The sequence below is a fragment of the Bradyrhizobium liaoningense genome, from assembly GCF_018130955.1.
GTDB lineage: Bacteria > Pseudomonadota > Alphaproteobacteria > Rhizobiales > Xanthobacteraceae > Bradyrhizobium > Bradyrhizobium liaoningense_C.
In genome coordinates this window covers 1-57671 of the sequence record NZ_JAFCJM010000022.1, presented here as the reverse complement: position 1 = coordinate 57671, position 57671 = coordinate 1, and the positions used below count along the sequence as shown (strand labels likewise).

The window sequence follows — 57671 nt, the reverse complement described above, 5'->3', positions numbered from 1 at the left end:
GTGCCCACCTTCATCGGCCGTGGCGCCCCAATAGCGGTAGCAAATTATCCAATGCGCATGATCGATCGTCTGATCTCTTGCCTCGTTCTATTCCTTGCAATCGCAGCCGTCCCGGTGCTTCCCGCGCGCGCGGCCGAAACCTGCCCGTTCATCAGCGCCAAGGAGCTCGCCGGCGCGATGCCGGCACTCAAATGGTCACTGATTTCAAATCAGGACGGTCGCGGCTGCATCTACCAGGGCGGGCGCGGCGACACGATGATGTTGACCGTGTTCCGCAATCCCGACAAGGACCGCGCCAAGGAATTGTACGCGACCTTCGTCAAGACGCTTGGCGAGCGCATGCCGCTCAACGCAGTGTCCGGGATCGGTGACGAAAGCCAGGGCGGAACGAGCGCCGCCGGCGCGCAGCGCCAGGAGGCCTCGGTCGTCGCCTTGTCCGGCGATTACATTCTCCAGATCAGCGTCTACCCGATCGGCCGGCGTGCCGACGACGCGCTGCTCGCACCGCTCACCGAAGTCGCGCGCGCTGCCGTCGGTAACATGAGCAAGACGAGCGAGCGGTTCGGCAGTTGCGAATGGCTCACACCCGCGGATGCAGACGGCTTTCTCGACAAGAGCACACTGACGGTCGAGCGGACCGGCGCGGGCAGCTGCATGATGTTCGATGGCGAGGCCAACACCATGGTCGTCGCGGTGATCGCGATCTCGCGCGACACCGTCATCAACATGATGAAGTGTGCGGGCCGTGCCAGCACGTGGCGATACCCGAGCTCGGCGGCGAAGCGTTCGGCGAGCATTCCTGCACCAAGGGCAACGGCAACGCCGTCAACATCTACGTCTGGAAGAAAGGCAGGCAGGCTTCGATCCTGTTCGCGCCGGTCAAGCCGCATCCAGAGTCCGGCTCGGTCGAGCGGCTGAAGGCGGTCGCCGGGCGAGTCTATGGAAAACTGTAGCGGCGGCGCATGACCGCTACGGGAGCCGGGTAAGCTCCGCGCCATCGACCACCATCTTCCACGTCCCCGCCTCCTGCTCGGGCTGTAGCGGAGCATCGTTTGCAACGATGTGGTCCAGCGCACGCAGCAGCGCCGTCACCAGCGCCGGCTTGCGCAAGGGCTTTGCCAGGAAGTCCGACATCCCGGCCTCGCGGCAGATCTTGACGTCTTCCGGGAAGGCGTTGGCGGTCAGCGCGATGATCGGCAGGAGATCGAAGCGACCACCCTGCTCGCGGATCGCGCGGGTAGCGGCGAGGCCGTCCATGTCGGGCATCCGGACGTCCATCAGCACGACGTCGTAGTCGGCTTCGGTGGCGGCCTGCACCGCCTCGACACCGTCGGTCACGACCCGCAATTCCACGTCGAACTCGCCGAGCATCTTGCTCACGACCATGCGGTTGACCGCATCGTCCTCGGCGACCAGCACCCTGAGCGGCCTGTCGAGCGCGGCAATGTGCGCCTTGAGCTCGTCAGCTTCGCTGCGCTCGGCCGCCTGCTCGCCCACAAGAACCTGGCTCCAGGGCAGCACCAGCGTGAAGCGGAAGGTCGAGCCCTCGCCTGGCGTCGACGTGACGCCGATGGTGCCGCCCATCTGCTCGATGATGCGGCGGGAGATCGCAAGCCCGAGCCCCGAGCCGCCGAAGCGACGACTTATCGAGGCGTCGGCCTGCGCGAAATCGCTGAAGAGCTGCCCGACTTTTTCAGGCGCGATACCGATGCCGCTGTCGGTGACCGTCCATTCCACGGTGGCGAGCAGGTCGCGGCGCGACTGGCAGGTTGCGGCGATGGTGACCCCGCCCGCGTCCGTGAACTTGACGGCGTTGGAGGCGAGATTGAGCAGCACCTGCTTGATCCGCGCGACGTCACCGCGCAAGGCGTTTGGCAGGTTCGGATCGAGTTCGACCTTTACCGCAAGCCCCTTGTTTCTGGCGTTGCCGCGCACCACGGCCGCGACGGTCTCGACCAGCGCCTGCGGCGAGAAATCGATCGCCTCGAACTCGAAGCGGCCGGCCTCGAGCTTGGAGAGGTCGAGGATGTCGTTGAGGATGCGCTGGAGATTGTCGCCGGACTCGCGGATCGCGGTGACGGCCTCGTGCTGATCCGCATCCAGTTTTGTCTCAAGCAGCATGCTGGCGAGCCCGAGCACACCGTTCATGGGTGTGCGGATCTCATGGCTCATCACGGCAAGGAAGTCCGATTTGGCGCGGCTCTCGGCCTCGGCTTTCTCCGCGCGCCAGCGCTCGGTGACGTCGCGGCCAAAACCGCGATAGCCGAGGAACACCCCGTCGCGGTCGTGCGCCGGCTTGGCCGTCAGCGACCACAGCCGCGGCTCGCCCCCGGCAATGACCCGCACGCTCATCTCATGCAGCGGCTCGCCGTTCTCCATCAACCCGATGATGTTGTAGGCGGTCGTCATGTCGTCGGGACAGAGCATCTCCAGCACATCGGCGAAATGCGTGCCCTTGAGCAGCGGCAACGGAAGCTGCGCGACGGCCGCGAAGCGTTCCGGCACGTCGGTCAGATGCCCCTCGGCGTCGGTCTGCCACAGCCAGTCGCTGGCGTTCTCCTGAAACTCCTTCAGCAGCAGCGAGATGATTTCGGTCTGCCGTTCGAGTTCGAGTTGCGCCGTGAGATTGCCGAGAAACAGATTGCCCTGCGAGACGATGTTGCGCGCCATGAAGAAGGCGAACATCATCAAGAACACCGACGTCACGAGATAGAGGCCGGTGCCGCACAACAACAGCGCGCCGGCGCAGGCGACCGTCATGGTCGCGAGATAGATCAGGCCCGCGCGCGGAAACGTCGAGAGCGTGAAGGCGCCGCCCGAGATCATCCCGACCATCAGGCAGGCCAGGATCAACTGATGCGTCGGCTCGATCCGGCTGAACAGCGCGAGCGGCAGCGTGCCCCAGATCGCGGCGAGGAAGAACGCCTGCCGCATCATCTGCTCGGTCCCGCGTGCAGAAGCCTCCTGCGGCGGATTTTGGCGCGAGCGTTGCCACGAGCGGACGGCAAGCGACGCGGCGCTCGCGAGCGTAAAACCCCAGGCGAGCAGGAATCCGTTCCAGCCGATCCCCCAGAACAGGACCAGCACCATTCCGACCGTGAGCATGTTCACGGCCATGGTCACCGGGATCAACTGCGTCACCGCGTCGATCTGCTTGGCGCGGATGCGGCGCATCTCGCGCTCGCTCAAATCGGCGGTCAGGCCGTCCTCGATCTCGAAGCCGCCGAGCCAGTACAAGAGCGCGCCGACAAAGCCGTCGCGCGGTTCAGGGGCTTTCGCGGATTTTGCAGGCCATGCCATCGGCTTGGAACTTTGCCCGGCCCGCGCTTCCATCGGGTTAATTTTCTGGGGGATTTTGCATCTCTGGCGGGAGCTTCCTTGACGACGGCGTTTGCAGTTTGTTCTAACGGGGCCCCAGCCCGGAGCGTCCCCGCGAATGTCCATCAGAGTTGCCACCTGGAACGTCAATTCGGTCCGGCAGCGGATCGAGCATCTCCTGACCTGGCTCAAGGAGTGCTCGCCCGACATCGTCTGCCTCCAGGAGATCAAATGCGTCGACGACGCCTTCCCGCGGCTGGAGATCGAGGCGCTCGGCTACAATGTGGTCACGCATGGGCAGAAGACCTTCAACGGCGTCGCCCTGCTCTCAAAATACCGGTTTGACGAGACCAAGTCGGGGCTCGCCGGCGACGACGAGGATGCGCATGCCCGCTTCCTCGAGGGTGTCGTCACGCTCAAAGCCGGCGTGCTGCGCATCGCCTGCCTCTATCTGCCCAACGGCAATCCGGTCGGGACCGAAAAATATCCCTACAAGCTCAAATGGATGTCGCGGCTTCTTCAGTATTCGAAGGAGCGGCTTAAGGAAGAAGTCCCGCTGATCCTCGCCGGCGATTTCAACGTCATCCCGGCCGCCCGCGACGTCCATAACCCCGCGGCCTGGACCGAGGACGCGCTGTTCAAGGCCGAGACGCGCGAGAGTTTTCAGTCCCTGCTCGGCCTCGGGCTCACCGACGCGCTGCGGGCGGTCACCGACGAGCCCGGGCTATACACGTTCTGGGATTATCAGGCGGGCGCCTGGCAGAAGAACCAGGGCCTGCGCATCGACCATCTGCTGCTGTCGCCGCAGGCGAGCGACAAGCTCGCCAATGTCGGCATCGACAGCTATGTGCGCGGCTGGGAGAAGCCGTCGGACCACGTGCCGGTCTGGGCGGATCTGGATCTGGACGCAGCGTGACGCGCGCGCCGGTCAGCACCGGCGACTATTCTCGCCGACCCTGCAACCACTGCGCCAGCATCTGGTAGCACATGGCGCGGTCGTCGTCGGAGGCCTTTGCATAGGCGCGATTGAAGCTTTCCTGGATCCAGGCCTCGTCAGCGCTCCCGCCGTCACGCGCGGCGTCACGTGCCAGCGTCAGCCACATCAGGCCGCGCGCCCGCTGCGGCGGCAGGCGGTCACCGTTGAACAGCATCTGCCCGAGCAGTGCCTGCGCCTGGTGATGGCCCTTCTGCGCGGCAAGCCGGAGCCAGCGCGCGCCATAGGTGAAATCCTCGCGCGAGGCGTCCGGCGTCTTCAGATAGAGCCGGGCGAGATCGTACTGCGCGTCCGCATTGCCGAAATAGGACGCGGCATAGGAGAACATTTCCCGCGCCCGCTCCTGGTCCGCCTTGATCTTCGAGTTCGGGATGCCGCTGAGGTAGTAGCGGCCGAGCGCGATGAAGGCGTTGGCCACGATCTGCGCCTGCGGCGCCGACGGGCTGTCCTCGGCATGCGCATTGGCGATCCGGCTGAAATATTCGAAGGCGCGCAGGTCGTCCTGGGCAACGCCGTCACCATTGGCGTACATGCGCCCCAGCTTCCACTGCGCGGCGTAATGGCCGCCCTCGGCTGCGTATTGCAGCGCGCTCAGCGACGAGGTCTCGGGTGCGGTGGGCGCGGAAGGTACAGCCTTGCGCAGCGCGCCGGCGGCATTCGGCGCCGGCGAACCCACTGGAATCGTGGCGTCTTTCTGATTGACCGGCGCACCGTCGAAGGCATGCGCCGGCATGGCCAACGCCGCGGCCCCCAACACAAACGCAACTATGGTACGCCTAGATGTCCGCATAGCACTGCTTCTCGTGCGCGCCACCGGGATGGGTTACTGCCCCACCGACTGCTGGCCCTACCTGCTGAGCATACTTCCAGAGCGCACCCGACGTATGGTTAGTCGCGCGAGCGCGCCATTTGGTCTTGCGTTGAGCCAGCTCGTCGTCGCTCAATTTTACGTTAAGGGTACCGTCGACGGCGTCGATCTCGATGATGTCGCCGTCCTCGAGCAGGCCGATCGGGCCGCCGACCGCGGCCTCAGGGCCGACATGGCCGATGCAGAACCCACGGGTGGCGCCGGAGAACCGGCCGTCGGTGATGAGCGCGATCTTGCCGCCCATGCCCTGCCCGGTCAGCGCCGCGGTGGTCTGGAGCATTTCCCGCATGCCGGGGCCGCCCTTGGGGCCCTCGTAGCGGATCACGATGACTTCGCCTTCCTTATAGGTCCGGTTCTGGACGGCCTCAAAGGCGTCCTCCTCCCGGTCGAAACAGCGAGCCGGGCCGGTAAACCTCAGGTTGGACATTCCCGCGACTTTCACGATCGCACCTTCTGGCGCCAAATTGCCCTTCAGGCCGACCACACCTCCCGTGACGGTGATCGGTTTATCTGCCGGGTGCACCACATCCTGGTGCGGATTCCATTTCACGCTCTTGAGGTTTTCCGCGATCGTCCGGCCAGTGACGGTGAGGCAATCACCGTGGAGATATCCGTTGTCGAGCAGCGTCTTCATCAGAAGCGGGATGCCGCCAACTTCAAACATGTCTTTGGCGACATAACGGCCGCCCGGCTTCAAATCCGCGACATATGGTGTCTTTTTGAAGATTTCCGCCACGTCGAACAGGTCGAACTTGATGCCGCACTCATGCGCGATCGCCGGCAGGTGCAGCGCAGCATTGGTCGATCCGCCGGAGGCAGCAACTACAGCGGCCGCGTTCTCCAGGGCCTTGCGGGTGACGATGTCGCGCGGCCGGATGTTTTGGGCGATCAGCTCCATCACTTTCTCGCCGGCGGTCATACAAAAGGCGTCGCGGATTTCATACGGCGCGGGGGCACCGGCCGAGTAAGGCAGCGCCAGCCCGATGGCCTCCGACACGGTCGCCATGGTGTTGGCCGTGAATTGTGCACCGCACGCACCGGCCGACGGACACGCCACGCGCTCGATCTCGTCGAGGTCCTCGTCGGACATGGCGCCGACCGAGTGCTTGCCGACGGCCTCGAACATGTCCTGCACGGTGACCTGCTGTCCGCGGAAATTGCCGGGCAGGATCGAGCCGCCGTAGATGAAGATCGAGGGCACGTTGAGGCGGACCATCGCCATCATCATGCCCGGCAGCGACTTGTCGCAGCCGGCGAGGCCTACCAGCGCGTCATAGGCGTGGCCGCGGACGGTGAGCTCAACGGAATCGGCAATGCATTCCCGCGACGGCAGCGAGGAGCGCATGCCGTCATGGCCCATGGCGATGCCGTCAGTCACAGTGATGGTGCAGAATTCGCGCGGGGTGCCACCGGCGGAGGCGACGCCCTTCTTCACCGCCTGTGCCTGGCGCATCAGGGCGATGTTGCAGGGTGCGGCCTCGTTCCAGCAGGAGGCGACGCCGACGAAGGGCTGGTGGATCTGCTCGGTGGTCAGACCCATGGCGTAGAAGTACGAGCGATGAGGCGCGCGCGCAGGACCTTCCGTCACGTGACGGCTCGGCAGCCTGCCCTTGATGTTGGTCTTGACGTTCATCGCGAACCAGTTTCCTCGGCCAACCTTGTCAGACCCGGAAAATCGGACCCAAGATTTGAATCGACCTTGGGATTTCCTTCGCCGTCGCGAGCCAGCCGCAGCCCCTAAAACCTTATGAAGATTTTATTCATGCAGGGGTGTGGCCAAAAAGCGGCGCGCCCCCAAACGGGCTGGGATGACGGTTAAATCCGACCCGACTGTTGCAATGACGCTACATTCGTGGCTCTCGGGCCACGATTTCAGCGACCTTGACTACATCCCAAAACAACAAATAGACAACCTGAGATTTCCGGACCACAGGCCCACATCTCCGTCCACGCCGGCCGACGCGACTCACGCCTCGACCCAGGCGAGTCCCCATTTGTCGAAATCAACCCCATGCAAAGTAGGATTGTGCGCCAATGCCGCTTGATCTCGGCCACACGGATCCTATCACATCTGCCTTGCTTCGGGACCGGAAAGTACGATGACACAAGCGCCGATCGCCCCCGCGCGCCGGATAGGCGCGATCGACGCGTTGCGCGGGCTCGCGCTGTTCGGCGTGCTCGCGATCAACCTGGAGAGCGAATTTCGCGTCTCGATCTTCCGGCAATTCCAGACCGTGACGCCGGACGCCGGCTGCAACGGCGTCGTCAATACCGCGCTCATGCTGTTCGTCGAGATGAAGGCGTTCGCCCTGTTCTCCTTCCTGTTCGGCGTCGGCCTCGCGATCCAGTTCGACCGGCTCGCAACATCACCGCGACGAACGATCCTGCTCGTCAGGCGGCTCCTCGTGCTTCTGCTGTTCGGCCTGATCCATCTGGTTCTGATCTGGAACGGTGACATCCTCACCGAATATGCGCTGGCCGGGTTCGTGGCACTGCCGTTCCTGTTCGCGCCGGGCTGGATCGTCGCCGTCGCAGCTATGATCGCCCTCGCCTTCTACGTTCTCCAGCCGTGGCTTCCGAGCGCGATCAGCTTCCCGAGTGATTACGCCATCTACACGCTGGTACAGACAGCGAACCAGATCTATCCGACCGGGAGCTTCCTGGACGTGCTGAGGCATCGCGTGCAGGAGCTGCCCGCGATGCTGACGCTGCATTATTTTGTCTTCTCGCGCACGATCGGACTGTTTCTGGTTGGCATCCTGTGCTGGCGCGCCGACCTTTTTGGCGCGACCGCGCAACGCCATCGCACGCTGATCCTGATCGTCGGCGTCGCCGCGATCGCGTTTGGCCTAGCCCTCGCCCCGCGCCCGCATGACGACCCGGGCCTCGGCAGTCCCATCGTCCTTGCGGCCGGCTACGCCGCCCTGGTGATCGCTGCGGAGCAGACGTCCATCGGCGTGCGATGGTTGCGCTGGGCCGAGCCCGTCGGCCGCATGGCCTTCACCAACTACATCACGCAGTCGGTCGTGCTCGGCTTCATCTTCTACGGCTACGGCCTCGGACTGTTCGGCAAGCTCGGCTCCGTCACCGGCCTGTACCTTGTCCTCGTCATCTATGTCGCGCAGAGCGCCATCAGCCGCATGTGGCTCGCCCGCTTCGCCTACGGGCCGATCGAATGGCTGTGGCGGGCGCTGATGTACGGGCGCGCGCCTGCGTTCCGGAAAGCCGGCTCAGCCCCGGTCATCGTGCGCCCTTGAGAGTGCAGGATGTCGTGCAGGTGACCGTATTGCCGCGGTCGCACGCCTTGCAGGCGGCCACGCACTGATTCATCTCCTTGGGATTGAAGGAGCTGTAGAGGCGCATCGGACAGACGGGCGTAGCACCGGTGATGTCCTGCTCCGGCTCGCAGCCGGCGACCGTCAGTCCAAGAAGGAGTATGACCGCAACAGCCCGCATGGGATCGCCCTGGAGAGCAAGGACAACGCGCTATTCCATGAGGCCTCCTGCACCGGCAGCAAGCCCCAGCATTCCCACCACGGCGAATTGCGCATCGACGCAATCAGCCACGTCCGCAAAGGATGCGCGTCAATTCTTAAGAAGGACTTTCGACTTCGGCTCGCTCCCATCCGCGATGCGAGACGGTGCCCCTGCGCTATGCCGCGTGCCTGGTCGCGATGGCCTGTTTCATATCGGCGGCCAGTTCGCGATAGCTCTCCGCGAGCCTCAGGTAGAGTTCCCGTTTGGCCGATTCGGTTGCAAGCTTGGCGATCAACTCGCATTCGGCGGTGAGCGTCTCGAAACGTTCCAGCCTGTCCTCGAGATCTGTCATCGGCGTGTCCCCATCAGTACGCCTTCGAAGGACATCCAACCTAAGCCCGCCAGATACGTCACCGCCAACATCGTTATGCGATCGAATTATTTTTTGTTGGCGCGGCGTCGATCGTCGGCGGGCGACTTTCCATAGCTGACGGCATCCGCAGGATGAGGTGCGCTGCGGGGGCTACTTCTGCTCCATGCGCCAGGCGCCGTCCCAGTCGGCCGGCGGATGCGCCTGAAGCTGGTCGATGCGGGCGAGCAGCGTCCGCGACGGGCCGTCGCCGGGAGCGAATTCAAGCGCCGCGTTGAAGGCGGTGCGCGCCTCGTCCCAGCGCCCCGCGCGATAGGCCGCAAGACCCTCGGCGTAACGTGTCCGCAGGCCCTCCTGCTGCGCGGACAGCTGACCCGCCCTCGTCATCACCTCGAACACCGCCTGCGGCACGCTCTGGCCGGCAACCGCGATGCGATCGATCTCGCGCAGCTCGACGCTGTCCTTCAGCGCCTCGGCCGTGGCCTGCGCGACCAGGATGCGGCTGCCATAGATCTTGTTGGCGGCCTCCAGGCGCGAGGCGAGGTTCACGGCGTCGCCCATCACCGTGAAGCTCATCATCAGCTCGGAGCCGATGCTGCCGGTGAGCACTTCGCCGGTTGCAATGCCGACGCGCAGGTCGCACTGCGCCGGCATGGCACGGATGCCGAGCAGATCGGGCAGTTGCTGCTGCAGCGCCGGCACCTGGCCCACCATGTCGAGTGCTGCGAGGCAGGCAAGCTGCGCCTGCTCGGCCTCCTCGATGAAGGGCGGGCCCCAATAGGCCATGATGGCGTCGCCGATATATTTGTCGATGACGCCGCGACTCTTCCGGATCGGCGCCGACATGACCGTGAAATAGTGGTTCATGACCCTGACGAGGCCGCGCGGCGTCATGCCTTCGCTCATCGCTGTGAAGCCGCTCATGTCGCAGAACATGATGGTCATCACGCGGCGCTCGCCGTCGACGGCGACCTCCGGCCGGTCGATCAGCCCCTGCACCACCTTGGGATCGATGTAGCGGCCGAAGGTTTCGCGGATGCGCTCGTTCTGGCGCAGCTGCTCGATCATCCGGTTGAAGGCTCTCGCAAGCTCGCCGATCTCGTCCTGGGTGGAGACGCTGATCGGCTGGTCGAAGCGGCCGGCCTCGACCTCGCGGGTGCCCGCGAGCAACAGCCGCACCGGGCGGGTGATGCCGCTACTGACGAGCAGCGCGAAAGCGAGCCCGATAATTGCCGCAAGCAGGGTGACGATTCCCGAAATGATGATCGCCTGCTTCTGGTGGCGGATCACCTGCGAGGTGCTGGCGAAGACCTGCGCCAGCATGTCGGCACGGACCAGATCAATCTTCTGGGTGAACTGGTCGCGCAGCAGGTCGATATGCGTGAGCGTGTTGCGCGCCTCCGTCATGTCCCTGGCGTCAAGCTGCTTGAGCAGCCTTGCGTGGTCCGCGTCGAGCTCCCGGCGAAGCTCCGTGACCGCCGTTTCGATCCGGGTCTCGATCCGCGCCAGTGCGGCGTTGTCCGACGGCGTGTTGACGTCGTCGATGATCGCGTTGATCAGCTTGCGCGCCTCTTCCGCCTCCTGCTCGATCTGGCTATCGGCCGCCTGAAACTCGCGAAGCCGGGCCGCATAAGACTCCTCGTCCGAGGGCGTCTGCATCTTGGCGATCACCATGCGCCGCAGCGCCAGCGCGCGCTCGAGCGAGCGAATGTTGGCCCGCGCCAGATGACCGTAGGCCGGAATGTAGCGGTTGGTAAGTTCGTCCAAGAGGACCCCGACCCGGCTGGACATCACCATCGACAGTATGGAGGTGATCACCATCAGGACGATCAGTCCGAGGGCGATACCGACGATCTTGCGCCTGATCGACTGGTTGAACAGCGGCATGGATTGCGACAGGTGAGCTCTCGGGGGCGACCGTGGGAACTCATACACCGGATTTGTTCCCGGGAACACGCGACGAAATCGTTAACGCCTATTTACGATTGAGCGCCTGCCGGTTCCATTTTCGTTCGCGGACCTTAAGGTGGCATTTTTGCCGCAATGTTACATGAGCGTGCAGGACACGAATCGATGCTGTGGTATCGTTCGTCCCGCTCAAGCCCGCAAGATTCGCGGGATCTTGGTTTGTACTGATGGTTTCGCAGGGGGACCATGGAATGAACCAGTGCCTACGTGCGCTTGCGTACGTCTTTGCGTTCATGTCGCTCGCGCTTCTGTCGACGGAGGCTGGGGCGAAAGCAAAATCCTCCCACCCGAAGAAGACGCACGAGGCCAAAAAGGACTCGAAGGGCGGCAAGCAGCGTAACGCTGCCAAGCACCGGCATTCGAAGCACGCCGCGGCCAAGCGCAAGTCCAAGAAGTCGGACGACGATGAAGTGGAGACGCCGGCCAAGCCGGCGCTGACCGGCGACCTCGCCGCGCTGAAGGACGCGATCGATCTCGCCCGCAAGGGCAAGACCGACGATGCGACCGCGGCGCGCAACCGGATCGCGGAGCCCGCAGGGCAAAAGCTCGCCGAGTGGTTCATCCTGCGCAACTCCGAGACCACGGCGAATTTCAACCGCTACGCGGCATTCATCGCCGGCAATCCGGAATGGCCGAGCATGTCGTTGTTGCGCAAGCGCGCGGAGGCGCGGCTGTGGCAGGAGAAGAGCGATGCCGCGACCGTGCACCGCTTCACGGCGGATCAGCCGCTGAGCGCCAAGGGCAAGTTCGCGCTCGCCCGCGTGCTGCTCGCCGAGGGCGACCGCGACGGCGCCGCACGCCTCGTCCGCGACGCCTGGCGCTCCGACGAATTGTCTGAACGTAGCGAGGAAGACAGCTACGAGGCGTTCCGCGACCTGCTCACCGCGGACGACCATCGCGCCCGCATGGACAAGCGTCTCGGCGTGAAGGACTACGCCGGCGCACGGCGCGCAGCCAAGCACCTCGACGAGGATGCGCTGGCGATCGTCAAGGCCTGCTCGGCCGTCACCGGCAAGGCCAACAAGGCCAAGGACTATCTGGACGACCTGTCCTCAGATGCGCGCAAGGACCTCGGCTATGTGCTCTGCCGCGCGCAATGGCATCTGCAGAAGGACCGCATCGACGACGCCGCGCAGGTGATCCTGGCCGCCGCCCCCGACACCATGGCGTTGCAGGACACCGATGCCTGGTGGCGCGAGCGGCGGCTGCTCGCGCGCAAGCTGCTCGACCAGGGCAAGTTCAGGACCGCTTACGACGTGGTACGCACGGCGGCCGTGCCAGCGATGGAGGTCTACCGCGTCGACTACCACTTCATGTGCGGCTGGATTGCGCTGCGCTATCTCGACGAGCCGCAGACGGCGCTGGCGCATTTCGCCTCGATCGACGAGGGCTCACCCAACCCGATCGCGCTGTCGCGTGCGCATTACTGGCGCGGCCGCGCGGCGGAGGCGCTCGGCGCCACTGCCGACGCCCATGCCAGCTACACGGCCGCCGCGCGCTATCCGACTGCCTATTACGGCCAACTCGCACGCGCGAGGCTGGGGCTTGACCGGATCGCGCTGCGCGCCCCTTCGGCCATGCTTGCCTCTGATACGACGGCGCCGATGGACGAGCGCGTGCGCGGCGCCGAGATGCTCTACGAGGTCGGCGAGCGCGACGTCGTGTATTACTACGCCGACGATCTCGCCGAGCAGAGCACGGACGCGCGCATGCTCGAAGCGCTCGGCGAGCTGGCCGGCCGCCGCAACGACGCCCGCGCCATGCTCGAGATCGGCAAGTCGGCACTCGCCCGCGGGCTCGCGCTCGACCACTACGCCTTCCCGACCATCGGCATTCCCCCGCACAAGCAGGTCGCCCCCGAGATCGAGCTCAGCATCATCTACGGCGTGGCGCGGACCGAGAGCGCATTCGACCAGCGCGACAAGTCGCCCGCCAACGCCGTCGGGCTGATGCAGGTGACGCCGGAAGCCGGCCGCGACACCGCAAAGCGCTTCGGGCTGAACTACGACTGGAGCAAGATGGTCTCCGATCCCGTCTACAACACGCAGATGGGCGCGGCCGAGCTCAGCGCGCTCCTGTCCGAGTATCGCGGCAACCAGATCATGACCTTTGCCGGCTACAATGCCGGCCGCGGCCGCGTGCGCGAATGGGTGCAGGCGCGCGGCGATCCCCGCGATCCCAAGGTCGATCCGGTCGACTGGGTCGAGCGCATTCCGCTGTCGGAGACGCGCAACTACGTCCAGCGCGTGATGGAGAACGTGCTGGTCTACCGCGTGCGGTTCGAAAGCAGCGCCGTTGCGACCGCAAAGTCCGAGCAGCGCGTGCCAACGCACGAAGTCAGCGCTGTTCCAATGACATCGGCCGCAGTCCCGGCGCCTTAGCCTCGCACCCCGGGGCTGGACGCGGTGCGAAACTCGACGTGGCGACTGCGGCCGACTGCTCCGCGCGGCAGGGATAGGTCGGCTATCCGTCACGTCCTTCAGGGAGGAGAAGAAGGTCGTGCGCGCGAAGAAACGCCTCGGTCAGCGCGTGCGACAGCGCGCCGATCTGCATCATCCAGCTCCAGCTCGCGATCGCGGCAAACACCGTGATGGCTTCGAGCGAACCGGGGTCCGACCACGGCATCGCCATCGCGGTCAGCCGATATTGCCGGTAGCAATCATAGTCGCAATACGGCCGCCGCGTAGGCACATGGCGGAGATAGTTTGAGCCCAAAGGCTCCGCGCACGCGCTGCAAGCAGAGCCCTCGCCCGGCCGTCCCTGATTGACCAGCATGAACTTCAACGACGTCTCCTCTCCCACTGAAAGGCGCGCGCGCCGCTCGCTCCCGATTACGTCTCCGCTCACGATGCCGCTCTCCTGCGGCTCTCGAGCCGTGATTCAAATTCGCGTTGAAGCGCGTAACACTCGTAGGTGCAGTACGGAATCAGCGTCCCGATCTCGCGCAAATAGCCGTCGCTGATCTCCTTGCAGCATTGCAGGCAGAACGTCTTGCGGAACGGGGTCCTGTCGTTCACCAGTACGAACCTCACGTGGCACCTCCCAATGCGAAGCAGTAGACCGTATCGACTGCAGAGACGGAGGGAGGTGGCGCGCAAAGATGATTGCGGCCGTCGGGATTGTCCCGGTTTCGCTCGACCTTCTGGGACGGGATGAGAATGTATTTCCCGTCTTCGCGTCGCCGCGCGTAGATCCTCCCCTCGACATACCTGATCTCGGTCGGGTAGCAATCGGCGTCGTTGCAGCAGCCCAGCGCCGGATTGTCGGGCATGTGCCAGGTCGAATAGAATTTCTCGTGCAGAAGCCGATCCTGAGGAGGATGATGGCGCTGTGCAGCATCCTGGCCGACTTCCTGAGCGCGAACTCCCATCGTCAACGAGAGAAGCAGCACCGCCGACAAGAGGAGCTTGCAAGTCCAGTTCAAGACGCAGCCTCCCAATTCAGAATGGTCGACCTGAGCAGGGTCTACGGACGATCGTCACGCGGCCCGAAATCGGAACAGCCATCGGCGGTCGCGCTCGCTGCGCTCCCTGAATCGGTCGAGGCATCTCTTGGAGCAAACTGCCGTGCGCCACGAATAGTACCGGATCAGGCCAAACCTGCCGCCGCAGACGGCGCAGGCTCCTGCGGCAGAACGGCACTCTGAATGTTCGGAGCTATCGCACATTGTACTCTCCCTTGAGCCTGTCGAGCGTCCTGGATCTCCGGGTGACCTGATCGACCGTCACATCTCGCGCAGAGAAGAAGTGCAGCTCCCGCGTCGTAATGATCCGACAGATCTTCCGGCACGTAAGGACAGCGGGCGCAGAGCTTGACTCTCAATGGCAGCATCCCGAGCAACGCGGTGTGAGACGCCTCTCACTGGGGCTGGTGCCAATCCGCCCACCCCTTGTTTGCGATCGCCGATCGTGGCTCCGCAATCCATTCCTCCCGATTGACGGCGAGGCTAGTCCGCACGCGACGGGTCGCTCAATTGTACGGAGGTAAACGCGCGCCATGACTAGGGATGGCGGTGCTATACCTAGGTATGCCGTAGTCTTGCGGGGGTTTGCGCGCCCCCGCAACGAGACGGCGTACAGTTTGGCAATTGCACGGCACCCGCGAATTTTCAGGCAGGTCTCCTCGAAAGATTTGCCCGCAATATTGCAAAGTGCTCTACTCGCGTTGGCCCAGCGAGCCGGGACGCCTCTCGATGATGCCTGGCCAGATCGCGAAATTTGGAAGTACGGCCGCACAACTCTTGTTCGGCGGCATTGCGGCGCTTCGGTCTCGTCGCGACGCGGCGAACACGCGCGGTGTCGAAGATGTTCCTGGGCCGGATGAAGCCGATCTGCGCGAGGCCGTCAAACAATGGCGCGAGGTCTTCGAGCACAATCCGGTCATGTACTTCATGGTCGATCCGGCCGGAACCGTGGTGAACGTCAACACCTTTGGCGCCGCCCAGCTCGGTTACACGGCGGCGGAGCTGATCGGCCAGTCCGTGCTGAGCGTTTTCTTCGAAGAGGACCGTGACTTCGTCCGCCGATGCGTCGCGCTCTGCCTCGAGACCGTCGAGCAGTCGCATACCTGGGAAATTCGCAAGATCCGGAAGGACGGCTCGATCCTGTGGGTCCGCGAAAATGCCAAGGCCATGCTGCGCGGCGACGGCACGCTTATCGTGCTGGTGGCCTGCGAGAACATTACCGAGCGCAAGGAAGCGGAGAACGCGCTGCGGCAGAGCGAAGCATACCTTGCCCAGGCTCAGGAACTGAGCCACACCGGCAGCTTCGGCTGGAAGGCGGCAACCGGCGAAATCACCTGGTCGAAAGAGACGTATCGCATCTTCCAATGCGACGAGGGCACGAAGCCCGCAATCCCGTTCATGCTCGAACGCATACATCCGGAGGACCGGCTCGCCGTGCAGCGGACCACGGGTCGGGCGGCGCGCGAGGGGCAGGATTACGATCACGAATACCGGCTGGTGATGCCGGACGGCGCCGTGAAGCACGTTCGTGCGGTGGCCCGCGCCATACGAGATGCCGGCGGTGGCATGGAGTTCGTCGGTTCGGTGACCGATATCACGGCCGCCAAGGAAGCAGAGCGCAGGTTTCGCGAGAGCGAGCAGCGCTTCCGCGACTACGCCGAGACCGCGTCCGACTGGTTCTGGGAGACCGGACCGGACCATCGCGTTACGCAGATCTCCGAACACTCCGATACAGCCGGCATGGCTCCTTCCGGCGTCGTCGGGCTCACGCGTTGGGACATCGCGCCTGACTCCGACCTCGAGCCGGAAAAGTGGCAACAGCATCGGGCGGCACTCGACGCCCATGTTCCGTTTCGCGATCTGGTGTACCGGAGCAGGGACCGGGATGGACATCCGATCTACGTGCGCACCAGCGGCAAGCCGTTCTTCGACGCCAACGGCGACTTCCTCGGCTATCGCGGCGTCTGCACCGATGTGACCGCTGCGATCCGGGCCGATCAGGCCGAAGAGGCGCTGCGCAAAGCGCAAGCCGAGCTCGCCCACGTCACCCGCGTCACGACGCTCGGCGAGCTGACCGCCTCGATCGCCCACGAGATCAACCAACCCCTCGCCGCCGTCATTGCCAATGCCGATGCCTGCATCGCCTGGCTTGGTCGTGATCCGCCCGAGCTGAATGCGGCGCGCCGCTCGGTGGAATGGGTGATCGAAGACGGCAACCGGGCCGGCGACGTCATTCGCCGGGTCAGGGCACTTGCCAAGAAAACCGATATCGAGATGGTTCCGCTCGACATCAATACCGTCGTCAGGGAAGCGATGGCGCTTGTTCAGCGCGAGCTGGCCACGCATGCCGTGTCCACCCGATTGGAACTGTCATCCGCACTGCCCCGGATTTCCGGCGATCGGATCCAGCTACAGCAGGTGCTGATCAATCTGATGATGAACGGGATCGAGGCCATGCAGGATGTCACCGACCGACCGCGGGAGCTGACGATCCGCGCGAGTGAAGCCTATGAGGATGGTGCCCGCCATTTGCTCCTCACCGTGACCGATCGCGGCGTCGGCTTTACCGGTGAAACGGCGCAGCGCATGTTCGTCCCCTTCTTCACGACAAAATCGGGTGGCATGGGCATGGGCCTGTCGATCTGCCGATCGATCGTGGAAGCGCATGGTGGGCGGCTTTCAGCCCTTCCCAATCAGGGAGGCGGTGCGACGCTTCAGATCATCCTGCCCCCGCATCAGGAGGACGTGTCGTGAACCAACGCGACGCGCCATCGCAAGCACAGGCGAACGCCGACGAGGCGATCGTCTTCATTGTGGACGACGATCCGTCGATGCGCCGGGCGCTCACCAATCTCTTCGAGTCGGTCGGACTTAAGGTCCAGACGTTCGGCTCCGCGCCGGAGATCCTGGACAGCAAGCTGCCCGAGGTCCCAAGCTGCCTCGTGCTCGACATCCGCCTGCCGGGATCGAGCGGCCTGGATCTCCAGGCGGATCTAGCCAAGGCCAACGTGCATACGCCCATCATCTTCATCACCGGTCATGGCGACATTCCCATGACCGTCAGGGCAATGAAGAGCGGCGCTGTCGACTTCCTGAGCAAACCGGTGCGGGAGCAGGACATGCTCGATGCGGTCCAGGCGGCGATCGAACGCGATCGCAAGCGGCGCGATGCCGAGAAGTCGGTTTCGGATGTGCGGTCCCGCTACGAGAGCCTGACAGCGCGCGAGCGCGACGTTCTGGCCCTGGTTGCATCCGGACTGATGAACAAGCAGGTGGCCGGCGAGCTCGGGCTCGCCGAGATTACCGTCAAGATCTACCGCGGGCAGATCATGCGGAAAATGGCTGCAAGATCACTGGCCGACCTCGTGAGAATGACCGAGGCACTGGGAATTCCCCGTACGAAGGGAGGCGTACAAACCTAAGTATGATTTCAAATCCGCCTCCACAGGCTCACTTTCCGGCCCGCCCCGGATTTCTCGCAGGCGCATCCGATGTCGGGAGCCTACGCCTTGTCGATGCCTTCGGTCATTTCCGTGATTGACGACGATCCCTACGTTCGGGCCGCGATGAAAAATATGCTCAAGTCGCGCGGATACGTCGCTCACACGTTTCCGTCCGCCGAGGAATTTCTGCATTCGGCCGAGCTGAACGACACGTCGTGCGTGATCACAGACGTGCAGATGCCGAAAATGAGCGGATTTGACTTGATGGCGGAGATGCGCGGCCGGGGCGCACTGACGCCATTCATCCTCATCACGGGCTTTCCCGATGAGGCCACCCACACCCGCGCGCTCAAGGCGGGAGCCTGCTTCCTGCCCAAGCCCTTTTCGACCTCGGCCCTGATCAAATGCCTCGAAACCGCGTTGGAGGATCGCGGAAAAGCGAGCGCATGACGCTGCGCAATGGAAAAGTCTGCGCTCTCGATCCCTTCTGACCGCGAGCAGCCTTCCTCTCAATCCACCTTGATGTTGGCGGCCTTGATGATCGGCCACCATTTTGCGATCTCGGCCTTCTGCTTGGCGCCGAGCGCCTCGGGCGTGAGCTGGCCCTGCGGCGGCATTTCGAGGCCGAGGTTTTCCATCTGCTTCTTCACGCCGGGATCGCCGAGCGCCTCGACGGCGGCGGCGTTGAGCTTTGCGACGATGTCCTTCGGCGTGCCCTTCGGCACCCACATGCCCGACCACAACGTCATGGTGAAGCCGTTGAGCCCGGCTTCCTGCGCGGTCGGAATGTCAGGCGCGGATGCCAGCCGCTTGTCGTCGCTGATGGCGTAGGCACGGATAGTGCCGGCGCGGACCTGGTTGATGGAGTTGGAGGTCTGGTCGACGATGACGTCGATCTGACCCGCGATGAGGTCATTGAGCGCCGGTCCGGTGCCGCGATACGGCACATATTGCAGCTTGATCCCGGTCGCGCTCTCGAAATAGACGCCGGCGATATGGCTGCCGGAGCCTGCGCCGGCCGTGCCCGCGGTCGCCGGCGAGGTGCGCGACTTGAGCCAGGCGATCAGCTCCGCAAGCGATTTCGCCGGCACCGCGTTCTTGCTGACCACGATCATGGGATTGCTCGGCAGCAGCACCACGGGCACGAGGTCGGCGACGAGATCGTAGTTGAGCTTGTAGACAGCGCCGTTCGCGACATGGGTGCCGAGATGGCCGAAGGAGATGGTGTAGCCGTCGGGCGGCGACTGCACGGCGCGCCCCACCCCGATCGAGCCGCCGGCGCCGGTGACGTTCTCGACCAGCAGCGCCTGCCCCAGCGTCACCTTCATCCGTTCGGCGAGGATGCGCGCCATCGCATCCGACGGACCGCCGGCCGAGAACGGCACGATGATGGTGATGGGACGCGAGGGAAAATTATCGGCGCGCGCCGCGCCGGTGAAAGCGAGAACGGCAAGCAAAGCAGCCCAAACGGCTTTTTTCATTTTGTCCTCCCGGCGTCGTCATTCTTATTGCCCTCTCCCCGCAACCGGGAAGAGGGATCGTTCGTGACGTATTGCCGCTAGAACTGCGCGTAATCGAGCGGCTTGTGCCGGTCGAGCGTGCGTGTGACCGGCGGCAGCGGATATTTGAGGCCGGTCGCGCAGTTGAACAGCATCACGCGATCGTTCTTTGTGACGCGGCCGTCGGCAAGGCTCTGCTTGTAGGCGGCGTAGGTGGCAGCGCCTTCCGGGCAGAGCAACAGCCCCTCCTCGCGCGCGACCTCGTTGAGTGCCGCCGAAATCTTGTCGTCGTCGACCGCGATCGCAAAACCCTTGCTCTCGCGCACCGCGCGCAGGATCAAAAAGTCGCCGATCGCCTGCGGCACGCGGATGCCGGACGCGATGGTGTGCGCGTCCTCCCAGCGCGTGGCATGCTCGGTGCCGGCGTCATAGGCCCGCACCATCGGCGCACAGCCGGACGCCTGCACCGCGACCATGCGCGGACGCTTCGCGCCGATGAAGCCGATCTTCTCCAGCTCGTCAAAAGCCTTCCACATGCCTATCAGGCCGGTGCCGCCGCCGGTCGGGTAGAAGATCACATCGGGCACGTCCCAGCCGAGCTGCTCGGCGAGCTCGAGGCCCATCGTCTTCTTGCCCTCGATGCGGTACGGCTCTTTCAGAGTCGAGGTGTCGAACCAGCCGACTTTTGCTTTGCCCTCGCCGACGATCTTGCCGCAATCGTCGATATAGCCGTTGACGCGATAGACGGTCGCGCCCTGCAGCTCGATCTCGCTGACATTCACTTCGGGCGTGTCGGCCGGACAGAAGATCGTGGTCTTGATGCCGCAGGAGGTCGCGTAAGCCGCGAGCGCCGCACCGGCATTGCCGTTGGTCGGCATCGCCATGTGCGTGATGCCGAGCGCCTTGCCCATCGACACCGCCATGACGAGACCGCGCGCCTTGAACGAGCCGGTCGGCAGGCGTCCTTCGTCCTTCACGATGATCTCGCCGCCGCCGAGCTTTTGCGACAGTTTTGGCAGACGGATCAGCGGCGTGGTGACCTCGCCGAGCGAGACGATATCCTTGCATTTGCGCACCGGCAGCAGCTCGCGATAGCGCCACATGTCGGCGGGGCGCTCCTTGAGTGCGTCCTTGGTCAGCGCCTTCTTCACCCTCGTGAGGTCGTAGCGGACCAGCAGCGGCTTGCCGGCCTTGGAGAGGTTGTGGACCTGGTCGGCCGTGTAATGGTCGCCCTCCATCGCGCATTCGAGATGCGTGACGAAGGTCGGGCGTTCGATGGTGAGGTTGTCGTTGTCGTGCACGGGGTGATTTCCTTCTTATTTTGCAAACGGCTCTCTCAGCCCGTCATTGCGAACGAAGCGAAGCAATCCAGAATCTTTCCGGAGAGGCAGTCTGGATTGCTTCGCTTCGCTCGCAATGACGGCGGCGGGCGGCGGGCGCCCGTTAGATATTCAGCACCCGCCCATAGGCATCCAGCACGGCTTCCTTCATCATCTCCGACAGCGTCGGATGTGGGAAGACCGTGTGCATCAACTCTTCTTCGGTGGTCTCCAGATTCATCGCAACGACGTAGCCCTGGATCAGCTCGGTGACTTCAGCGCCGATCATGTGCGCACCGAGGAGCTGGCCGGTCTTCTTGTCGAAGATCACCTTGACGAGGCCCTGGTCCTCGCCGAGCGCGATCGCCTTGCCGTTCCCGACGAAGGGGAAACGGCCGACGCGGATCTCGCGGCCGTTCTCTTTCGCCTTGGCTTCCGTAAGACCAACCGAGGCGACCTGCGGATGGCAATAGGTGCAGCCCGGGATCATGTTCTTGTCCATGGGATGCGAATGCAGGCCCTTGATCGCCTCGACGCAGATCACGCCCTCATGCTCGGCCTTGTGCGCGAGCATGGGGGGACCGGCGACGTCACCGATGGCGTAGATGCCGGGCACGTTGGTCTTGCAGAGGCCGTCGATCACGACACAGCCGCGGTCGGTTTTGACGCCGAGCTTTTCGAGGCCGAGATTCTCGATATTGCCGACCACGCCGACTGCAGAGATCACGCGCTCGAACTCGGTCGTGACGGGCTTGCCCTTGCCGTCGTCGATGGTGGCAACGACGCTGTCGGTCTTCTTGTCGAGTTTTGTCACCTTGGTCGAGGACATGATCTTGATGCCCATCTTCTCGAAGCGTTTCCGCGCAAGCGTAGCGATCTCGGCATCCTCGACGGGCAAAATTTGCGGCAGCACCTCGACCACGGTGACGTCGCTTCCCATGGTGTGGAAGAACGACGCGAACTCGATGCCGATGGCGCCGGAGCCGACCACCAACAGCGACTTCGGAATCCGGTCCGGCACCATGGCCTCAAAATAGGTCCAGACCAGCTTCTTGTCGGGCTCGAGCCCCGGCAGCACGCGCGGCCGCGCGCCGGTCGCGATGATGATGTGCTTGGCCTGATAGGTCCCCTCGCCCAGCGTGCCCTTCGGCGCCTCGACGTCGGACTTCTTCACGGTGACCTTGCCGGGGGCGTCGATCGAGGCGGTACCCCAGATCACCGAAACCTTGTTCTTCTTCATCAGGAAGCCGACACCGTCGTTGAGGCGCTTGGAGACGCCGCGCGAACGCTGCACCACGGCCTTCGGATCGAACGAGATCTTTTCCGCCGACAGGCCATAGTCCTTGGCGTGCTGCATGTAGTGGTAGATCTCGGCCGAGCGCAGCAGCGCCTTGGTCGGGATACACCCCCAGTTCAGGCAGATGCCGCCGAGATACGATTTTTCGATGATCGCGACCTTGAAGCCGAGCTGGGCGGCGCGGATCGCGGTGACGTAACCGCCGGGGCCGGAGCCGATGATGATGATGTCGAAGGACGTGTCGGCCATGGCGGCTCCCATTCAACTCAAATCGTAGCGCCGCGGGCGCGGCGCTTCTGGATAAATAGTCTCACCAACCACTCCAGCGCGATGACACCGGCGATGATCGCAAACCCGGTGAAGACGATCGGCTGGACGATGTTTCGCGTCAGTTGCTCGCGGGCAAAGAACGCATCGCGGATGAGTTCGTAACCGACAGGACTGACCAGCAGCGCGGCTGCGAGCAGCAGGGATATCCAGGGAACGCGTGTCCGGACATGCACCTTGGTGCCCTCAGCCCGCGCCTCAGACCATCATCATGACGGGGTTTTCGATGAGCTGCTTGAACGCGCCGATCAGCTCAGCGCCGAGCGCGCCGTCGATGGCGCGATGATCGCAGGACAGCGTCACACTCATCATCTGCGCGATCTCGATCTTGCCGCCGCGCACGACCGGGCGCTCCTCGCTGGTGCCGACCGCCAGAATCGTTGCATGCGGCGGGTTGATCACGGCGGTGAAGTCCTTGATGCCGAACATGCCGAGGTTGGAGACGGCCGTGGTGCCGCCCTGATACTCCTCGGGCTTCAGCTTGCGGGAACGGGCGCGAGTCGCAAAATCCTTCATCTCGTTGGAGATGGTGGACAGCGTCTTGGTCTCCGCTTTCCGGATAATCGGCGTGATCAGGCCGCCGGGCATTGCGACGGCAACGCCGACGTCCGAATGGTGGTGCTTGACCATGCCGCTTTCGGTCCAGCTCACATTGCAGTTCGGGATCTTCTGGAGCGCGACCGCCATCGCCTTGATGACGAAGTCGTTGACCGAGATCTTGTAGAGCGGCTTCTTCTCCTTGTCCTTGGGAGCAGCCGCATTGATCTCCTCGCGCGCGACCAGGAGCTTGCCGATGTCGCAGTCGATGGTGAGATAGAAATGCGGGACGTTCTGGATCGAGGCGGTGAGCCGCTGCGCGATGGTCCGGCGCATGCCGTCATGCGGGATGATGTCGTAGGAGCCGGGCTCGAACAGCGACAGGATCTGCTTGTCCGACATGGTCGGCGCGATCGAGGGCGCACCTGATGGCGCCGCGGCCGGCGCCTTCAGGCCCTTGCCGGCCTTCGCCTGCTCGACGTCGCGGGCCACCACACGGCCGTGCGGGCCGGTGCCGGTGACCATGGAAATCTGGATGCCGGCGTCCTTGGCGAGCCGGCGCGCCAGCGGCGAGGAGAACACGCGGCCACCCTGCCCGTTGGTTTGTGCTGCGGGAGCAGCGGCGGGCACTGGTGCAGCGGCAGGAGCCGGTGCGGCCTTCGGCGCGGGTGCAGCAGGCGCAGCCGCCGGCGCCTCGACCGCCTTGGGTGGCGCGGCGGATGCGCTGGGCTTCGCAGCACCGGCGGCCTTCACGTCCTCACCCTCGCCCGCGAGCACAGCGATCACGTCGTTGACCGGCACGTCCTGCGTGCCTTCGGGCACCAGGATCTTTGCGATCGTGCCTTCGTCGATCGCCTCGACCTCCATGGTGGCCTTGTCGGTCTCGATCTCAGCGATGACGTCGCCGGATTTGACCTTGTCGCCTTCCTTCTTCAGCCACTTGGCGAGGTTGCCCTTCTCCATGGTCGGCGAGAGAGCGGGCATCAGGATGTTGATGGGCATGCTGACCTCACGAAAAACTTTTCAAAGCGTTGATTGCCACGCGTCAGTGACCCTTCTGTCCGCGCGGTGTGGTGGTGCCGAGATCGGTCGGCCGTTGGATTTCCGCCTCGAACATTTCGAGGATTCGGCCAAGGGCCTCTTCCTCGGTGTATTCGCTCTCGCGCGCATAGGCGCGCGCGGCGTGGCGGGCGAGGTCGACCAAGAGCAAGCCCCACATGTCGGGCTCTTCGAAAGCCCGCTGGAACGCCATAGACAGTCCGCCGTCGAGCACGAACACGCGCAGGATCTCGATCGCATCCTCGCGGGCCATCACGTCGGGCGGCAGTGGCTGCTCCTTGGGCCCTGCCATGATCTACCTGTAGCAGACGGCTTTGGCGGCCTCGACCACTTCGGCCGCCGACGGCAGCGCGAGCTTTTCCAGGTTCGCGGCATAGGGCATCGGCACGTCCTTGCCCGACACGCGCGCGACCGGTGCATCGAGATAGTCGAAGGCGTGCTCCATGATGCGCGCGGCGATCTCGGCGCCGACGCCGCTCTGCGCCCAGCCCTCCTCGACCGTGACGGCGCGGCCGGTCTTCTTGACGGAGTTGATGATGGTCTCGGTGTCCATCGGCCGCAGCGTGCGCAGGTCGATGACCTCGGCCTCGATGCCGTCCTTGGCGAGCTCGTCGGCGGCCTTCAGCGCATAGGTCATGCCGTTCGACCAGGAGATGATCGAGACATGGGAGCCCGCGCGCGCAATGCGCGCCTTGCCGATCGGGATCACGTAGTCGTCGAGCTTCGGCACTTCGCCCGTATGGCCGTAGAGCACCTCGTTCTCGAGGAAGATCACCGGATTGGGATCGCGGATCGCGGCCTTGAGCAGGCCCTTGTAGTCGGCGGCCGAGAACGGCGCGATGACCTTGAGACCCGGGATATTCGAATACCAGGACGCGTAGTCCTGGCTGTGTTGCGCGGCGACGCGGGCTGCAGCACCATTCGGTCCGCGGAATACGATCGAGCAGCCCATCTGACCGCCCGACATGTAGAGCGTCTTGGCGGCCGAATTGATGATCTGGTCGATCGCCTGCATGGCGAAGTTGAAGGTCATGAACTCGACGATCGGCTTCAAGCCGGTCATGGCCGCGCCGACGCCGACGCCGGCAAAGCCGTGCTCGGTGATCGGCGTGTCGATGACACGCTTGGGCCCGAACTCCTGGAGCAGGCCTTGCGTGACCTTGTAGGCACCCTGGTATTCGGCGACCTCTTCGCCCATGACGAAGACGTCGGCGTCGCGGCGCATCTCTTCGGCCATCGCATCGCGCAGCGCTTCGCGGATCGTCTGCGTCACCATCGCGGTGCCGGCGGGCACTTCGGGATCGGGCTCGGCAACGGCCTGAGGTGCAGCCGCAGCCTTCGGAGCCGAGATCATCGGCTTGCCTTCGCCGACCGGCGAGCGAGACTCGGCGACTTCCTGCGCGACAGCAGGCGCGGGCGCGGCTGGCGCCTTGGCGAGATCGGCGGCCGTCTCGCCATCGGCAAGAATGGTCGCGATCGGCGTGTTGACGGCAACGTCGGCGGTGCCTTCGGGGATCAGGATCTTGCCGAGCGTGCCCTCATCGGTCGCCTCGACCTCCATCGTCGCCTTGTCGGTCTCGATCTCGGCGATGACATCGCCCGACTTGATCGTCTCGCCCTCTTTCTTCAGCCACTTGGCGAGGTTGCCCTTTTCCATCGTGGGCGACAACGCGGGCATCAGCACTTGAATTGGCATATCGACTCCAAAAGAAAGCTTGCGCGCGATTAGCGGTAGACGTCGGTCCAGAGCTCGGACGCATCCGGCTCGGGATCATGCTGGGCGAAGTCGGCGGAGGCATTCACGATGTCGCGCACCTCGGCGTCGATCGCCTTGAGGTCGGCCTCGCTCACCTTGGCCGCCAGCAGGCGATTGCGCACCTGCTCAATCGGGTCCTGGTCATGGCGAACCTTCTCGACCTCCTCGCGCGTTCGGTATTTTGCGGGGTCGGACATCGAGTGGCCGCGGTAGCGATAGGTTTGCATCTCCAGGATGAAGGGGCCCTTGCCGGCACGGCACCATGCGACCGCCTCGTCGCCCGCGGCCTTCACCGCGCGGACGTCCATGCCGTCGACCTGCTTGCCGGGAATATTGAAGGACGCGCCGCGCTTGGAGAAATCCTGCTGCGCGGAGGCGCGCGACACCGCCGTGCCCATGGCGTAGCGATTGTTCTCGATGACGTAGATCACCGGCAGTTTCCAGAGCTCCGCCATGTTGAAGCTCTCATAGACCTGGCCCTGGTTCGCAGCACCGTCGCCGAAATAGGCGACGCTGACATTGTCGTTGCCGCGATAATGGTTGGCGAAGGCAAGCCCGGTACCGAGCGAGACCTGGGCGCCGACGATGCCGTGACCGCCGTAAAACTGCTTCTCCATGCTGAACATGTGCATGGAGCCGCCCTTGCCCTTGGAGTAGCCGCCACGGCGGCCGGTGAGCTCGGCCATCACGCCATTGGCATCCATGCCGCAGGCGAGCATGTGGCCGTGGTCGCGGTAGCCGGTGATGACCTGATCGCCCTGTTTCAGCGCCATCTGCATACCAACTACCACGGCCTCCTGGCCGATATAGAGGTGGCAGAAGCCGCCGATCGCACCCATGCCGTAGAGTTGGCCCGCCTTCTCCTCGAAACGGCGGATCAGGAGCATGTCCCGAAGCGCCTTGAGTTCCTGTTCTTTGGTGAATTCCGGAGGGGAGCTGCCGTTGGTCTTGTCAGCGGCTTTTTTGGGTGAGGCCATGGGAATTCCGGGTCGGAGAAAACTAGGCCCTCTCTAACCCAACTCAAACGCCTGTGAAAGCACCGCAGCGCCGGCACGCGACATTCATTATGCCGCAGTGCAGCGTGCCCGAAATTTTGCAAAATCTTTTGTGCCGATCCAGCAACAATTCTAATCGTCGCCGCCGCGCGAACAGATTCGTGACCGCGTCAAGAACCTCCGCTCCCGTCCATTGTCCAAGGAGAACATGCCGCCGCGTCCCGGAACGACGTCGATGATCAGGTCGGTATGCTTCCAGGCCTCGAATTGCGCCCCGCTGATATAGACCGGCATGCCGCCGATATGACCGAGCAGCACGTCGTGCTCGCCGATGATGAACTCGTCGGCCGGATAGCACATCGGCGAGGAGCCGTCGCAACAGCCGCCGGACTGGTGAAACAGGACGGGGCCGTGATCAGCACAGATTTCAGCCAGGAGCTTCAGAGCTGCGTCCGTCGCGCTGACCTTGTCGTGCATGAGCCGTGCCCCGCCAGTCCAGGGCGGCGCAATGGGAGAAGATTCTTGCGCCGCCCTGATTGCACCGATCAGAAGAAGCCGAGCTTCTTCGGGCTGTAGCTGACCAGCAGGTTCTTGGTCTGCTGGTAGTGATCGAGCATCATCTTGTGGGTCTCGCGCCCGATGCCCGACTGCTTGTAGCCGCCGAACGCCGCATGCGCGGGATAGGCGTGGTAGCAGTTGGTCCAAACGCGGCCCGCCTGGATGGCGCGACCGAAGCGGTAGCAGCGGTTGGCATCGCGGCTCCAGACCCCGGCGCCGAGGCCGTAAAGCGTATCGTTGGCGATCGACAGCGCTTCGTCATCGGTCTTGAAGGTCGTGACCGAGACGACCGGGCCAAAGATCTCCTCCTGGAAGATCCGCATCTTGTTGTGGCCGTGGAACACGGTCGGCTGGACGTAGAAGCCGCTGGCGAGATCGCCCGACAGGTTGGCGCGGTTACCGCCGGCCAGGACCTTGGCACCTTCTTGCTTGCCGATGTCGATATAGGAAAGAATTTTCTCCAACTGCTCGCTGGATGCCTGTGCGCCGATCATGGTGGCGGCATCACGCGGGTCGCCCTGCACGATGGCGGCCACGCGCTTCAGCGCCCGCTCCATGAAGCGGTCATAGATGGCTTCGTGGACCAGCGCCCGGCTCGGGCAGGTGCAGACCTCGCCCTGGTTCAGCGCGAACATGACGAAGCCCTCGATCGCCTTGTCGAAGAAATCGTCATCCTCGGCGGTGACGTCCTTGAAGAAGATGTTTGGCGACTTGCCGCCGAGCTCGAGGGTAACAGGGATCAGGTTCTGGCTGGCATATTGCATGATCAGCCGGCCCGTCGTGGTCTCGCCGGTGAACGCAATCTTGGCGATCCGCTTGCTGGAGGCGAGCGGCTTGCCGGCTTCGAGGCCAAAGCCGTTCACGACGTTGAGGACGCCGGGCGGCAGGAGGTCGCCGACGATCTCGGCCCAGACCATGATCGAGGCCGGGGTCTGCTCGGCCGGCTTCAGCACGACGCAATTGCCGGCGGCGATCGCGGGCGCAAGCTTCCAGCAGGCCATCAGCAGCGGGAAGTTCCAGGGGATGATCTGACCGACCACACCGAGCGGCTCGTGGAAATGATAGGCGACGGTGTCGTCATCGATCTCGCCGATGGTGCCTTCCTGCCCGCGCACGACGCCGGCGAAGTAGCGGAAATGGTCGATGGCGAGCGGCAAATCGGCAGCGCGGGTCTCGCGGATCGGCTTGCCGTTGTCCCAGGTTTCGGCGATCGCGAGCCGCTCCAGATTCGCCTCCATGCGGTCGGCGATCTTGTTGAGGATGACCGAGCGCTCCGCCGCGCTGGTGCGTCCCCAGGCGTGCTTGGCGGCATGCGCCGCGTCGAGCGCCGCCTCGATGTCCTGCTCATCGGAGCGGGCGATCTGACACACGACCTTGCCGGTCACCGGCGAGGTGTTGTCAAAGTACTTGCCGGCTTTCGGCGCGACGAATTTGCCGCCGATGAAATTGTCATAGCGCTCGGCAAAGGGATTCTTGCTGACGTTAAGGAACTCGACCTTGTTCATGTTCACTCCCGGTTGTTGCTGTGTGAGCAATTCGTCGCGGGCGTTTCGCCTCCGTGCGACTTGCCGGGACGATCTCGCGGAAGACGTTTTTTGTCAGCCCGGGCGGGAGCGACGGTGCGGCGGACCTGTCGCAGAACTGCGACAGGTGATGGGACAACGAGCACTTGTCCTCACCCAGAGGAGCCGTCTCGCCCGCTGTCGCGAAGAATGGCTGCGCGCGGCCCGGTGGCGGCCTCCTCATCTCGAGGGGCAGACGTGTGAGTGGAAGGAAGGCGGACGCTCAGTGCGCGCGCAGCTCGAACCGCTTGAGCTTGCGATGGAGCGTGGCGCGGCTGACGCCGAGCGCCTTGGCGGCCGCCGAAACGTTGCCGCCCGCGCGCAACAGCGCCCGCTGCAACACGGCGCGCTGACCGCCGGCAAGGTGGTCGCACGCCGTATCGTCGCCGAACAGGTCGGCTGCGGGCACCGGTTGCCACGGGCGGCCGGGCACGATCCCCAGTCCGACCCGGGCGGATCTGGTCGCACCTATCACGAGATCGTCGGCATCGACGGCCACGAGGCCGCCGCCCTGCCCCTCCGCCGACGGTGTCAGCACGATGCGGGCATTGGCAAAGGCGCGGCGGAACAGGTCGGCCTCGATGCGCCGCGCGGCTTCGCCCGCGGCCAGTGCAATCAAATTCGAGAATGCGTCGGTGCGATCGGCGCGGCAGGAGGAGACGTCGAGCACGCCCGCCAGTGCCGCCTCGTGGTCGTAGATCGGCACGGCGGTGCAGCTCAAAAGCGTGTTGCGGGTGAAGAAGTGCTGGTCGCGGTCGATGGTGAGCGGCCGTTGCTCGACCAGGCAGGTGCCGATGCCGTTCGTGCCTTCGTGCTCTTCGCTCCACAGCGCGCCCGTCCACAGGCCCCAGGACTGGAACGTCGCGTCATCGGCCGGCGTGCCGCGACGATCGACCGGAATGCCCTCGCCGTCGGCGAGCAGCACGCAGCAGCCGGCGGCGCCGACCGCCTGGTAGAGCCGGTCCATCGCACCTTGCGCGGCTGCAAGCAGCGGCGCGATGCGCTCGCGCGCGTAAAACAGCTCGGCTTCGGTGAGCCGGGTCGGCATCCGGCGGCCGGAGGGATCAAGATGATGCAAACGGGAGGAACGGCACCACGAGGCCACAAGCGCGGAACGTGCCGCCTGGCCTGACGCAATGGCGGCCTCAACGCGAGCCGCGTGATGCTGGAGCGTTTGCCCATTCATCACTGTTTCCTCCGAAAGGCAGTTTAGTTCATGCCGGCGCCGTCAGGTTGATCTGCGTCAACTCCGGATGACGGCGCCTATCAAGCCATGAGCCCTGCGCGCGGCCGCCGTCAAGACGCCTGGCGCCGCCGCCGGTACCGACCTTCGGCATAGACGGAACAACCGCCGCCGTGCTCGCCGTGCGGCTTTCGAATTCGGTTTCGGAGGGCGCGAAAGCGTTAGTTCTGGTTGATGATCCGGACCAGATCGTGCGGGTTGACATATTGGAGCTGGTAGCGCGCCCGCTCGTCCAGCATGTCGGGGTCGATCTTGTCCGCGCGCAGCAGCGACACCCGCCGCTCGCCCTCGGCCCGCTCCTGCTTCAGCCGTGCGAGTTCCGAGGTCAGGGCGATGATCTCCTGATCGAGCTCCTGCCGGGCGTTCAGGCCGTATTTGCCGGTATAGGCGTTGATGCCGAAATAGCCGACGATCGCCGCCGCCATCGTGTAGAGGGCAAGACCGGTCAGGATAGATTTGAGGCGGGCACGGGTGACCATGCCTGCCAAGATCGAACAGGTCGGTTAACGGAGTGCTAACTCTAGACGCCCGTATCTCCGTCCGTCATGCCCGGCCTTGTGCCGGGCATCCACGTTCTTCGTCACCACGACAAGAAAGACGTGGATGGCCGGGACAGGCCCGGCCATGACGACGACTTAGACAAGGGCAAGCGGGAACGATCAGCCCTGGTTCTTCGCCACATGCGCGGCGAAGGCGTCGATGTACTGCTGGAGCACGGTCTTCAGCGCGTCCTTGGTCAGATTGCCGGCCGCATCAAAAGCGTCGCCGACGCCGTTCAGGTAGATCTCCGGCTGCTGCAGGATCGGGCCTGCAATGCCCGGCAGGATATTCTGGAGATGCTTGGCCGCGCTGACGCCGCCGAGCGGTCCCGGCGAGTTGGAGACGATGCCGACCGGCTTGCCGAGGAACGAGCTCTTGCCATAGGGGCGCGAGGCGACGTCGATGGCGTTCTTGAGCACGCCGGGAATCGAGCGGTTGTATTCGGGGGTGATGAACAGCACGCCGTTCGACTTCTGAAGCTTTTCGCGGAACGCCAGCCAGTCGGCGGGCGGTGCACCCTCGAGGTCCTGGTTGAAGAACGAGATGCCCGCAGGCGTGATGACCTCGAGCGAGAGCGAGCTCGGCGCGAGTTTTGCGAAGGCATTGGCGATCTTCAGCGAAAAGCTTTCCTTGCGCAGGCTGCCAGCGATCGTGACGATATTGTAGGCCATGGATGTCCTCAGGCTTCAGCGGGAGTGCCGGAGCGGCACTTAAGCCATCCGGCTCGATGGATGCAAGTGCATGGACCGACACGTTTTGGAAACGCAGCGTTTGCGAAAACAACCCTCACCAAAACAATCAGGCCGCCAAGTGGCGGCCTGATGCTTGTCTGGCGGTCGCTCTTTCGCTCAGAGAGTCGGATTCCACAACGAGGGGATCAGGCGATATTTGGCGCCGTCCTTCTCGACATGGCCGACCGAGGGGAAGGTGAAGTGGAAGCCGACCACAGTCGCCTTCTCGGCGGCCGCCATGTCGTAGAATTTGTGGCGGGTCGCCTGCGCCATCGCGGGATCGTTGTCGAACACCACGTGCCAGTCCGGATTGCGCAGGAAGAATTCCGGAATGTTGGTCACATCAGACTGGATCAGGACCTTGGCATCGCCCGATGCAACCGCAAAGGACGTGTGGCCGGGCGTATGGCCGGGAGTGGCGATCGAGGTGATGCCGGGCGCGACTTCCTTGCCCCATTCGTACTTCGTCACCTTGGACTCGAGACCGGCAAAGGTCTTCTTCACGTTGGCGAAGTAGTTCTTCATCATGTCGTTCGGGGCCTTGGCCGCGTTCTCCTCGCTGGCCCAAAACTCCCAATCCTTCACGGGCACCATGATCTCGGCATTCGGGAAGGCCAGGCCTCCATCGGCGAGACGGATGCCGTTGGTGTGGTCGGGATGCAGATGCGAGAGCAGGACGATGTCGATGGCCTTGGGATCGACGCCCGCCGCCGCCAGGTTCTGCAGCGTGCGGCCGACCGCGCCCTTGCTCGCTTCGAAATTCGCCGCACCATTGCCGCTGTCGATCAGGACGAGCTTGCTGCCGGTGTTGATGAGCTGCGGATTGAACGGCACGGTGACCATGCCTTTCGGCATATAGGCGGCGTCGCCGGCGGCGAGCGCCTCTTCCTTCGGCACGTTGGTGACGAACTTGTCGGGCATCGGGAAGGTTCGCGCGCCGTCATTGATCGAGGTGCACTCAATGGAGCCCACCTTGTAGCGATAGAAGCCCGGCGCCTGGGTGCCGCTTTGCGGCACTGCGGCATTGGCCTCCGCCATTCCCAACCGCGAGATCGCGGCCGCGCCGAGCGCGGCGGCGCCCGCGAGCATGTGACGGCGATTCAGTTCGATCATGGGCTTGTCCCCTTCTTAAGCGTAGCGGTTTTTCCGCATTCAATTGCGGCGCGAATGTTCTTCCGCTTCGCTCAGAAGGCAAGCCCTCTTTTGGATCATGCCCCGCCGGACATCACGAAGATTTATTTGGGTTGATGAGGAATTTTTCACCGGTCGCGCGTTTGCCGTACACGGCGATGTTGGCGAGGTCGAGCGTCTCCGGCAGCGACACCACGCGGGTGTAGTGGCTGGCGAAGGTGGTCTTGAGCTCCGAGGCGACGCGCTGGCGCAGCCTGCCGATCTCGGCGGGACCGATCTTCTGGAGGAACGGCGTGAGCAACCAGCCGCCGACGCCCCAGGTCAGGCCGAAGGAGCGGCTCAACTCGGTCGGACGGGTGTCGAGGGCACCGTAGATGTAGACCTGCTTGTACACGTTGGAGCCGTAGCGGCTGTACTCCGTGGCGGTCTTGTTGGCCGCGGTCTCCATTGCCGTGAGGATCTGGCTTGCAAGCTTGCCGCCGCCGATGGCGTCGAAGGCGATGGTGGCGCCGGTCTCCACCAGCGCATTGGTCAGATCGTCCATGAAGCTGGCCGCGGTGGAATCGACGACGTATTTGGCGCCGATCTTGTGCAGGATGTCGGCCTGCTCCTTGCTCCTGACGATGTTGACCAGGCCAATGCCGTCCTTGATGCAGATCTTGTTGAGCATCTGGCCGAGATTGGAGGCGGCCGCCGTGTGCACGAGCGCCTTGTGGCCTTCGCGGCGCATGGTCTCGGTCATGCCGAGTGCGGTCAGCGGATTGACGAACCACGAGGCGCCATCGGCCGCGGTGGTGCCGGGCGGCAGCTCCATCACGTCGCGGACTTTGAGGACGCGATACTGCGTGTACATCGCGCCGCCGATCATCGACACCGTCTTGCCCATCAGCGCCTTTGCAGCATCCGACGAGCCGGTCTTGATGACCGTGCCCGCGCCTTCATTGCCGACAGGCAGCGACTGATCGAGCCGCGCCGCCATCATCCGCATGGCAGCCTCCGGCATTTTCGCGGTAATCACGGGTTGATCCTTGGTGCCGGACACCTGCGCGGCCGACATGTCGGCGGGGCCGATCAAAAGCCCAAGGTCCGACGGATTGATCGGCGTCGCCTCGACGCGAACCACGACCTCGTCGTCGGCCGGCTCGGGAGTCGGCACGTCGACCAGGGACAATTCCAGTTCGCCGCTCTTCTTGAGCAGCGAACGCAGTTGCAGTCCGCTCTTGCCGTCGCTCATGTAGATCCTCCCTGCTGTTTGTCTTGTCGTTGTTACGCCAGCGCCTTCAGCGCCGACTTGCCGGCATAGAGCGCCTGCTTGCCGAGCTGCTGCTCGATGCGCAGGAGCTGATTGTATTTGGCGGTGCGATCGGATCGCGCAAGGGAGCCGGTCTTGATCTGACCGCAATTGGTGGCGACCGCGAGGTCGGCGATGGTGGAGTCCTCGGTCTCGCCGGAGCGGTGCGACATGACAGAGGTATAGCCGGCCTTGTGCGCCATCTCGACGGCCGCGAGCGTCTCGGTCAACGAGCCGATCTGGTTGACCTTGATCAGGATCGAGTTGGCGCGCCCCGCCTTGATGCCTTCCGACAGCCGCTTGACGTTGGTGACGAAGAGATCGTCGCCGACGAGCTGGCATTTCTTGCCGATGAGATCGGTCAATTCCTTCCAGCCGTCCATGTCGTCTTCCGACATGCCGTCCTCGATGGTGACGATCGGATAGCGCGCGACGAGGTCGGCGAGATATTTTGCCTGCTCCGAGATCGAGCGCGTCTTGCCCTCGCCTTCGTAAACGTACTTGCCGTCCTTGAAGAACTCGGTCGAGGCGCAGTCGAGGCCGAGCATGACGTCGCCGCCTGCCTTGTAGCCGGCCTTGCCGATCGCGTTCACGACGAAATCGAGGGCTGCGTCCGCCGACGGCAGGTTCGGCGCAAAGCCGCCCTCGTCGCCGACATTGGTGTTGTGGCCGGCCTTCTTCAGCTCGGACTTCAGCGTGTGGAAGATCTCCGCCCCGCAGCGCAGGCCTTCGGCAAAGCTCTTCGCGCCGATCGGCAGGATCATGAACTCCTGAAAATCGATCGGATTGTCGGCGTGCACGCCGCCATTGATGATGTTCATCATCGGCACCGGCAGCACGCGCGCCGAGGTGCCGCCGACATAGCGATAGAGCGGCATGTCGAGCGACAGCGCGGCCGCCTTGGCGCAGGCCAGCGACACGCCGAGGATGGCGTTGGCGCCGAGACGGCTCTTGTTCGGCGTGCCGTCGAGGTCGATCATGATCTGGTCGATCTGGACCTGGTGCTCGGCATGGAGGCCGCTGAGCGCCTCAAAAATCTCGCCATTGACGGCGCCAACCGCCTTCTGGACGCCCTTGCCGACATAGCGGGCTTTGTCACCGTCGCGCAGTTCCACCGCCTCATGGGCGCCGGTGGAGGCGCCGGATGGCACCGCGGCACGGCCGAGCGAGCCGTCCTCCAGCACGACGTCGACCTCGACGGTGGGATTGCCACGGCTGTCCAGGATTTCGCGGCCGATGATGTCGACAATGGCGGTCATATTGGCTTCCGTTCGTTAGAGACAGGTCTTGAGAGGCAGGTCTTGTGAAGTCGTGTGAAGGCAGGTCGTTTCGCCGCGGGTCTTACACGGAGCGCAAGCAAATGTGAACGCTTAGCCTGCGCCCTTCGCCCGACGGGTGAAGAGGTCAGGACTAGAGCCTTTTTTCCGTTCCGATCGGATCGAAACGGGGCTCTAGATTCTTGTTCTGACGCGTTTTCTTTGCGCGAACCGGTATCCACTTCGCTCGAAAACGCTCTAAGCTTTCATCCGGTTGATCTGCGTCTCGAACCGCAATCTGAAACAGTCGGGGTAACGCAATGAATCGCCGCCAGTTTCTCGCCTCCAGCGCCGCCCTCCTCGCCGTCCGCCCAGGCTTTGCCCAGGAAGGGCCGTTCCGGACAAGATATTACCCGATCAGCGCCGGCATCGGCCTGCACGACCTGACGCCCGCCCCCGACGGCGCGGTCTGGTTCACCGCGCAGGGCAAGGGCATGCTGGGGAGGCTCGACCCCAAGGACGGCTCATTCAGGACGGTCAGCCTCGGCCAGGGCGCGGCTCCCCACGGCGTGACGATCGGGCCGGATGGTGCGCCCTGGATCACCGAGGGCGGCCAGAACGCGATTGCGCGGGTCGACCCTGATAACCTCAAGGTCGCGCTGTTCCGCCTGCCCGAAAAATTCGCCGCCGCCAACCTCAACACAGGGGTGTTCGATAAGGCTGGCACCTACTGGTTCACGGGCCAGTCCGGCTATTACGGGCGGCTCGAGCCGAAGTCCGGCACCATGGACGTGTTCAAGGCGCCGAAGGGCGTCGGGCCCTACGGCATCACCGTCACGCCCAAGGGCGACATCTGGTACGCCTCGCTCGCCGGCAGCTATATCGGCAAGATTGATCTTGCGACCGGCAATGCCACTGTCGTCCAGCCGCCGACGCCCAACCAGGGCGCGCGGCGTGTGTGGTCGGATTCCAAAGGCCGGATCTGGGTCTCTGAGTGGAACAGCGGGCAGGTGTCGGTGCACGACCCCGCCGACGGCTCCTGGAAAAGCTGGAAGCTGCCGGGCGAACGTCCCCGCACCTACGCCGTCTTCGTCGATGACAAGGACAAGGTCTGGCTGACGGATTTTTCAGCCAACGCGATCGTGCGCTTCGACCCAGTGACGGAAAAATTCACGAGCTTCCCGAGCGACCGCGCCAACGCCAACGTCCGCCAACTCGACGGCCGATCCGGCGAGCTCTGGGGCTGCGAGTCCGGCAACGACCGGATTGTCCTGATCCAGACGACCGCCTCGGGTTGACGGCGACCCTCGCTTGCGTCCATGTCGCAGCCAAGAGCGCGATCCTATCGCGCTCTATTTTTTAGATTGAGCATGATCTCTCGGAAAACCGGCGTCCACTTTTCCGGATCATGCTCCAAAGGACGCAAGATGATGGCGAAAAAGTCTCTCCAGCTCGGCCGCGCGGTGGAATGGCCGCACACGCCGGAACAAGCCCAGCTCGACCGCGTACCCAATCCGCAGAGGGGTACCGACTATCTGGTGCGCTTCACCGTGCCGGAATTCACCTCGCTCTGCCCGGTCACGGGCCAGCCGGATTTCGCGCATCTGATGATCGACTACGCGCCCGGCCAATGGCTGCTGGAGTCGAAGTCGCTAAAACTCTACATCGCAAGCTTTCGCAATCACGGCGCCTTCCATGAGGACTGCACCGTGATGATCGGCAAGCGCATCGCCTCCGAGATCAAACCGAAATTCTTGCGCATCGGCGGCTACTGGTATCCGCGCGGCGGCATCCCGATCGACGTGTTCTGGCAAACCGGCCGCGTGCCGAAGGGCCTATGGGTGCCGGACCAGGGCGTCGCGCCCTATCGCGGGCGGGGCTGAGTTCGTCCGTCAGACGAGGACCAGGGCCAGCAGCCCCGAGCAGAGCAACGCGACCCCTGCCAGCGCCACGGCAAGAAAGCCGAAAGAGGTGAATTCTTCACGCATGGGAACACTCCCGGCCGCGCTCACCAGGCACCAACCATCATGAGCGTGGCGATACTGGCGGCGGAGAAACACAGAATGACGATTGGTGCGGCAAGACTCTCATGGAACCACATGTCACTTCTCCCTCAATGGGATTTGGGAGGAGAGTAAGCCGCCTGTGCTTTGATGCGATGTCGTCGCGCTCGGAAAATGGCTTCGTCCAGAGCACTGGTGCTTCGCCGGAACACGAACGACGAAACGACTTCACGGCATCGCGAGCGCAAATGGTTCCGACTGCACCAGATTGTCGCAGCCAGGTGGGCAGGGTCAGCCCACGCTGTCTCGCCCGGCGCATCTGGACAGGCTTACGAGGACTCCGTCGGCGCTGCTTTTCCACTCCCTTCAGTGCATTGCATAGCGCCCAGACAATCGGATCGAGGCATAGTACAACGCAACGATCGCAATTTTAGCGAGAGCGCCCAACGAGCACGGGAGATCGCGAATGTACGCCCATATTCTCTTGAGCACGGATGGATCGGATATCGCGAGAAAAGGCATCAAGCATGGGATTGCATTAGCAAAGGCCCTGAACGCTGAGGTGACGGTGATCGCCGTTACGGAACCGCTGTTGATCGACTATGGAGGCGGACACGACTCGGGCTGGATTCCCACGCAGCAAGAAGTTGATAGCTTCGACGCTGCCTGCAAGGAACGTGCGGGCAAGGTGCTCGATGAAGTTCGATCAATGGCAGAGCAGATAGGGATATCTGCAGAACTTTTGCACGTTCCGAATAAGCGCCCAGCGGATGCGATAATCGAAACCGCGAACTCCCGAGGCTGCGACTTGATCGTCATGGGCTCTCATGGGCGCCGGGGCTTCAGGAAACTACTCTTGGGCAGTCAAACATCCGAGGTTCTTGCGGACGGAAGCGTCCCGGTTCTTGTAGTTCACTAACCGGATGTCCGCTCCTTCAGGAAGAGCCAATTCTCAAAACAAAGGCCCGTTACAGCCTGCACTGCGACGGGCCTGTCTTCTTGGGCGCACCTGCTAAAGCGCGTACGCCGGCGCGCCCTGCTCAGGCAATCGCGATCGGACCGCTGCTTCCCGTGGCGCCCCGGCGTGAAACTGCAGACGAACTGGTGCTTCTTGTCGGCGATGAGTTCGTCGAAGATCAGGTTCTCGTGATTGGGGCCCATGGCATCGCGCGTCAGGAGGCCCTCGCCGTCCGCGCAGCGGCCTGAGGCGTCCTAATACGCGCTGAGCAGATCGACCTTGGCATTGGCGGCGACCAGCCGGCGCGCCAAAATGGCGGCGAGGTTGCGCATGATCTTCAGCGACGTCTCAGGGTGCAGTCGGCGGTAGTCGGCAAAACTGTCGAGCGGCAATTCGAGGCAGGTCACGGGCGTGTCGGCAAAGACGTCGGCACTGCGGCTTTGCTCCAAAATCGCCATCTCGCCAAATTCCATGCCGGGACCGAGCGAGGCCAGTCGCACGCCGCTCGGCAGTTTCACGCTCACCATGCCGCTTTGCAGGAAGAACAGCGAACTGGCGGGCTCGCCGGCGCCAATGATGCGCTGACCCGGCTCATAGCGGCGCGTGGTCGAGAGCTTGACGATGGCAGCGATCTCGTCCTCGCCGAGCTCCGCCAACAGCGCCTGCTCGTGCAGATGCGAACTCTCCTTCACGTCGGTAAAGCCGCCATGCCGGTAGATCACCTGATCCTCGGCCCATTCGATGGCGTCGTCGAGCAGAGTGAAGCAGCGCAGCCGACGCGCATCGGCCGTGCGCTCGGAAATTGCTTGCCAGAGCGTGGAGCTGCGCTCGACGCCCGAAACGATCGTGGTGACACCGCCATCGCCGAGGGCGGTCAAGGTCTCGCCGAACAGCTCGGCGCCGGCGGCGGTGATGTCGGGGACGCGGCGGAAGTCGATGATGAGGAGCGGCGCGTTCGGCGGCTCGCCGGTGAGTTTTCGCGTGACGTAGTCGATGGTGCCGAAATTCATCGCACCGACCAGCTCGAGCACGCGGATGTCGCTGTGCCGCTCGTCCAAAATCTGCTGCTCGTGCGGCTGGCGGCTGCGGCGCGAGGAGATGCCGTAGATGTCATAATCGGCCATGATGCTGGTGCGGACGTCGGCATTGCGGTTGAGCATGTGCAGGTCGAACCGCGCCGACAGCGCCTCGCAGACCTTCAGGCCGCGCACGCTGTTGAAGTGGTCGTCGAGCAGCGGCGAGAAGGTGCCGAGCCCCATCTGCGAGGGCAGCGCCGCGACGATGCCGCCGCCGACGCCGCTCTTGGCGGGGATGCCGACGCGGTAGGTCCACTCGCCGGCATAGTCGTACATGCCCGAGCTGGTCATCACGGATAGCGTGCGGGCAACGATATGCGGGGTGATCACCTGCACGCCCGTCACCGGATTGATGCCGCGGTTGGCGAGCGTTGCCGCCATCACGGCGAGATCGCGTGCGGTCACGAGGATCGCGCATTGCCGGAAATAGACGTCGAGCACAGCATCGACGTCGTCAGGCAGCACCGCATAGTTTCGCAGCAGCCACGCAATCGCGCGGTTGCGGTTGCCGGTCGCGGTCTCCGAGGCATGCACGGCATCGTCGACGCCGAGCTCACGGCCGGCGAACTGGCTGAGTTTTGCGCGGATGCGCTCGAAGGCCCCCTTCCCCTCCACCTCATAGATCAGCCCCGAGCAGGCGATGGCGCCGGCATTGACCATGGGATTGAAGGGACGGTTGTCGTTCGTCAGCCGGATCGAATTAAATGCCTCGCCGCTCGGCTCGACGCCGATGGTCGCCGACACCCGCGCCTCGCCAACCATTTCGAGCGCGAGCGCAAACACGAAGGCTTTTGAGACCGACTGGATCGTGAAAGGCACGGCGCTGTCGCCGACCTCATAGATGTGCCCGTCGATGGTGACGAGGCTGATGCCGAAATGGGCGGGATCGGCGCGCTTCAGCTCGGGAATGTAGTCGGCTACCGCGCCCGAATTGTCCGACCTGAACTGCTCGTAGCAATCGCTGAGGAAGCGCCGCAGCGGTGGCCTGGTAGGATAGCCGGTCGTCCCGGGCGGGCTGGCCGTACTGGTCGAACGAACATCCACGATCTCACACCTCTGCTTTTGCCCAAAACGCAAGCAATCGGCGTGCCATGTATACGGAACGTGGATGTCACGATGGCGCGAAACGACCAAGCCCGCCGCAGCCGGATGCTGCAGCGGGCCCCTATTCCAGGCACCCTGTTGCGGAGGCCCATTACGCCACCGCCCGCACCTTGCGGATGAAGTTGTCGACTTCGTTCGTGAGCGCGGTTGACTGACTCGACAGATGGCCGGCGGCCTTCAGCACGCCGGCGGCCGCGCGGCCGGTCTCGTTCGCGGCCGACGAGACGCTGGCGATGTTGCGCGTCACGGTCGAGGTCGCCTCCGCCGTGTGCTGCACGGTGCTGGCGATCTCGGCGGTGGCCTTGTTCTGCTCTTCCACGGCCGAGGCGATGACGCGGTTGATGCTCGAGACCTCCTCGATGGTCTTGACGATGCCGTCGATCGCGGAGACCGCCTTCTGCGTCGCTTCCTGGATCTGGGTGATCTGCGCGCTGATCTCTTCGGTCGCTTTCGCCGTCTGCGAGGCCAGGTTCTTCACCTCGCTCGCGACAACCGCAAAACCCTTGCCGGATTCGCCGGCGCGCGCGGCTTCGATGGTCGCGTTCAGCGCCAGAAGATTGGTCTGGCCCGCGATCGAGGTGATGAGCCCGATCACTTCGCCGATGCGGTCCGCGCCGTCGGCGAGCGCGCGTACGGTGGTGTCGGTCTCCTTCACGGTATCGACCGCCTGTTCGGTGGCACGCGTTGCCTGCTCGACCTGGCGGTTGATCTCGCGGATGGAGGCGTTGAGCTCCTCGGCCGCAGCCGCCACGGTCTGCACGCCGCCGCCGACCTGGTCGGCGAGATTTGAGGCCGAGCCCGCCTGATCCTGCGCTTCGGTCGCGGTGCCCGACATCGAGCGCGCGGTGGTCTCGAGCTCGTTGGAGGCCTCCGACAGCGTCTGCACCATCTGGCCGATGCGACTTTCGAACTGCCGGACGAGGCCGGCGAGCTCGGCCGCCCGCGCCTCCTTGGCGGCGCGTTCGGCGGCCTGGTCGCCCGACAGGCGCTCGGCGTTGATCATGGCTTCCTTGAACACCTGCAAGGCGGACGCCATGCGGCCGATCTCGTCGTTGCGCTCGAGGCTCGGCACGTCGCTTGCGAAATCATGGGCGGCAAAGCGGGTCATCACGCCGGTGATGGCGGTCAACGGGCGCGTCACGCGGTTGCGCATCAAGAGCAGGCCACCCATCGTCAAGGCGAGCGAGGCCGGCAACAGAAGGCCGAACAGGATCAGGCTGAGCCGGGCGCGCGAAGCACCGTCTTCCGCGCGCGCGATCATGTTGGCGAGTGCGGACTTGGTGACGGTGACGATCTTGTCGGCGCCGACGAGTTGCCGATCGCGGTAGTCCAGACCGGCAACGCCCGCGGGTTCGCTTTTCAGGAGACGCGTTGCGATCGCATTGCGCTCTTCGTTCAAGGCACCCGAGACGGCCGGCTCGGCGTCGCGAATGGCCTGCTCCAGCGCAGCGTCGGCGACGTTGGCGCTGAGGTCGCGGACGATCTTCCAGGACTGCTGGAGACGGCCGCGCAGGTCGGCGAACTCGATGCCCTCGGGCGGACCCCAGCTCTTCCCCGCCAGGATTGCGCTGAATTGCATGAGGATAGTCTGGCCCTGCGAGGCGCGGACCTGCCAGGCGGATTGCTTCACCATCACCAGGCGATCGAAGACCGGATCGATCAGCGTCATGCCATTGTCGACAAGCGCGGTGACGTCGCCGATGGCCTCCATATAGGCATCGCTCGTCTTCGCCCAGGCGGGTGTCAGGCTGGCCTCGCGTGCGGCCTTCTCCTGACGCAGTCCGGCCGCGGTGCGCGGCCGCAGCTCCTCCAACTGCGCCCAGGTGCCGCGCAGCTTGTCCAAGCGCTGGGCGAGCCCTGGCAGCTCGACCGCGCCGAGACTCTGCAAAGCCTCATTGTAGTTCTTCGTCGCAGTGGCGCGGTTCTCGGCGATCGAGGCCAGCACCTTGTCCGTCGCAGGCGGCGCGGCCGACAGATGGCTGAGCGTGTCGCCGCGCTCGAGGCGGAACACCACCACCGCGTTGGTCAGGTCGCGGCTCGCGACCGCCAGCGACACGATGCGGTTGCTGTCCGAATAGTGCCCGACCGCCAGCTTCAGGGCGTAGGCGCAGATGACGACGAGCACGATACCGAGGGAGCCGACCACAGCCCCGAGGATCCGGGCGACCGAACGCTGCTTTTGCATCAAATGATCCAACAGAATGGCGCCGCACCGCCTGCGGCTGAGCCGGCACTCTGGGATCGAAAGGTGAGATTTGATTTAAAATCGAGGGGAATTGGCGACCGTTGAAATGCGGAGACTACGGAGACGCGGTACGTCGGTACTTCCCCTGCCTTAACTGCGGGCATCGGCCGGCGTCCGCTGCTTCAACAGTCGCGCGCACACGAGCCCCAGGACGACCATGCAGGCGGCCGCCGTCAGCATGGTCGCGACCTTGCCGCCATGCGCGAGGCCAAAGCCGTAGGCGATCGGCCCGACGGTCTGGCCCATGAAGAAGAAGAACGAGTGCAGCGAGAGCGCAGTGGCGCGCGCCTCGACCGAGAGCTCACTGGCAAAAACCTGGAGGCAGCCATGAGCCATGTAGAACCCGCACCCCATCACCATGAGATTGAGCAGTTGCAATTCCCAGCGCGGACCGAAGGCGACCGCGACGAGCTGGGAGGCGACCAGCATGGTGCCCGCGATCATCATGCCCTTGACGCCGAGGCGCGGCAGAAGCAGCGAGACGGTGGCGGTGTAGAACAATCCGCCGATCGCAAAACCGGCGATGACGATGCCCGCGATCGACAGCGATGTTTCGCCGAGATCGAACAGGAATGACGCGACATAGGGAAACAGGCCGAGCACGCAGCAGCCTTCGATGAACACGGCCGAATAGCAGATCGGCGCATTCGGGTTGGTGAAGATCGTGCGATAGCCGGTCTTGAGCGCCGACAGGCTCGTCTTCGGCGGATGCTTCAGCCTGGCGCCGCGGAAGCCGGCCGCGACCGCGATCGAGGCGACGATCACGAGCACGCCGAGCGCGGCAAGGACGCCGCGCCAGCCGAGCAGATCGCCGATCAGGCCGGACGCCGATGCGCCGAGCAGATTGCCGGTCATCGCACCCGCCAGCGTTCGTCCGATCGCAATCTGGCGCTTCTCAGGTCCCACCAGCTCGCTGGTCAGGCTCAGCGCGATCGGAAACACGCCGCCCGAGCCGATGCCGGCGAGGATGCGGGTGGCAAACAGCAGCGGAAACGACGTCGACAAGGCGCCCAATATGCTGGCGAAGCCCAGCACCGCCAGACAGCCGACCATCAGCCGCGCCTTGCCGAACAGATCGGCCGCCGCGCCAATGATCGGCTGAATGATCGCAAAGGTGAAGGCAAAGACCGCGGCGAGGCCGGCGGCGGTCGCGATGCTGACGCTGAGATCCTCGGCGATATGCGGCAACACCGGGTCCAGCGCCCGCGCCGACAGCGCCGCCGCGAAGCTTGCGCCGGAGATGACGTAGAGCGCCGGCGGCAGGCCGTGTTCGTGCCCCACCTCCGACTGAAGCATCAGATCGCTTTGCCCTTTGCGACCGCGTCAAACGCCATCAGCCTGCGGATGAGCCCCTCGAACTCGCGCAAGGGCACCATGTTCGGGCCGTCCGACGGTGCGCGATCGGGATCGGGATGGGTTTCGATGAAGAGGCCGGCAACGCCGACCGCGACCGCGGCGCGTGCCAGCACCGGCACGAATTCGCGCTCGCCGCCGGAGGATGCCCCCTTGCCGCCCGGCTGCTGCACCGAATGGGTGGCATCGAAGATCACGGGCGCGCCGGTGCGCGCCAGAATTGGCAGCGCGCGCATGTCTGATACCAGCGTGTTGTAGCCAAAGGAGGCGCCGCGCTCGGTGACGAGCACGTTGGGATTGTTGGCGCTGGTGATCTTGGCGACCACATTCGCCATGTCCCACGGCGCCAGGAACTGCCCCTTCTTGACGTTGACGACCTTGCCGGTCGCGGCCGCCGCGAGCAGCAGATCGGTTTGCCGGCAGAGAAACGCCGGGATCTGGAGCACGTCCACAGCCTGCGCCACCTCGGCACATTGCGTCGCTTCGTGCACGTCGGTAAGCACGGGCAGACCGAACGAGGAACGGATTTCCGCAAAAATCGGCAGTGACTGCGCAAGCCCAAGACCGCGCTGGGCGGATGCGCTGGTGCGGTTCGCCTTGTCAAACGAGGTCTTGTAGACGAGCCCGATGTTCAGCCGGCTCGCGATCTCCTTCAGCGCTGATGCCACTTCAAGCGCATGCTGCCGGCTCTCGAGCTGGCACGGGCCGGCAATGATCGAGATCGGCAGATCGTTGCCGAACCTGACCGGTCCAACCGTGACCACTGACGCTGCGGAGTTACTTTCGCTCAAGACCAAAATCCTCGTTCCGGCGCGACCATAGCGGCGATGCGCGTCCGATCAACCCAATTCGGCCCTGCTCCCTGAATATCAGGGTTGCAGCAGGGCCGCGCGGCGCGAGGCCGGCCGTCACTTCACGGCGGAGAACGCCGTCGGGGCGAGGAACTGGCTGACGATATTGGCGATGATCTGGCCATCGGCTTCCGACTTCGCACGCGCATCGATCCAGTCCGGATCGCTCATGAAGCCGGCCCACTTCTTCTCGCGTTCGGCGAGCGATTCCCAGGCCAAGAAATAAGTGAGTTCCTGGTTCGACGCCCCAATCAGCGTGGTGAAGAACCCGGCCTGCCGGATGCCGTGCTTCTCCCACAGCTTCAGCGTCACCGTGTCAAAGCGCTTGAGCAGCGCCGGCAGCCGGCCCGGCAGGCAATGGTAGACGCGCATTTCGTAGATCATTCTGGTTCCTCCAAGTTTCTTGCGCGCCGGTTATAGCGACTGCGGCAAGGGGTGTCTTGATGTGATCATGCACCCTGCGCGGCCCGGCGCGCATGACTGCCTTGCGGCCGAATTCCGTTCGTCCTCATCCCCGCGTGACGTGAGCGGCGACACAAACCCAGACGCCGGCGCGGCGCGCCCAACTGTCGGTGTATCGTCCAAAGCCGGCCGACCCATCGGCCCTGAGATAGGTCGTCCGTGCATGGATGATCGCCATGTCGCCCATGATCCGGATCCGCTCGTGCTCGTATCCCAAATTCGATATGGCCGCGGGCTTCGCGATCTGTTCGAGGAATCCGGCACGATCGACCACTGATCCGTCAGGGTTGCTGTTGAGGAAATCGTCGCTCAGATGTTCGCGAAACCAATCGACATCCTTCATGACGACCGAGCGGATATAGCCGGCGTTGAGCTGCTTCAGTGCGTTCATGTCCCTTGCCGAAGCCAGCCGATCTTCCAAGTCGGCTTTGATCGCAACGCAATCGACTTCCACATCGAATTCACCTGGCCAGGAAGGCACCGTCAGAAAGATGCGTGCGGGTGGCGAGACGGGAAAATAGCGCTGGTACACATCGTTGAACGCGGCGAAATTCGAACTATCAGGCGTGCAGTAGACGTTGCATTTCACGACGTGCTGCAACGACGAGCCGGCAACTTCCAGGCAAAGTTTCATTTGCTCGAGAACGATCTCGGCCTGCTGTACGAACGGCAATCGCCTGACCTCACCGGTGACCGTGTCAAAGGGCGGCATGCCTGAGACATACACCGTCTCGCCGGCGACGATGACAGGACAGATTGGTCCCTTCCGCCGATGCTCCAGATAGGTGGAAATGGGTTCAACTCTGATGGGTTCGCGCTTCACGGCAGCCTCCAGGACACGATCGATCAAGTGGTCCCCATGCTGTCGCATCCGACGAGCTCAATGTCTCCAGTCGTGAGTTCGGTGCATGCCGAACTCACCTCGCTTGTTGATCCGGTGCGGACAATGGTAGAGGACGCTATGGTTGCAGCGGCGAACTTGGTCGAGGTTGCGGCGCTCGTCGGCGATACCGCGCGCGCGACCATGCTGTCCGCCCTCATGGGTGGACAATCCCTGACCGGAAGTGAGTTGGCGTTCCTTGCGCGAGTTTCGCGACCGACAGCCAGCGAGCACCTGTCCAGGATGGTCGAGGCCCGGCTCATCTCGGTGACCAGGAAGCGCAGCTATCGGTACTACCGCATCAGCTCACCACTGGTTGCCTGCATGCTCGAGAGCATCAAGCTGGTGGCAGCTCTCGAGGTTCCTCAGCGATATCAACCTCGATCTGCGCGCGACGCGGCGCTGCGGTTCGGTCGCACCTGCTACGATCATTTGGCGGGTCGATTGGGCGTTGCGATTGCGGACTCCCTGATCGCCTGCGATTGCATCGTCCTTGGCGAAGACGGCGGCGATGTCACCGACGCCGGCGCGAAGCTATTGACCGAATTTGGAGTCGACCTGAGCCAGAAGCGCAGAAATAGGCGCATCTTCTGCAAGCCGTGCCTCGACTGGAGCGAACGCCGGTATCACATCGCCGGTCACGTCGGAGCCGAGATCCAACGACGCTGCATGGAGCTGAATTGGCTCACCCGAGTCGATGATACACGGGCGGTGCAATTGACAACGGCTGGCCAGGCCGGTCTTCGCGATACCTTTGGCCTGGATAATTTGGGTCTTCAAGTCGACCCGCTGGATCTCAAGGTTGGAGCGTAAGCGCGCTGCCCCCTGAACGCGCCCTCCTCACCATGAGGGGTAACTTGGCGATGCTACACCAGCCGGCTCTGCTTCGCCGCCGCCGCAATGAACGATGCAAACAGCGGATGCGGTTCGAAGGGGCGCGACTTCAGCTCGGGGTGGAACTGCACACCGATGAACCAGGGATGATCCTCGTACTCGACGATTTCAGGCAGCACGCCGTCGGGCGACAGGCCTGAGAATTTCAGGCCGTGCTGCTCCAGGCGGTCCTTGTAGGCGGTGTTGACCTCGTAGCGGTGACGGTGGCGCTCGGAGATTTCGGTGGCGCCGCCATAGACCTGCGAGACGCGGCTGCCGCGCTTGAGCGCCGCAGGATATGCACCAAGGCGCATCGTGCCGCCGAGATCGCCGGCCTGCGAGCGCTTTTCGAGCTCATTGCCACGCAGCCATTCCGTCATCAGTCCGACCAGGGGCTCCTTGGTGGGACCGAACTCCGTCGAATTCGCCTCTTCGATTCCGACGAGATTGCGGGCGGCCTCGATCACGGCCATCTGCATGCCGAAGCAGATGCCGAAATACGGCACGTCGCGCTCGCGCGCGAACTGCGCCGCGCGGATCTTGCCTTCGGCGCCGCGCTGGCCGAAGCCGCCGGGCACGAGGATTCCGTTCACGTGCTCGAGGAACGGTGCGGGATCTTCCTTTTCGAAAATCTCGCTCTCGATCCAGTCGAGATTGACCTTCACCTTGTTGGCGATGCCGCCATGCGACAGCGCCTCGATCAGCGATTTGTACGCATCCTTCATGCCGGTGTACTTGCCGACGATGGCGATCGTGACGTTGCCTTCGGGATTGCGGACGCGCTCGTTGATCTGCTGCCAGCTCTGCAGCTCCGGCGGAATGCGCGAGCCGATGCCGAAGGCGGCAAGCACCTCGTCGTCGAGGCCGGCCGCATGATAGGCCTCAGGGACAGCGTAGATGTTGTCGACGTCGCGCGCTTCGATGACGGCGCTTTCGCGCACGTTGCAGAACAGGCCGAGCTTGCGCCGCTCTTCCTTCGGAATCTCGCGGTCGGTGCGGCAGAGCAGGATATCCGGCTGAATGCCGATCGAGCGCAGCTCCTTCACCGAGTGCTGCGTCGGTTTTGTCTTCAGCTCGCCCGCGCTCGGGATATACGGCAGCAGCGTGAGATGGATGTAGACCGCATGGTCGCGCGGCAACTCGTTCTTGAGCTGGCGGATCGCCTCGAAGAACGGCAGCCCCTCGATGTCGCCGACCGTGCCGCCGATCTCCACCAGCACGAAGTCGTACTCGTCATTGCCCGACAGCACGAATTCCTTGATGGCGTTGGTGACGTGCGGCACCACCTGGATGGTCGCGCCGAGATAGTCGCCGCGGCGCTCCTTGGAGATGATGTCCTGGTAGATGCGCCCAGTGGTGATGTTGTCCTGCTTGGTGGCAGGCCTGCCGGTGAAGCGCTCATAGTGACCGAGATCGAGATCGGTCTCCGCGCCGTCATCGGTCACGAACACTTCGCCGTGCTGATACGGCGACATCGTTCCGGGATCGAGGTTGAGATAGGGATCGAGCTTGCGGAGGCGGACCTTGTACCCGCGAGCCTGCAGCAGAGCACCGAGTGCCGCTGAAGCCAGACCCTTTCCGAGCGAAGAAACCACGCCGCCGGTGATGAAAATGTACCGCGCCATGGGACTTAACCTTTAATCCCCCGAACTCGATTCGCCAAAGCGATTCGTGTTCCGCCCCAAACATTTTGCGGGCCTGTGGGTGAGCCAAAACTGAGTGTGTTGCCAGAGCCTTGATGGGGATTGTTGATGCGGGGCGGTAGGCACCGTCCTGCATGGCCCCCCTGCTTTATTGCGCCGCTATTGCGACTTCGGCGCCTGCGGAGCCGCGGGAGCCTGATTCTGCTGCTGCTCGTCGGCCTTCTTGAGCGTGTCGAGCACGCCGCCCGAGGTCGGCGGCGCCACCGGCACCGCGCCGCCTGCCGGCTGCGTCTGCGACGCGGGCTGGCCGATGATCGACGCCGGCTTGCGGTCGTAGCCCGCATACCAGGTCAGGAACAGGCTGGTGAGGAAGAAACCCGCGGCCAGGATCGCCGTCGTCCGGCTGAGCAGGTTTGCCGTGCCGCGGCTCGACATGAAGCCCGCGCCGCCACCCATGCCGAGGCCGCCGCCTTCCGACTTCTGCAGCAGCACCGCGCCGATCATGACGGCGACGATCATGAGATGGATGACGATAACGACAGTCTGCATGGTATCCTTCCGTCACAAGCCGTCAGCGCCGATACCGGCTGCCAGCGCGCTTTGCGGGTTTTCCTGAAGTTGCGCGGTGTTACACGATCGGGACCGGCAATGCCACCCCCGATCGCCGCTTGCGGTTAGCTAGGGGCAGCCTTTGGCGATCGCAAGGAAATCAGCCGCCTTCAGGCTGGCGCCGCCGACCAGCGCACCGTTGACGTTAGCCACCGCCATCAACTCGGCCGCATTCGAGGGTTTGACCGAGCCGCCATAGAGGATGCGCATCTTAGCCCCCTCGGCGCTGAAGCGGGAGATCAGCAGTTCGCGGATAAACCCATGAATTTGCTCGACATCCTTGGCCGTCGGGGTGAGCCCGGTGCCGATCGCCCAGACCGGCTCATAGGCCACCGTCAGATTGGCGGCGCGGGAGCCGTCAGGCAGCGACCCCTGAAGCTGGCCGCGAAGGATATCCAGGGTCTTGCCGGCATCGCGCTCAGCTTGCGTCTCCCCGACACAAACGATAGCCGTCACCCTGGCGCGCCAGGCGGCTTCGGCCTTTTGCCGCACCAGGAGGTCGCTCTCCCCATGATCGGCGCGGCGCTCGGAATGGCCGACGATGATGGCGCTCGCCCCCGCATCGACAAGCATTTCCGCGGCGATGTCGCCGGTATGGGCGCCTGATACCTTGGGATGACAATCCTGCGCGCCGACGGCGACCTTCTTGCCGCGCGCCTTCTCGGCGAAGGCGGCAATCAGCGTAGCCGGCGGGCACACCAGCAGGTCGGCCTTGGCGGCCACATCTGCCGCGCCACTAAGCATGGCGTCGAATTCGGCAGCGGCGGCCTTCAGGCCATTCATCTTCCAATTGCCGGCGATCAGGGGGCGGATGGCGTCGGTCATGTCAAAATCCAGCGAAATGGGCTCGCCCATGCGCTAGCAGAGCGGACGCCGCAGTTCTAGAGACGGAAACGCCCTTAACACACCTTAAGGGAGCCACAGGTTGCGGGGGGAAAGCCGCCACTTTATGATGCCAGATCAATTCGGTGATGCGCTTTTGCGGAATCTGCTTTAAGGCGCGCCCGGTTCCCTTTCCTGCCAAACAAGTTGGACCCAATGCTTCGAGGAATGCGCAAGGCCTCATCAAACTGGCTCGGCAAGACCATTATGGCCGTGGTGATGGGCGTGTTGATCATCAGTTTCGGCATTTGGGGCATCGCCGACATCTTCCGCGGCTTTGGGCAGTCGACCGTCGCCAAGGTCGGCGGCACCGAAATTTCGCTGAACGAATTCCGCCAGATCTATACCGACCGCCTGCAGCAGATCGGCCGCCAGATCGGCCGCCCGCTGAGCCAGGACCAGGCGCGTGCCTTCGGGTTCGACCGCCAGGTGTTGCAGCAGACCATCGCCGAAGCCGCGCTCGACGAAGAGGCTCGCCGGCTCGGGCTCGGCCAGTCCGACGACGAGATCCGCCGCCTCATCATGAACGACCCCAACTTCAAGGGTGTCAGCGGCAGCTTCGACCCGCAGCGCTTCCAGGCCGTGATCCGCAACTTTGGCTATACCGAGCAGCGCTACATCGCCGAACAGCGCAAGGTGTCGCTGCGGCGGCAGATCACCGGCACGATCGGCGCCGGCCTCGAGCCGTCCAAGGCCCTGATTGACGCGCTCACCCGTTACCAGAACGAGCAGCGCGCGATCGAATTCGTCAGGCTCGACGCCGCGCAGGCCGGCACCATCGATCCGCCCTCGCCGGAGGCCCTCGCCGCTTATTTCGAGGATCACAAGGTCCAGTTCCGTGCGCCCGAGTACCGCAAGATCTCGTTCGTCGTGGTCTCGCCGGAAGAGATCGGCAAGTGGACCGAGGTCTCCGAGGACGACGCCAGGAAGCTGTTCGACCAGCGCAAGGACCGGATGGGCACGCCGGAAAAGCGGCAGGTGCATCAGATCGTGTTTCCGACCGTCGAGGAGGCGCAGGCCGCGCGCACCCGCCTGACCGGCGGCCTGTCGTTTGAAGATCTCGCCAAGGAACGCGGGCTCAACGCCGGCGATGCCGATCTTGGGCTGGTGACGAAGTCCGCAATCCTCGACCCCGCGGTCGGCGACGCCGCCTTCGCCCTGCCCGCTGGCGAGATCAGCCAGCCCGTGCAGGGCCGCTTCGGTGTAGCCCTCGTCAAGGTCGACAAGATCGAGCCGGCCGTCGAGCCGAACTTCACCACCGTCGCAGCCGACATCAAGCGCGAACTCGCCACCGAGCGCGCCCGCGCAAAGGTTTCGGAATTGCGCGACAAGATGGAGGACGAGCGCGGCGGCGGATCCAGCGTCGTCGATGCTGCCCAGAAGCTTGGCCTCACCGCCGTGACCGTCGATGCCGTGGACCGCTCCGGCCGCGCGCCGAACGGCCAACCGCTGACCAACATCCCGCAGGGGTTAGATGTGGTCTCGCAGGCGTTCAACAGCGACGTCGGCGTCGACAACGACCCGATCTCGTTCCGCGGCGGCTATGTCTGGTACGACGTGCTCGCCATCACGCCCTCGCGCGAGCGCAGCCTCGACGAGGTCCGTGACCAGGTCGAGGCGCGCTGGCGCCAGGACCAGCTTGCGACCAAGCTCAAGGCCAAGGCGACCGAGATGGTCCAGAAGCTCGGCCAGGGCGGCAAGCTCGCCGACGAAGCCGCAAGCGCCGGCCTCAAGGTCGAGACCGCCACCGGCTTCAAGCGCGACGACTCGCCGGCCGGCGTGCCTGCCAGCCTGGTGAATGCCGCCTTCCGCACCGCCAAGGACGGCGTCGGCCAGACCGCGGCCACCGGCGGCGGCGACGTCTTCGTCTTCCGCGTAACCGAGATCATCGACCCCCAGGTCGACCTCGCCTCCGACCCGATCAAGAAGTTGAAGGACAGCCTCGACCGTGCACTCACCGACGAGCAGGTCGCGGCCTACGTCACCAAGATCCAGAACGATATCGGGACCACGATCAATCAGGCCGCCTTCCTGCAAGTGACAGGCGCGAACAACCAGTAGGCAGTTGAAAGCACGCGATGGACGACCTGAAATCGATCATTGGAAAAGTCGCGACCGGCGCCAGCCTGTCGCGTGACGAAGCCGCATCGGCCTTCGACGCGATGATGTCCGGCGAGGCCACACCCTCGCAGATGGGCGGGCTTTTGATGGCGCTGCGCGTGCGCGGCGAGACCGTGGACGAGATCACCGGCGCGGTGTCGGCGATGCGCTCCAAGATGCTGCGCGTCACCGCGCCGCCCGAGGCCGTCGACATCGTCGGCACGGGCGGTGACGGCTCCGGTTCGGTCAACGTCTCGACCTGCGCCTCCTTCATCGTGGCGGGCGCAGGCATCCCGGTCGCCAAGCACGGCAACCGCGCGCTGTCGTCGCGCTCGGGTGCCGCAGACGTTCTGGCCTCGCTCGGGGTCAAGATCGACCTCAGGCCCGAGCAGGTCGGCCGCTGTGTGCAGGAGTGCGGCATCGGCTTCATGTTTGCGCCGGCGCATCACCCCGCGATGAAAAACGTCGGCCCGACCCGTGTCGAGCTCGCCACCCGCACCATCTTCAACCTGCTCGGCCCACTCTCCAATCCGGCCGGCGTCAAGCGCCAGATGGTCGGCGTGTTCTCGCGGCAATGGGTTCAGCCGCTGGCGCAGGTGCTGAAGAACCTCGGCTCTGACGCCGTCTGGGTCGTGCACGGCTCCGACGGGCTCGACGAGATCACGCTGACCGGCCCGACCTTTGTGAGCTCGCTCCAGAACGGCGAGATCAAGAGTTTTGAGATCAGCCCTGCGGATGCCGGCTTGCCCCTTTGTGAGACCGCCGCGCTCAAGGGCGGCGACGCCGAGGCCAATGCGATCGCGCTGCAAAGCGTGCTCGACGGACGGCCGAGCCCGTATCGCGACGTCGCGTTGATCAACGCGGCGGCGGCCCTCGTCGTGGCCGGCCGCGCCAAGGATCTGAAGGAAGGCGTTGCGATCGGCGCAAAATCGCTCGACAGCGGCGCGGCCACCGCGCGGCTCAAGCACCTGATCGCCGTCTCCAATAGCTGAGCCCTCCATGTCGGACATCCTGACCAAGATCGAGGCCTACAAGCGCGAGGAGATCGCGGCCGCCAAGCGTGCGCATCCGCTCTCAGAGGTGGATGCCCGCGCCAGGACGGCACCCGCACCGCGCGGCTTCCTGCGCGCCATCCGCAGCAAGCTTGCAGGTGGCGACTACGCGCTGATCGCGGAGATCAAGAAGGCCTCGCCCTCCAAGGGATTGATCCGCGCCGATTTCGATCCGCCGCTGCTCGCGAAGGCCTATGAAGCCGGCGGCGCGGCCTGCCTGTCGGTGCTGACGGACACGCCGTCGTTCCAGGGGCACCTCGATTTCATGGTGGCCGCGCGCGCGGCGACCGCCCTGCCGGTGCTGCGCAAGGACTTTCTGTTCGACACCTATCAGGTGGCCGAAGCGCGCGCACACGGCGCCGACTGCATCCTGATCATCATGGCGGCGCTCGACGACGCCACCGCCAGGGATCTGGAAGACGCAGCGCTCGGCTACGGCATGGACGTGCTGATCGAGATCCACGACCGCGCCGAGCTCGATCGCGCGCTGAAGCTGCGGTCGCCGATGATCGGCGTCAACAACCGAAACCTGCACACCTTCGAGACCACGCTCGCGACCAGCGAGGCACTGGCGCCGCTGATCCCGCGCGAGCGTCTGATGGTCGGCGAGAGCGGCATCTTCACGCCCGCGGACCTCGCCCGGCTCGAACGCGTCGGCATGTCGACCTTCCTGGTCGGCGAGAGCCTGATGCGGCAGGCCGACGTCACCGCCGCGACGCGGACCCTGCTCGCGCGCGAGGCCGCGCCCCGCGCCACGGGCACGCGCTGACAATGGCGCGGAAGCTGTCGAAGACGCGCCCTGCCCTCACCCATATCGGCGCCTCCGGCGAGGCGCGGATGGTGGACGTGTCGGACAAACCGGCCACCGAGCGCCTTGCGGTCGCCGAGGGACGCGTGATCATGAGCAAGGCGACGCTCGCGCTCATCCTGTCGGGCAATGCCAAGAAAGGCGACGTGCTCGGCACCGCCCGCATCGCCGGCATCATGGCAGCCAAGCGCACCTCGGAACTGATTCCGCTCTGCCATCCGCTCGCGCTGTCGAAGGTAACCCTCGACATCGAGCCCGACGAAAAGCTGCCGGGCTGCCTCGTGCGCGCGAGCGTGAAGGTCACCGGCTCCACCGGCGTCGAGATGGAGGCGCTGACGGCGGTGTCGGTCGCTTGCCTCACCGTCTACGACATGATCAAGGCAGTCGAGCGCGGCGTGCGCATCGAGGGCATCCACCTCGTCGAGAAGAAGGGCGGCAAATCCGGCCACTATCTGGCCTGAGCGCGCCGTCACTTCAGCGACGAGCTGATCGATCCGAACTTGGTATTGAGCTTGGAGCCCAAGCCGTTGACGACGGTGATGATGGCAAGCGCGATGCCGGCCGCGATCAGGCCGTACTCGATCGCAGTCGCACCGGATTCGTCGGCCCAAAAGTTCTTCAAAGTGTTTTTCACAGTTCGATCCTCTCTGCGTGATGCGAGGATCATTCGCAAATGCCGTGCCAATGTAGCGTTGAGCGGCTCCAGCGAGTTAGATGGTTAAGACCTGGTTGACGTCGCATCGACCGGCAAGAACTGACCGGCACCGCGCAACCCCTTCGGCAATTCCTGCTCGGTGCGCACAGCGCGCATCGCTTGCATTCGCGCGTTGCCATTCATCGCGCGTTAACCGCAATTCCTAACCCCACCTCCATACCGACCCCGTAAACGTGCGGATGTGCCGGGCTCAAGAATTGATCCTGGCGTGTGCACGACAGTGATTCCTGGGATGACGAGATACGGCAGCCGCCTCCTCGATCGAACGCCCCTGATCCGCAGCGGACCGATCCGCTGGCTGGTCGTGGGCGGCGCGCTGCTGATTGCCGCGATCGCAATCGGCGCGACGCTGATGGCGCAGAACTTCCGCGAGCGCGCATTGCGCAACAGCGCACGCGAGCTGGAAAACACCGCACTGCTGCTCGCCCATCATTTCGATCAGCAGCTCCAGGATTTCGCGGTCATCCAGAAGGACTTCACAGACTACGTGCGCACAACCGGGGTTGCGAGTGCAGACGATTTTCGCAAGCGGCTCTCCGGGCAGGACATCCATTTGATGCTGCGCTCGAAGATCGAGGCGCTGCCCTATCTGGGCAGCGTCAACGTCATCGACGCCGACGGCTATCTGATCAATTCGTCGACGGCGTGGCCCGCGGCGAAGGTGAACGTGACCGATCGCGCCTATTTCAAGACCTTCAAGTATGATCCGCACGCGCCCGACGTACTGGTCCAACCGGTGCACAGCCGCATCTCCGGCGCCTGGACGATCCTGATCCTTCGCAGGATCCGGGGGCCGAGCGGCGAATTTCTCGGCGTGGTCGGACGCGGCATCGAACCCGCCAATTTCGAGAAGTTCTTCTCCTCCGTCGCACTCGGCGAAGGCGCCACGATCACGATGCTTCACCGCGACGGGACCTTGCTGGCGCGCTTCCCCCATCTCGACGACGTCATGGGACGGAACTACAGGAACGGCCCCTACATTCAGCAGAGGATGTTCGAAGTCGATCGATTCGCCGGCCGCTTCATCAATCCGGTCGATGGGCAAGACCGCCTGATCTCGTCATACGCGCTGCCTCATTTCCCGATCGTGATTGTCGCGACGACGACCGCGGCGGCTGCGCTCGCGGACTGGCGCGAGCAGATCGGCATCCTGATCTCGGTCGCTGCCGCCTCCGCGCTCGTCATCGCGGGGCTCCTGACCTCGGTCGTGCGCAAATTGCTGCAACAGTTCCGCGCATCGCGCGAACGGCTGACGCTGGAGAAACAGCGGCTCGATCGCGCCGTCAACAACATGACCCAGGGCCTCCTGCTGTTCGACGCCTCGCAACGGCTCATCGTCTGCAACCAGCGCTATCTGGACATTTACGGGCTCTCGGCCGAGGTCGTGAAACCCGGCTGCAGCTTCCGCGACATCATCGCGCACCGGAAGTCCACAGGCACCTTTACCGGCGACGTCGACAAATACGTCGACCGCGTGCTGCGCGACATCCACATGCGCAATGCGATGGTCATCGACACTTCGGACGGCCGGTCGATCCAGATCGCCAACGAGCCGCTGGCCGACGGCGGCTGGGTGGCGACCCATGAGGAGATCACCGAGCGGCGGCGCATCGAGGAACGGATCACCCATCTGGCGCATTACGACGCGCTGACCGACCTGCCGAACCGCGCGATGTTCCACGAGCATCTGCGGCATGAGCTGGCGACGATCGCTGATGGCGAGCAGCTCGCCGTGCACTACATCGATGTCGACGAGTTCAAGGGCGTCAACGACGCCCTCGGCCATCTCGTCGGCGACGAGCTCCTGAAATCGATCGCGACGAGCCTCAGCCGTTGCGCCGGCGAAGGCGATTTCGTGGCGCGACTCGGCGGCGACGAATTCGCGATCGTGCAGCGCGCGGTCACCTCACCGGATCGCGTCACCGAACTCGTCGGGCGCGTCTTCGAAGCCATCCGCCGGCCCCTCAACTGCCTGGGCCACCAGCTCACCACCGACGCCAGCATCGGGATCGCGCTCGCGCCGGAGCACGGCGTAGCGCTCGACCAGATTTTGAAGAATGCGGATCTGGCGATGTACGCGGCCAAGTCCGCCGGCCGCCACACCTATCGTGTGTTCGAGCCGGAGATGGATGCCAGGGTGCGGGAACGGCGGCTGCTCGAGATCGACCTCCGGCACGCCATCGCCTATGGCGGGTTAGAGGTGTTCTACCAGCCGTGCCTGAGTTTGAAGGACGACAGCATCACCGGATGCGAGGCGCTGGTGCGCTGGCGCCATCCGGAGCGCGGCATGGTCTCGCCGGCCGAATTCATCCCGATCGCCGAGGATACCGGACTGATCAACGAGATCGGCGAATGGGTTTTGGCCACGGCCTGCCGGGACGCCGCCAACTGGCCTGACGACATCCGCCTTGCCGTCAACGTCTCGCCCGTGCAGTTCAAGAGTGGAACGCTGGCGCTGAAGATCATGGCCGCGCTTGCCGCTTCCAATCTGCCGGCGAGCCGGCTGGAGCTCGAGATCACCGAGGCCGTGCTGATCCGCGACGACGAGGCCGCGCTCACCATCCTGCATCAGCTACGCGCGATCGGCGTGCGGATCGCGCTCGACGATTTCGGCACCGGCTACTCGTCGCTGAGCTATCTGCACCGCTTCCCGTTCGACAAGATCAAGATCGACCGCTGCTTCGTCAACGACATCGCAGGCCCCGACGGCTCGTCCTCGATCGTGCAGGCCGTGGTCGGCCTCGCAAGCGCCCGCCGCATGACGACGACCGCGGAAGGCGTCGAGACCGAGGAGCAGCAGCGGCTGTTGCGCGCGCTCGGCTGCAACGAGATGCAGGGCTATCTGTTCAGCGCCGCGAAGCCGGCCGACCAGATCAAGGACCTGTTCGCCCTGCACCGCGCCCGGCTCGCGCAGCGCAAGGCCCACGACGGCCGCCGCCGCGAGGCGGGCTAGGCCCCGCTTCGTAGGGTGGGTTAGCTGTGGAATCTCAAGAGGTCGTTCTCCGGGAGGGCGAGGCGGCTGATCGGTGGTTTGGCGTGCAGGCTGCCGTGCGAG

Annotated in this window: 51 protein-coding genes and 1 pseudogene; 16 read left to right on the top strand and 36 right to left on the bottom strand. The window is 64.3% G+C overall.

Annotated features, from left to right (window positions below):
- Positions 1-51: 51 nt before the first annotated feature.
- Positions 52-918 carry a hypothetical protein gene (locus JQ632_RS19740; RefSeq protein ID WP_249152288.1) on the top strand — a complete coding sequence of 289 codons (867 nt, stop codon included), beginning with the start codon at positions 52-54 and terminating at the stop codon, positions 916-918.
- A 51-nt stretch (positions 919-969) separates the two neighbouring features.
- Here the strand turns inward: JQ632_RS19740 and JQ632_RS19735 are convergent, their stop codons facing one another.
- Positions 970-3300, bottom strand: a complete 2331-nt coding sequence (locus JQ632_RS19735; protein ID WP_212404237.1) for an ATP-binding protein — start codon at positions 3298-3300, stop codon at positions 970-972.
- Between the two features lie 136 nt (positions 3301-3436).
- Between JQ632_RS19735 and xth the strand changes: the two genes are divergently transcribed.
- Positions 3437-4234, top strand: a complete 798-nt coding sequence (gene xth, locus JQ632_RS19730) for an exodeoxyribonuclease III (protein WP_212404236.1) — start codon at positions 3437-3439, stop codon at positions 4232-4234.
- 25 nt (positions 4235-4259) lie between these two features.
- Here xth and JQ632_RS19725 read toward each other — a convergent pair whose 3' ends face one another.
- Both JQ632_RS19725 and ilvD read right to left on the bottom strand, forming a co-directional pair.
- Positions 4260-5102 carry a tetratricopeptide repeat protein gene (locus JQ632_RS19725; RefSeq protein ID WP_212404235.1) on the bottom strand — a complete coding sequence of 281 codons (843 nt, stop codon included), beginning with the start codon at positions 5100-5102 and terminating at the stop codon, positions 4260-4262.
- A complete protein-coding gene (gene ilvD / locus JQ632_RS19720) occupies positions 5089-6813 on the bottom strand; it encodes a dihydroxy-acid dehydratase (protein WP_212404234.1) in 1725 nt (574 codons plus the stop codon). Before ilvD ends, JQ632_RS19725 begins: the two co-directional genes overlap by 14 nt.
- Positions 6814-7279: 466 nt before the next feature.
- Here ilvD and JQ632_RS19715 point away from each other — a divergent pair, with 466 nt between their 5' ends.
- Complete coding sequence (locus JQ632_RS19715) at positions 7280-8437, top strand: DUF418 domain-containing protein (protein ID WP_212404233.1); 1158 nt, start codon at positions 7280-7282, stop codon at positions 8435-8437.
- On the opposite strand, the gene JQ632_RS19710 is transcribed toward JQ632_RS19715, so the two are convergent.
- The 3 genes from JQ632_RS19710 to JQ632_RS19700 all read right to left on the bottom strand — a co-directional run bounded on the left by JQ632_RS19710 (position 8421) and on the right by JQ632_RS19700 (position 10914).
- Complete coding sequence (locus JQ632_RS19710; RefSeq protein ID WP_212404232.1) at positions 8421-8636, bottom strand: hypothetical protein; 216 nt, start codon at positions 8634-8636, stop codon at positions 8421-8423. The two genes, JQ632_RS19715 and JQ632_RS19710, sit on opposite strands and share 17 nt — an antisense overlap.
- A gap of 196 nt (positions 8637-8832) precedes the next feature.
- A complete protein-coding gene (locus JQ632_RS19705) occupies positions 8833-9009 on the bottom strand; it encodes a hypothetical protein (RefSeq protein ID WP_212404231.1) in 177 nt (58 codons plus the stop codon).
- Between the two features lie 171 nt (positions 9010-9180).
- The gene (locus JQ632_RS19700; RefSeq protein WP_212404230.1) at positions 9181-10914 is read right to left on the bottom strand and encodes an adenylate/guanylate cyclase domain-containing protein; all 1734 of its coding nucleotides are present in this window, start codon (positions 10912-10914) and stop codon (positions 9181-9183) included.
- A gap of 272 nt (positions 10915-11186) precedes the next feature.
- Here JQ632_RS19700 and JQ632_RS19695 point away from each other — a divergent pair, with 272 nt between their 5' ends.
- Positions 11187-13376 carry a lytic transglycosylase domain-containing protein gene (locus JQ632_RS19695; protein WP_212404229.1) on the top strand — a complete coding sequence of 730 codons (2190 nt, stop codon included), beginning with the start codon at positions 11187-11189 and terminating at the stop codon, positions 13374-13376.
- A gap of 82 nt (positions 13377-13458) precedes the next feature.
- Here the strand turns inward: JQ632_RS19695 and JQ632_RS19690 are convergent, their stop codons facing one another.
- The 3 genes from JQ632_RS19690 to JQ632_RS19680 are packed head-to-tail and all read right to left on the bottom strand — an operon-like array spanning position 13459 to position 14386.
- Complete coding sequence (locus tag JQ632_RS19690; RefSeq protein WP_312015630.1) at positions 13459-13842, bottom strand: hypothetical protein; 384 nt, start codon at positions 13840-13842, stop codon at positions 13459-13461.
- Complete coding sequence (locus JQ632_RS19685) at positions 13839-14027, bottom strand: hypothetical protein (RefSeq protein WP_212404285.1); 189 nt, start codon at positions 14025-14027, stop codon at positions 13839-13841. The genes JQ632_RS19690 and JQ632_RS19685 overlap by 4 nt, the downstream gene beginning before the upstream one ends.
- Entirely contained in the window at positions 14024-14386 is a 363-nt protein-coding gene (locus JQ632_RS19680) for a hypothetical protein (protein WP_312015632.1), read from the bottom strand. The genes JQ632_RS19685 and JQ632_RS19680 overlap by 4 nt, the downstream gene beginning before the upstream one ends.
- An 801-nt stretch (positions 14387-15187) precedes the next feature.
- On the opposite strand from JQ632_RS19680, the gene JQ632_RS19675 reads away from it, so the two are divergent.
- From JQ632_RS19675 to JQ632_RS19665, 3 genes are all read left to right on the top strand, one after another.
- The gene (locus JQ632_RS19675; RefSeq protein ID WP_212404227.1) at positions 15188-17212 is read left to right on the top strand and encodes a PAS domain S-box protein; all 2025 of its coding nucleotides are present in this window, start codon (positions 15188-15190) and stop codon (positions 17210-17212) included.
- Positions 17209-17880: a response regulator transcription factor gene (locus JQ632_RS19670; RefSeq protein WP_212404226.1), complete on the top strand. Its 672-nt coding sequence runs from the start codon at positions 17209-17211 to the stop codon at positions 17878-17880. The genes JQ632_RS19675 and JQ632_RS19670 overlap by 4 nt, the downstream gene beginning before the upstream one ends.
- 93 nt (positions 17881-17973) lie before the next feature.
- The gene (locus JQ632_RS19665; RefSeq protein WP_409363499.1) at positions 17974-18351 is read left to right on the top strand and encodes a response regulator transcription factor; all 378 of its coding nucleotides are present in this window, start codon (positions 17974-17976) and stop codon (positions 18349-18351) included.
- Positions 18352-18410: 59 nt separating this feature from the next.
- On the opposite strand, the gene JQ632_RS19660 is transcribed toward JQ632_RS19665, so the two are convergent.
- From JQ632_RS19660 to eno, 16 genes are all read right to left on the bottom strand, one after another.
- Positions 18411-19382: a tripartite tricarboxylate transporter substrate binding protein BugD gene (locus JQ632_RS19660; RefSeq protein WP_212404224.1), complete on the bottom strand. Its 972-nt coding sequence runs from the start codon at positions 19380-19382 to the stop codon at positions 18411-18413.
- Positions 19383-19459: 77 nt separating this feature from the next.
- Entirely contained in the window at positions 19460-20701 is a 1242-nt protein-coding gene (locus JQ632_RS19655; protein WP_212404223.1) for a threonine synthase, read from the bottom strand.
- A gap of 142 nt (positions 20702-20843) precedes the next feature.
- Positions 20844-22265 (bottom strand): dihydrolipoyl dehydrogenase, encoded by a 1422-nt coding sequence (gene lpdA, locus JQ632_RS19650; protein ID WP_212404222.1) that lies wholly within the window; start codon positions 22263-22265, stop codon positions 20844-20846.
- Between the two features lie 17 nt (positions 22266-22282).
- On the bottom strand, positions 22283-22519 hold the full coding sequence (locus JQ632_RS19645) for a hypothetical protein (protein ID WP_212404221.1): 237 nt from the start codon (positions 22517-22519) through the stop codon (positions 22283-22285).
- A gap of 22 nt (positions 22520-22541) precedes the next feature.
- Positions 22542-23882 carry a pyruvate dehydrogenase complex dihydrolipoamide acetyltransferase gene (locus tag JQ632_RS19640; RefSeq protein WP_212404220.1) on the bottom strand — a complete coding sequence of 447 codons (1341 nt, stop codon included), beginning with the start codon at positions 23880-23882 and terminating at the stop codon, positions 22542-22544.
- Positions 23883-23925: 43 nt separating this feature from the next.
- On the bottom strand, positions 23926-24231 hold the full coding sequence (locus JQ632_RS19635; protein WP_212404219.1) for a DUF5076 domain-containing protein: 306 nt from the start codon (positions 24229-24231) through the stop codon (positions 23926-23928).
- Between the two features lie 3 nt (positions 24232-24234).
- Positions 24235-25635 carry a pyruvate dehydrogenase complex E1 component subunit beta gene (locus JQ632_RS19630; RefSeq protein ID WP_212404218.1) on the bottom strand — a complete coding sequence of 467 codons (1401 nt, stop codon included), beginning with the start codon at positions 25633-25635 and terminating at the stop codon, positions 24235-24237.
- A 29-nt stretch (positions 25636-25664) separates the two neighbouring features.
- Positions 25665-26672 carry a pyruvate dehydrogenase (acetyl-transferring) E1 component subunit alpha gene (gene pdhA, locus JQ632_RS19625; RefSeq protein ID WP_212404217.1) on the bottom strand — a complete coding sequence of 336 codons (1008 nt, stop codon included), beginning with the start codon at positions 26670-26672 and terminating at the stop codon, positions 25665-25667.
- Between the two features lie 150 nt (positions 26673-26822).
- Entirely contained in the window at positions 26823-27167 is a 345-nt protein-coding gene (locus JQ632_RS19620; RefSeq protein ID WP_212404216.1) for a DUF779 domain-containing protein, read from the bottom strand.
- A gap of 68 nt (positions 27168-27235) precedes the next feature.
- Positions 27236-28753, bottom strand: a complete 1518-nt coding sequence (adh, locus tag JQ632_RS19615; protein WP_212404215.1) for an aldehyde dehydrogenase — start codon at positions 28751-28753, stop codon at positions 27236-27238.
- 280 nt (positions 28754-29033) lie between these two features.
- The gene (locus JQ632_RS19610) at positions 29034-29996 is read right to left on the bottom strand and encodes a GAF domain-containing protein (RefSeq protein ID WP_212404214.1); all 963 of its coding nucleotides are present in this window, start codon (positions 29994-29996) and stop codon (positions 29034-29036) included.
- Positions 29997-30214: 218 nt separating this feature from the next.
- Positions 30215-30532 (bottom strand): septum formation initiator family protein, encoded by a 318-nt coding sequence (locus JQ632_RS19605; RefSeq protein WP_212404213.1) that lies wholly within the window; start codon positions 30530-30532, stop codon positions 30215-30217.
- A 180-nt stretch (positions 30533-30712) separates the two neighbouring features.
- On the bottom strand, positions 30713-31264 hold the full coding sequence (locus JQ632_RS19600; RefSeq protein ID WP_212404212.1) for an NADPH-dependent FMN reductase: 552 nt from the start codon (positions 31262-31264) through the stop codon (positions 30713-30715).
- A gap of 177 nt (positions 31265-31441) precedes the next feature.
- Positions 31442-32437, bottom strand: coding sequence for an MBL fold metallo-hydrolase (locus tag JQ632_RS19595; RefSeq protein WP_212404211.1), 996 nt, complete (start codon positions 32435-32437; stop codon positions 31442-31444).
- 112 nt (positions 32438-32549) lie between these two features.
- Positions 32550-33689, bottom strand: coding sequence for a zinc-binding dehydrogenase (locus tag JQ632_RS19590; RefSeq protein ID WP_212404210.1), 1140 nt, complete (start codon positions 33687-33689; stop codon positions 32550-32552).
- Between the two features lie 32 nt (positions 33690-33721).
- Entirely contained in the window at positions 33722-35005 is a 1284-nt protein-coding gene (gene eno / locus JQ632_RS19585; RefSeq protein WP_212404209.1) for a phosphopyruvate hydratase, read from the bottom strand.
- A gap of 317 nt (positions 35006-35322) precedes the next feature.
- Here eno and JQ632_RS19580 point away from each other — a divergent pair, with 317 nt between their 5' ends.
- The 3 genes from JQ632_RS19580 (at position 35323) to JQ632_RS19570 (ending at position 37924) form a co-directional block, all read left to right on the top strand.
- Positions 35323-36300, top strand: a complete 978-nt coding sequence (locus JQ632_RS19580) for a lyase (RefSeq protein ID WP_212404208.1) — start codon at positions 35323-35325, stop codon at positions 36298-36300.
- A 132-nt stretch (positions 36301-36432) separates the two neighbouring features.
- Positions 36433-36885, top strand: a complete 453-nt coding sequence (gene queF / locus JQ632_RS19575; RefSeq protein WP_212404280.1) for a preQ(1) synthase — start codon at positions 36433-36435, stop codon at positions 36883-36885.
- 586 nt (positions 36886-37471) lie between these two features.
- Complete coding sequence (locus tag JQ632_RS19570; RefSeq protein WP_212404207.1) at positions 37472-37924, top strand: universal stress protein; 453 nt, start codon at positions 37472-37474, stop codon at positions 37922-37924.
- Between the two features lie 293 nt (positions 37925-38217).
- Here the strand turns inward: JQ632_RS19570 and glsA are convergent, their stop codons facing one another.
- The 7 genes and pseudogenes from glsA to JQ632_RS19535 form a co-directional block, all read right to left on the bottom strand.
- A complete protein-coding gene (gene glsA, locus JQ632_RS19565) occupies positions 38218-40083 on the bottom strand; it encodes a glutaminase A (RefSeq protein ID WP_212404206.1) in 1866 nt (621 codons plus the stop codon).
- A gap of 151 nt (positions 40084-40234) precedes the next feature.
- Positions 40235-42328 (bottom strand): methyl-accepting chemotaxis protein, encoded by a 2094-nt coding sequence (locus JQ632_RS19560; protein WP_212404205.1) that lies wholly within the window; start codon positions 42326-42328, stop codon positions 40235-40237.
- A gap of 150 nt (positions 42329-42478) precedes the next feature.
- The gene (locus tag JQ632_RS19555; RefSeq protein ID WP_212404204.1) at positions 42479-43684 is read right to left on the bottom strand and encodes an MFS transporter; all 1206 of its coding nucleotides are present in this window, start codon (positions 43682-43684) and stop codon (positions 42479-42481) included.
- A complete protein-coding gene (kdsA, locus tag JQ632_RS19550) occupies positions 43684-44532 on the bottom strand; it encodes a 3-deoxy-8-phosphooctulonate synthase (protein WP_212404203.1) in 849 nt (282 codons plus the stop codon). The genes JQ632_RS19555 and kdsA overlap by 1 nt, the downstream gene beginning before the upstream one ends.
- A 117-nt stretch (positions 44533-44649) precedes the next feature.
- Positions 44650-44976: an NIPSNAP family protein gene (locus JQ632_RS19545; RefSeq protein WP_212404202.1), complete on the bottom strand. Its 327-nt coding sequence runs from the start codon at positions 44974-44976 to the stop codon at positions 44650-44652.
- 124 nt (positions 44977-45100) lie between these two features.
- Complete coding sequence (locus tag JQ632_RS19540; RefSeq protein ID WP_212404279.1) at positions 45101-45445, bottom strand: nuclear transport factor 2 family protein; 345 nt, start codon at positions 45443-45445, stop codon at positions 45101-45103.
- Between the two features lie 39 nt (positions 45446-45484).
- Positions 45485-45925, bottom strand: a pseudogene (locus JQ632_RS19535) (RidA family protein); the annotation flags it as partial.
- Here JQ632_RS19535 and JQ632_RS19530 point away from each other — a divergent pair.
- Positions 45914-46747 (top strand): helix-turn-helix transcriptional regulator, encoded by an 834-nt coding sequence (locus JQ632_RS19530; RefSeq protein WP_249152285.1) that lies wholly within the window; start codon positions 45914-45916, stop codon positions 46745-46747. The pseudogene JQ632_RS19535 and the gene JQ632_RS19530 sit on opposite strands and share 12 nt — an antisense overlap.
- A 53-nt stretch (positions 46748-46800) precedes the next feature.
- On the opposite strand, the gene JQ632_RS19525 is transcribed toward JQ632_RS19530, so the two are convergent.
- The 3 genes from JQ632_RS19525 to tpiA form a co-directional block, all read right to left on the bottom strand.
- Positions 46801-48432: a CTP synthase gene (locus JQ632_RS19525; protein ID WP_212404201.1), complete on the bottom strand. Its 1632-nt coding sequence runs from the start codon at positions 48430-48432 to the stop codon at positions 46801-46803.
- 177 nt (positions 48433-48609) lie between these two features.
- Positions 48610-48999 (bottom strand): preprotein translocase subunit SecG, encoded by a 390-nt coding sequence (gene secG, locus JQ632_RS19520; RefSeq protein WP_212404200.1) that lies wholly within the window; start codon positions 48997-48999, stop codon positions 48610-48612.
- A 129-nt stretch (positions 49000-49128) separates the two neighbouring features.
- Positions 49129-49884 (bottom strand): triose-phosphate isomerase, encoded by a 756-nt coding sequence (tpiA, locus tag JQ632_RS19515; RefSeq protein WP_212404199.1) that lies wholly within the window; start codon positions 49882-49884, stop codon positions 49129-49131.
- 213 nt (positions 49885-50097) lie between these two features.
- Here tpiA and JQ632_RS19510 point away from each other — a divergent pair, with 213 nt between their 5' ends.
- The 4 genes from JQ632_RS19510 to moaC are packed head-to-tail and all read left to right on the top strand — an operon-like array spanning position 50098 to position 54362.
- On the top strand, positions 50098-52002 hold the full coding sequence (locus tag JQ632_RS19510) for a SurA N-terminal domain-containing protein (RefSeq protein ID WP_212404198.1): 1905 nt from the start codon (positions 50098-50100) through the stop codon (positions 52000-52002).
- 17 nt (positions 52003-52019) lie between these two features.
- Entirely contained in the window at positions 52020-53033 is a 1014-nt protein-coding gene (gene trpD / locus JQ632_RS19505; protein ID WP_212404197.1) for an anthranilate phosphoribosyltransferase, read from the top strand.
- 7 nt (positions 53034-53040) lie between these two features.
- The gene (trpC, locus tag JQ632_RS19500) at positions 53041-53862 is read left to right on the top strand and encodes an indole-3-glycerol phosphate synthase TrpC (protein WP_212404196.1); all 822 of its coding nucleotides are present in this window, start codon (positions 53041-53043) and stop codon (positions 53860-53862) included.
- A 2-nt stretch (positions 53863-53864) separates the two neighbouring features.
- Positions 53865-54362, top strand: a complete 498-nt coding sequence (gene moaC, locus JQ632_RS19495; protein ID WP_212404195.1) for a cyclic pyranopterin monophosphate synthase MoaC — start codon at positions 53865-53867, stop codon at positions 54360-54362.
- A gap of 8 nt (positions 54363-54370) precedes the next feature.
- Here the strand turns inward: moaC and JQ632_RS19490 are convergent, their stop codons facing one another.
- On the bottom strand, positions 54371-54535 hold the full coding sequence (locus tag JQ632_RS19490) for a Flp family type IVb pilin (protein ID WP_212404194.1): 165 nt from the start codon (positions 54533-54535) through the stop codon (positions 54371-54373).
- A gap of 313 nt (positions 54536-54848) precedes the next feature.
- On the opposite strand from JQ632_RS19490, the gene JQ632_RS19485 reads away from it, so the two are divergent.
- A complete protein-coding gene (locus JQ632_RS19485; protein WP_212404193.1) occupies positions 54849-57569 on the top strand; it encodes an EAL domain-containing protein in 2721 nt (906 codons plus the stop codon).
- Positions 57570-57671 lie beyond the last annotated feature (102 nt).

Coding starts and splice junctions, on each gene's coding strand:
- tpiA (WP_212404199.1), bottom strand. CDS start 49,884: ATGACCGACGCCATCCGCCCCCTGATCGCCGGCAATTGGAAGATGAAT.
- JQ632_RS19740 (WP_249152288.1), top strand. CDS start 52: ATGCGCATGATCGATCGTCTGATCTCTTGCCTCGTTCTATTCCTTGCA.
- JQ632_RS19530 (WP_249152285.1), top strand. CDS start 45,914: ATGCTGTCGCATCCGACGAGCTCAATGTCTCCAGTCGTGAGTTCGGTG.
- JQ632_RS19525 (WP_212404201.1), bottom strand. CDS start 48,432: ATGGCGCGGTACATTTTCATCACCGGCGGCGTGGTTTCTTCGCTCGGA.
- lpdA (WP_212404222.1), bottom strand. CDS start 22,265: ATGGCCGACACGTCCTTCGACATCATCATCATCGGCTCCGGCCCCGGC.
- JQ632_RS19540 (WP_212404279.1), bottom strand. CDS start 45,445: ATGAACGCACTGAAGCAGCTCAACGCCGGCTATATCCGCTCGGTCGTC.
- JQ632_RS19725 (WP_212404235.1), bottom strand. CDS start 5,102: ATGCGGACATCTAGGCGTACCATAGTTGCGTTTGTGTTGGGGGCCGCG.
- eno (WP_212404209.1), bottom strand. CDS start 35,005: ATGACCGCCATTGTCGACATCATCGGCCGCGAAATCCTGGACAGCCGT.
- JQ632_RS19710 (WP_212404232.1), bottom strand. CDS start 8,636: ATGCGGGCTGTTGCGGTCATACTCCTTCTTGGACTGACGGTCGCCGGC.
- JQ632_RS19695 (WP_212404229.1), top strand. CDS start 11,187: ATGAACCAGTGCCTACGTGCGCTTGCGTACGTCTTTGCGTTCATGTCG.
- JQ632_RS19605 (WP_212404213.1), bottom strand. CDS start 30,532: ATGGTCACCCGTGCCCGCCTCAAATCTATCCTGACCGGTCTTGCCCTC.
- moaC (WP_212404195.1), top strand. CDS start 53,865: ATGGCGCGGAAGCTGTCGAAGACGCGCCCTGCCCTCACCCATATCGGC.
- JQ632_RS19545 (WP_212404202.1), bottom strand. CDS start 44,976: ATGATCTACGAAATGCGCGTCTACCATTGCCTGCCGGGCCGGCTGCCG.
- JQ632_RS19630 (WP_212404218.1), bottom strand. CDS start 25,635: ATGCCAATTCAAGTGCTGATGCCCGCGTTGTCGCCCACGATGGAAAAG.
- JQ632_RS19555 (WP_212404204.1), bottom strand. CDS start 43,684: ATGCTTCAGTCGGAGGTGGGGCACGAACACGGCCTGCCGCCGGCGCTC.
- JQ632_RS19610 (WP_212404214.1), bottom strand. CDS start 29,996: ATGAATGGGCAAACGCTCCAGCATCACGCGGCTCGCGTTGAGGCCGCC.
- JQ632_RS19600 (WP_212404212.1), bottom strand. CDS start 31,264: ATGGCCTACAATATCGTCACGATCGCTGGCAGCCTGCGCAAGGAAAGC.
- JQ632_RS19640 (WP_212404220.1), bottom strand. CDS start 23,882: ATGCCCATCAACATCCTGATGCCCGCTCTCTCGCCGACCATGGAGAAG.
- JQ632_RS19560 (WP_212404205.1), bottom strand. CDS start 42,328: ATGCAAAAGCAGCGTTCGGTCGCCCGGATCCTCGGGGCTGTGGTCGGC.
- xth (WP_212404236.1), top strand. CDS start 3,437: ATGTCCATCAGAGTTGCCACCTGGAACGTCAATTCGGTCCGGCAGCGG.
- JQ632_RS19580 (WP_212404208.1), top strand. CDS start 35,323: ATGAATCGCCGCCAGTTTCTCGCCTCCAGCGCCGCCCTCCTCGCCGTC.
- JQ632_RS19485 (WP_212404193.1), top strand. CDS start 54,849: ATGACGAGATACGGCAGCCGCCTCCTCGATCGAACGCCCCTGATCCGC.
- JQ632_RS19675 (WP_212404227.1), top strand. CDS start 15,188: ATGATGCCTGGCCAGATCGCGAAATTTGGAAGTACGGCCGCACAACTC.
- adh (WP_212404215.1), bottom strand. CDS start 28,753: ATGAACAAGGTCGAGTTCCTTAACGTCAGCAAGAATCCCTTTGCCGAG.
- trpC (WP_212404196.1), top strand. CDS start 53,041: ATGTCGGACATCCTGACCAAGATCGAGGCCTACAAGCGCGAGGAGATC.
- JQ632_RS19590 (WP_212404210.1), bottom strand. CDS start 33,689: ATGAGCGACGGCAAGAGCGGACTGCAACTGCGTTCGCTGCTCAAGAAG.
- JQ632_RS19660 (WP_212404224.1), bottom strand. CDS start 19,382: ATGAAAAAAGCCGTTTGGGCTGCTTTGCTTGCCGTTCTCGCTTTCACC.
- JQ632_RS19705 (WP_212404231.1), bottom strand. CDS start 9,009: ATGACAGATCTCGAGGACAGGCTGGAACGTTTCGAGACGCTCACCGCC.
- JQ632_RS19635 (WP_212404219.1), bottom strand. CDS start 24,231: ATGGCAGGGCCCAAGGAGCAGCCACTGCCGCCCGACGTGATGGCCCGC.
- JQ632_RS19510 (WP_212404198.1), top strand. CDS start 50,098: ATGCTTCGAGGAATGCGCAAGGCCTCATCAAACTGGCTCGGCAAGACC.
- JQ632_RS19620 (WP_212404216.1), bottom strand. CDS start 27,167: ATGCACGACAAGGTCAGCGCGACGGACGCAGCTCTGAAGCTCCTGGCT.
- secG (WP_212404200.1), bottom strand. CDS start 48,999: ATGCAGACTGTCGTTATCGTCATCCATCTCATGATCGTCGCCGTCATG.
- JQ632_RS19595 (WP_212404211.1), bottom strand. CDS start 32,437: ATGATCGAACTGAATCGCCGTCACATGCTCGCGGGCGCCGCCGCGCTC.
- queF (WP_212404280.1), top strand. CDS start 36,433: ATGGCGAAAAAGTCTCTCCAGCTCGGCCGCGCGGTGGAATGGCCGCAC.
- pdhA (WP_212404217.1), bottom strand. CDS start 26,672: ATGGCCTCACCCAAAAAAGCCGCTGACAAGACCAACGGCAGCTCCCCT.
- JQ632_RS19735 (WP_212404237.1), bottom strand. CDS start 3,300: ATGGCATGGCCTGCAAAATCCGCGAAAGCCCCTGAACCGCGCGACGGC.
- trpD (WP_212404197.1), top strand. CDS start 52,020: ATGGACGACCTGAAATCGATCATTGGAAAAGTCGCGACCGGCGCCAGC.
- JQ632_RS19700 (WP_212404230.1), bottom strand. CDS start 10,914: ATGCCGCTGTTCAACCAGTCGATCAGGCGCAAGATCGTCGGTATCGCC.
- JQ632_RS19665 (WP_409363499.1), top strand. CDS start 17,974: ATGCCTTCGGTCATTTCCGTGATTGACGACGATCCCTACGTTCGGGCC.
- ilvD (WP_212404234.1), bottom strand. CDS start 6,813: ATGAACGTCAAGACCAACATCAAGGGCAGGCTGCCGAGCCGTCACGTG.
- JQ632_RS19570 (WP_212404207.1), top strand. CDS start 37,472: ATGTACGCCCATATTCTCTTGAGCACGGATGGATCGGATATCGCGAGA.
- JQ632_RS19715 (WP_212404233.1), top strand. CDS start 7,280: ATGACACAAGCGCCGATCGCCCCCGCGCGCCGGATAGGCGCGATCGAC.